At 60.4% G+C, this 54955-nt stretch carries 55 protein-coding genes and 1 other RNA gene (1 of these 56 cut by a window edge); 33 read left to right on the top strand and 23 right to left on the bottom strand.

The genetic code is table 11. The annotated features are described in order from the left end of the window. Positions 1–226: 226 nt before the first annotated feature. The gene (argH, locus tag AC0IXS_RS13775; protein WP_122667939.1) at positions 227–1621 is read right to left on the bottom strand and encodes an argininosuccinate lyase; all 1395 of its coding nucleotides are present in this window, start codon (positions 1619–1621) and stop codon (positions 227–229) included. A 134-nt stretch (positions 1622–1755) separates the two neighbouring features. On the opposite strand from argH, the gene AC0IXS_RS13770 reads away from it, so the two are divergent. From AC0IXS_RS13770 to AC0IXS_RS13735, 8 genes are all read left to right on the top strand, one after another. Next, positions 1756–2838, top strand: a complete 1083-nt coding sequence (locus AC0IXS_RS13770; RefSeq protein WP_057410072.1) for a sensor histidine kinase — start codon at positions 1756–1758, stop codon at positions 2836–2838. Next, positions 2835–3581: a LytR/AlgR family response regulator transcription factor gene (locus AC0IXS_RS13765; protein ID WP_004886893.1), complete on the top strand. Its 747-nt coding sequence runs from the start codon at positions 2835–2837 to the stop codon at positions 3579–3581. The genes AC0IXS_RS13770 and AC0IXS_RS13765 overlap by 4 nt, the downstream gene beginning before the upstream one ends. A gap of 226 nt (positions 3582–3807) precedes the next feature. Then, positions 3808–4749: a hydroxymethylbilane synthase gene (gene hemC / locus AC0IXS_RS13760; RefSeq protein ID WP_029242898.1), complete on the top strand. Its 942-nt coding sequence runs from the start codon at positions 3808–3810 to the stop codon at positions 4747–4749. Continuing rightward, positions 4746–5522, top strand: a complete 777-nt coding sequence (locus AC0IXS_RS13755) for a uroporphyrinogen-III synthase (RefSeq protein ID WP_057410071.1) — start codon at positions 4746–4748, stop codon at positions 5520–5522. Before hemC ends, AC0IXS_RS13755 begins: the two co-directional genes overlap by 4 nt. A 51-nt stretch (positions 5523–5573) precedes the next feature. Beyond that, the gene (locus AC0IXS_RS13750; RefSeq protein WP_025996735.1) at positions 5574–6695 is read left to right on the top strand and encodes a uroporphyrinogen-III C-methyltransferase; all 1122 of its coding nucleotides are present in this window, start codon (positions 5574–5576) and stop codon (positions 6693–6695) included. Further along, entirely contained in the window at positions 6692–7936 is a 1245-nt protein-coding gene (locus tag AC0IXS_RS13745) for a heme biosynthesis HemY N-terminal domain-containing protein (protein ID WP_471824891.1), read from the top strand. The genes AC0IXS_RS13750 and AC0IXS_RS13745 overlap by 4 nt, the downstream gene beginning before the upstream one ends. A 226-nt stretch (positions 7937–8162) precedes the next feature. Further along, positions 8163–8678, top strand: coding sequence for a disulfide bond formation protein B (locus AC0IXS_RS13740; RefSeq protein ID WP_471824889.1), 516 nt, complete (start codon positions 8163–8165; stop codon positions 8676–8678). A 172-nt stretch (positions 8679–8850) separates the two neighbouring features. Next, the gene (locus tag AC0IXS_RS13735) at positions 8851–9324 is read left to right on the top strand and encodes an Rsd/AlgQ family anti-sigma factor (protein WP_029242902.1); all 474 of its coding nucleotides are present in this window, start codon (positions 8851–8853) and stop codon (positions 9322–9324) included. 249 nt (positions 9325–9573) lie between these two features. Here the strand turns inward: AC0IXS_RS13735 and AC0IXS_RS13730 are convergent, their stop codons facing one another. Continuing rightward, on the bottom strand, positions 9574–10248 hold the full coding sequence (locus AC0IXS_RS13730; RefSeq protein ID WP_004886880.1) for an FKBP-type peptidyl-prolyl cis-trans isomerase: 675 nt from the start codon (positions 10246–10248) through the stop codon (positions 9574–9576). Positions 10249–10464: 216 nt separating this feature from the next. On the opposite strand from AC0IXS_RS13730, the gene AC0IXS_RS13725 reads away from it, so the two are divergent. Further along, on the top strand, positions 10465–11382 hold the full coding sequence (locus AC0IXS_RS13725; RefSeq protein ID WP_122667937.1) for an AlgP family protein: 918 nt from the start codon (positions 10465–10467) through the stop codon (positions 11380–11382). On the opposite strand, the gene AC0IXS_RS13720 is transcribed toward AC0IXS_RS13725, so the two are convergent. Continuing rightward, positions 11379–11849: a TIGR02444 family protein gene (locus AC0IXS_RS13720; protein WP_057410066.1), complete on the bottom strand. Its 471-nt coding sequence runs from the start codon at positions 11847–11849 to the stop codon at positions 11379–11381. The two genes, AC0IXS_RS13725 and AC0IXS_RS13720, sit on opposite strands and share 4 nt — an antisense overlap. A gap of 46 nt (positions 11850–11895) precedes the next feature. Between AC0IXS_RS13720 and AC0IXS_RS13715 the strand changes: the two genes are divergently transcribed. From AC0IXS_RS13715 to AC0IXS_RS13705, 3 genes are all read left to right on the top strand, one after another. Beyond that, a complete protein-coding gene (locus AC0IXS_RS13715; RefSeq protein WP_122571914.1) occupies positions 11896–13806 on the top strand; it encodes an ATP-binding cassette domain-containing protein in 1911 nt (636 codons plus the stop codon). Beyond that, complete coding sequence (locus AC0IXS_RS13710) at positions 13806–14399, top strand: mechanosensitive ion channel family protein (protein WP_057410065.1); 594 nt, start codon at positions 13806–13808, stop codon at positions 14397–14399. The genes AC0IXS_RS13715 and AC0IXS_RS13710 overlap by 1 nt, the downstream gene beginning before the upstream one ends. A 67-nt stretch (positions 14400–14466) precedes the next feature. Further along, positions 14467–15099: a LysE family transporter gene (locus AC0IXS_RS13705; RefSeq protein ID WP_057410064.1), complete on the top strand. Its 633-nt coding sequence runs from the start codon at positions 14467–14469 to the stop codon at positions 15097–15099. Positions 15100–15171: 72 nt separating this feature from the next. Here the strand turns inward: AC0IXS_RS13705 and AC0IXS_RS13700 are convergent, their stop codons facing one another. From AC0IXS_RS13700 to AC0IXS_RS13685, 4 genes are read right to left on the bottom strand one after another with little or no spacing between them, the layout of a single operon-like run. Then, positions 15172–15912: a hypothetical protein gene (locus AC0IXS_RS13700; RefSeq protein ID WP_004886867.1), complete on the bottom strand. Its 741-nt coding sequence runs from the start codon at positions 15910–15912 to the stop codon at positions 15172–15174. A 3-nt stretch (positions 15913–15915) separates the two neighbouring features. Next, the gene (gene lpoB, locus AC0IXS_RS13695) at positions 15916–16503 is read right to left on the bottom strand and encodes a penicillin-binding protein activator LpoB (RefSeq protein WP_057410062.1); all 588 of its coding nucleotides are present in this window, start codon (positions 16501–16503) and stop codon (positions 15916–15918) included. A 38-nt stretch (positions 16504–16541) separates the two neighbouring features. Next, positions 16542–16913, bottom strand: a complete 372-nt coding sequence (locus AC0IXS_RS13690; protein ID WP_449123788.1) for a YcfL family putative periplasmic lipoprotein — start codon at positions 16911–16913, stop codon at positions 16542–16544. Positions 16914–16926: 13 nt separating this feature from the next. Beyond that, positions 16927–18324, bottom strand: coding sequence for a COG3014 family protein (locus tag AC0IXS_RS13685; RefSeq protein ID WP_057410060.1), 1398 nt, complete (start codon positions 18322–18324; stop codon positions 16927–16929). 354 nt (positions 18325–18678) lie between these two features. On the opposite strand from AC0IXS_RS13685, the gene AC0IXS_RS13680 reads away from it, so the two are divergent. Continuing rightward, entirely contained in the window at positions 18679–20577 is a 1899-nt protein-coding gene (locus AC0IXS_RS13680) for a cytochrome c/FTR1 family iron permease (protein ID WP_191953864.1), read from the top strand. A 242-nt stretch (positions 20578–20819) separates the two neighbouring features. Here the strand turns inward: AC0IXS_RS13680 and elbB are convergent, their stop codons facing one another. Continuing rightward, positions 20820–21488 (bottom strand): isoprenoid biosynthesis glyoxalase ElbB, encoded by a 669-nt coding sequence (gene elbB / locus AC0IXS_RS13675; protein ID WP_057409984.1) that lies wholly within the window; start codon positions 21486–21488, stop codon positions 20820–20822. A gap of 154 nt (positions 21489–21642) precedes the next feature. Next, positions 21643–22302 (bottom strand): DedA family protein, encoded by a 660-nt coding sequence (locus AC0IXS_RS13670; RefSeq protein WP_057409983.1) that lies wholly within the window; start codon positions 22300–22302, stop codon positions 21643–21645. A 230-nt stretch (positions 22303–22532) separates the two neighbouring features. Here AC0IXS_RS13670 and hemB point away from each other — a divergent pair, with 230 nt between their 5' ends. Both hemB and ppk1 read left to right on the top strand, forming a co-directional pair. Next, a complete protein-coding gene (gene hemB / locus AC0IXS_RS13665) occupies positions 22533–23543 on the top strand; it encodes a porphobilinogen synthase (protein ID WP_004886850.1) in 1011 nt (336 codons plus the stop codon). A 16-nt stretch (positions 23544–23559) separates the two neighbouring features. After that, positions 23560–25770, top strand: coding sequence for a polyphosphate kinase 1 (ppk1, locus tag AC0IXS_RS13660; RefSeq protein ID WP_122667935.1), 2211 nt, complete (start codon positions 23560–23562; stop codon positions 25768–25770). On the opposite strand, the gene ppx is transcribed toward ppk1, so the two are convergent. The 5 genes from ppx to AC0IXS_RS13635 form a co-directional block, all read right to left on the bottom strand. Next, entirely contained in the window at positions 25757–27259 is a 1503-nt protein-coding gene (ppx, locus tag AC0IXS_RS13655; RefSeq protein WP_025996723.1) for an exopolyphosphatase, read from the bottom strand. The two genes, ppk1 and ppx, sit on opposite strands and share 14 nt — an antisense overlap. 650 nt (positions 27260–27909) lie before the next feature. After that, a complete protein-coding gene (locus AC0IXS_RS13650) occupies positions 27910–28644 on the bottom strand; it encodes an amino acid ABC transporter ATP-binding protein (protein ID WP_025996722.1) in 735 nt (244 codons plus the stop codon). Next, positions 28631–29281 (bottom strand): amino acid ABC transporter permease, encoded by a 651-nt coding sequence (locus AC0IXS_RS13645; RefSeq protein WP_032633167.1) that lies wholly within the window; start codon positions 29279–29281, stop codon positions 28631–28633. Before AC0IXS_RS13645 ends, AC0IXS_RS13650 begins: the two co-directional genes overlap by 14 nt. Next, entirely contained in the window at positions 29278–29943 is a 666-nt protein-coding gene (locus tag AC0IXS_RS13640; RefSeq protein ID WP_449121907.1) for an amino acid ABC transporter permease, read from the bottom strand. The genes AC0IXS_RS13645 and AC0IXS_RS13640 overlap by 4 nt, the downstream gene beginning before the upstream one ends. Before the next feature lie 30 nt (positions 29944–29973). Next, positions 29974–30759, bottom strand: coding sequence for a transporter substrate-binding domain-containing protein (locus tag AC0IXS_RS13635; protein WP_004886829.1), 786 nt, complete (start codon positions 30757–30759; stop codon positions 29974–29976). 251 nt (positions 30760–31010) lie between these two features. Between AC0IXS_RS13635 and AC0IXS_RS13630 the strand changes: the two genes are divergently transcribed. The 6 genes from AC0IXS_RS13630 to AC0IXS_RS13605 all read left to right on the top strand — a co-directional run bounded on the left by AC0IXS_RS13630 (position 31011) and on the right by AC0IXS_RS13605 (position 37099). After that, positions 31011–31715, top strand: a complete 705-nt coding sequence (locus AC0IXS_RS13630; protein ID WP_122667934.1) for a FadR/GntR family transcriptional regulator — start codon at positions 31011–31013, stop codon at positions 31713–31715. Positions 31716–31837: 122 nt separating this feature from the next. Beyond that, the gene (gene trxA / locus AC0IXS_RS13625; RefSeq protein ID WP_004886824.1) at positions 31838–32167 is read left to right on the top strand and encodes a thioredoxin TrxA; all 330 of its coding nucleotides are present in this window, start codon (positions 31838–31840) and stop codon (positions 32165–32167) included. Between the two features lie 231 nt (positions 32168–32398). Beyond that, positions 32399–33658 carry a transcription termination factor Rho gene (rho, locus tag AC0IXS_RS13620; RefSeq protein WP_004886821.1) on the top strand — a complete coding sequence of 420 codons (1260 nt, stop codon included), beginning with the start codon at positions 32399–32401 and terminating at the stop codon, positions 33656–33658. Positions 33659–33788: 130 nt separating this feature from the next. Further along, the gene (gene ubiD / locus AC0IXS_RS13615; RefSeq protein ID WP_004886819.1) at positions 33789–35255 is read left to right on the top strand and encodes a 4-hydroxy-3-polyprenylbenzoate decarboxylase; all 1467 of its coding nucleotides are present in this window, start codon (positions 33789–33791) and stop codon (positions 35253–35255) included. Continuing rightward, positions 35255–36223 carry a CDP-6-deoxy-delta-3,4-glucoseen reductase gene (locus AC0IXS_RS13610; protein WP_471824881.1) on the top strand — a complete coding sequence of 323 codons (969 nt, stop codon included), beginning with the start codon at positions 35255–35257 and terminating at the stop codon, positions 36221–36223. The genes ubiD and AC0IXS_RS13610 overlap by 1 nt, the downstream gene beginning before the upstream one ends. Positions 36224–36430: 207 nt before the next feature. Continuing rightward, the gene (locus tag AC0IXS_RS13605; RefSeq protein WP_004886814.1) at positions 36431–37099 is read left to right on the top strand and encodes a gamma-glutamylcyclotransferase; all 669 of its coding nucleotides are present in this window, start codon (positions 36431–36433) and stop codon (positions 37097–37099) included. A gap of 1 nt (position 37100) precedes the next feature. Here AC0IXS_RS13605 and glpT read toward each other — a convergent pair whose 3' ends face one another. Next, positions 37101–38450: a glycerol-3-phosphate transporter gene (gene glpT, locus AC0IXS_RS13600; protein WP_320470643.1), complete on the bottom strand. Its 1350-nt coding sequence runs from the start codon at positions 38448–38450 to the stop codon at positions 37101–37103. A 273-nt stretch (positions 38451–38723) separates the two neighbouring features. Here glpT and AC0IXS_RS13595 point away from each other — a divergent pair, with 273 nt between their 5' ends. Both AC0IXS_RS13595 and AC0IXS_RS13590 read left to right on the top strand, forming a co-directional pair. Next, the gene (locus tag AC0IXS_RS13595; RefSeq protein WP_471824878.1) at positions 38724–39416 is read left to right on the top strand and encodes an energy transducer TonB; all 693 of its coding nucleotides are present in this window, start codon (positions 38724–38726) and stop codon (positions 39414–39416) included. After that, entirely contained in the window at positions 39417–40058 is a 642-nt protein-coding gene (locus AC0IXS_RS13590) for an energy transducer TonB (protein ID WP_471824876.1), read from the top strand. It begins immediately after the preceding gene. Positions 40059–40415: 357 nt separating this feature from the next. Here AC0IXS_RS13590 and AC0IXS_RS13585 read toward each other — a convergent pair whose 3' ends face one another. Continuing rightward, on the bottom strand, positions 40416–41393 hold the full coding sequence (locus tag AC0IXS_RS13585) for an NADPH:quinone oxidoreductase family protein (protein ID WP_057409972.1): 978 nt from the start codon (positions 41391–41393) through the stop codon (positions 40416–40418). Between the two features lie 142 nt (positions 41394–41535). Between AC0IXS_RS13585 and AC0IXS_RS13580 the strand changes: the two genes are divergently transcribed. After that, positions 41536–41940 (top strand): flagellar basal body-associated protein FliL, encoded by a 405-nt coding sequence (locus AC0IXS_RS13580; RefSeq protein WP_025996713.1) that lies wholly within the window; start codon positions 41536–41538, stop codon positions 41938–41940. A 6-nt stretch (positions 41941–41946) separates the two neighbouring features. Here the strand turns inward: AC0IXS_RS13580 and AC0IXS_RS13575 are convergent, their stop codons facing one another. Continuing rightward, on the bottom strand, positions 41947–42396 hold the full coding sequence (locus AC0IXS_RS13575) for an EVE domain-containing protein (protein WP_057409971.1): 450 nt from the start codon (positions 42394–42396) through the stop codon (positions 41947–41949). 183 nt (positions 42397–42579) lie between these two features. Here AC0IXS_RS13575 and AC0IXS_RS13570 point away from each other — a divergent pair, with 183 nt between their 5' ends. Then, positions 42580–42732, top strand: coding sequence for a hypothetical protein (locus AC0IXS_RS13570; protein ID WP_032633160.1), 153 nt, complete (start codon positions 42580–42582; stop codon positions 42730–42732). A 66-nt stretch (positions 42733–42798) separates the two neighbouring features. Here AC0IXS_RS13570 and AC0IXS_RS13565 read toward each other — a convergent pair whose 3' ends face one another. From AC0IXS_RS13565 to AC0IXS_RS13550, 4 genes are all read right to left on the bottom strand, one after another. Further along, positions 42799–43410: a 5-formyltetrahydrofolate cyclo-ligase gene (locus tag AC0IXS_RS13565; RefSeq protein ID WP_004886795.1), complete on the bottom strand. Its 612-nt coding sequence runs from the start codon at positions 43408–43410 to the stop codon at positions 42799–42801. 103 nt (positions 43411–43513) lie between these two features. Then, a non-coding RNA gene (gene ssrS / locus AC0IXS_RS13560) (6S RNA) lies at positions 43514–43692 on the bottom strand. 30 nt (positions 43693–43722) lie between these two features. Further along, the gene (locus AC0IXS_RS13555) at positions 43723–44052 is read right to left on the bottom strand and encodes a cell division protein ZapA (RefSeq protein ID WP_004886792.1); all 330 of its coding nucleotides are present in this window, start codon (positions 44050–44052) and stop codon (positions 43723–43725) included. Continuing rightward, positions 44049–44258: a TIGR02449 family protein gene (locus AC0IXS_RS13550; protein WP_004886787.1), complete on the bottom strand. Its 210-nt coding sequence runs from the start codon at positions 44256–44258 to the stop codon at positions 44049–44051. Before AC0IXS_RS13550 ends, AC0IXS_RS13555 begins: the two co-directional genes overlap by 4 nt. 149 nt (positions 44259–44407) lie before the next feature. On the opposite strand from AC0IXS_RS13550, the gene AC0IXS_RS13545 reads away from it, so the two are divergent. From AC0IXS_RS13545 to gcvH, 8 genes are all read left to right on the top strand, one after another. Then, the gene (locus AC0IXS_RS13545) at positions 44408–44962 is read left to right on the top strand and encodes a YecA/YgfB family protein (RefSeq protein WP_004886783.1); all 555 of its coding nucleotides are present in this window, start codon (positions 44408–44410) and stop codon (positions 44960–44962) included. Positions 44963–45033: 71 nt separating this feature from the next. Further along, the gene (gene pepP / locus AC0IXS_RS13540) at positions 45034–46368 is read left to right on the top strand and encodes a Xaa-Pro aminopeptidase (RefSeq protein ID WP_057409970.1); all 1335 of its coding nucleotides are present in this window, start codon (positions 45034–45036) and stop codon (positions 46366–46368) included. Continuing rightward, a complete protein-coding gene (gene ubiH, locus AC0IXS_RS13535) occupies positions 46365–47552 on the top strand; it encodes a 2-octaprenyl-6-methoxyphenyl hydroxylase (protein WP_471824872.1) in 1188 nt (395 codons plus the stop codon). The genes pepP and ubiH overlap by 4 nt, the downstream gene beginning before the upstream one ends. A 49-nt stretch (positions 47553–47601) precedes the next feature. After that, positions 47602–48822: a 2-octaprenyl-3-methyl-6-methoxy-1,4-benzoquinol hydroxylase gene (locus AC0IXS_RS13530; protein WP_471824870.1), complete on the top strand. Its 1221-nt coding sequence runs from the start codon at positions 47602–47604 to the stop codon at positions 48820–48822. 430 nt (positions 48823–49252) lie between these two features. After that, the gene (locus AC0IXS_RS13525; protein WP_122690956.1) at positions 49253–50254 is read left to right on the top strand and encodes an extracellular solute-binding protein; all 1002 of its coding nucleotides are present in this window, start codon (positions 49253–49255) and stop codon (positions 50252–50254) included. A 246-nt stretch (positions 50255–50500) separates the two neighbouring features. Then, positions 50501–52117, top strand: a complete 1617-nt coding sequence (locus AC0IXS_RS13520; RefSeq protein ID WP_449121911.1) for an ABC transporter permease — start codon at positions 50501–50503, stop codon at positions 52115–52117. A 154-nt stretch (positions 52118–52271) separates the two neighbouring features. Then, positions 52272–53354: a glycine cleavage system aminomethyltransferase GcvT gene (gene gcvT, locus AC0IXS_RS13515; protein ID WP_320470647.1), complete on the top strand. Its 1083-nt coding sequence runs from the start codon at positions 52272–52274 to the stop codon at positions 53352–53354. Positions 53355–53401: 47 nt separating this feature from the next. Further along, complete coding sequence (gene gcvH / locus AC0IXS_RS13510) at positions 53402–53788, top strand: glycine cleavage system protein GcvH (RefSeq protein WP_025996705.1); 387 nt, start codon at positions 53402–53404, stop codon at positions 53786–53788. 52 nt (positions 53789–53840) lie between these two features. Here gcvH and AC0IXS_RS13505 read toward each other — a convergent pair whose 3' ends face one another. Together AC0IXS_RS13505 and tfpB are read right to left on the bottom strand one after the other, a co-directional pair. Continuing rightward, positions 53841–54161 carry a DUF2388 domain-containing protein gene (locus tag AC0IXS_RS13505; RefSeq protein WP_004880598.1) on the bottom strand — a complete coding sequence of 107 codons (321 nt, stop codon included), beginning with the start codon at positions 54159–54161 and terminating at the stop codon, positions 53841–53843. A 141-nt stretch (positions 54162–54302) separates the two neighbouring features. Next, positions 54303–54955, bottom strand: the end of a protein-coding gene (gene tfpB, locus AC0IXS_RS13500; protein ID WP_025996704.1) for a type IV pilus assembly ATPase TfpB. It continues 1132 nt past the right edge of the window; the window shows 653 of its 1785 coding nt (coding positions 1133–1785); the start codon falls outside the window, past its right edge; it ends in the stop codon at positions 54303–54305.

Raw genomic sequence — 54955 nt, 5'->3', positions numbered from 1 at the left:
GTGCGGACGCGGAGCGTCCTGAGCGGCATTCCCACGCGGAGCGTAGGAACGATCAGCGTGATCTCAAGCACGCCGATCATGCCCAGCTTGTGCCCCGGGTTATACCCGAGTCTTGCTGCGACCACGGGGTATGCATTCAGTCAGTCACTTTCGTTTAGGCCCCCGTTTTTCGCGTCTTTCGGACTTGTGTATAACGGTGAGCGCATAGCATGGCCTTGATCAGCGATCAACGACCCGCCAGCAGCTCCTGTCCGCGCACCACGGCAGCGCGGACCTGTCCGGGGGCAGTGCCGCCGATATGGTCGCGTGCATTCACCGAGCCTTCCAGGGTCAGTACGGCGAACACGTCCTGTTCGATCTGATCGCTGAACTGACGCAGTTCGTCCAGGCTCATCTCAGCCAGGTCCTTGCCGGTATCGACGCCATACTTCACGGCATGGCCAACGATCTCGTGGCAATCACGGAACGGCAGGCCACGGCGCACCAGGTAGTCGGCCAGGTCGGTTGCGGTCGAGAAGCCGCGCAGGGCCGCTTCGCGCATGATGGCGTGTTTCGGCTTGATCGCCGGGATCATGTCGGCAAATGCACGCAGCGAGTCGCGCAAGGTGTCGGCTGCGTCGAACAGCGGCTCCTTGTCTTCCTGATTGTCCTTGTTGTAAGCCAGAGGCTGGCCTTTCATCAGGGTCAGCAGGCCCATCAGGGCGCCAAATACGCGGCCGCTCTTGCCGCGTACCAGCTCTGGAACATCCGGATTCTTCTTCTGCGGCATGATCGAGCTGCCAGTGCAGAAACGATCCGGCAAGTCGATGAACTGGAACTGCGCGCTGGTCCACAGCACCAGCTCTTCGGAGAAACGCGACAAGTGCATCATCGCCACGGAGGCTGCAGCACAGAATTCGATGGCGAAATCGCGGTCCGACACGCCGTCCAGCGAGTTGCCGCCCACAGCATCGAAACCCAGCAGCTTGCAGGTCAGCTCACGGTCGATCGGGTAGGTGGTGCCTGCCAGCGCAGCGCTGCCCAGCGGCATGCGGTTCAGACGCTTGCGGCAGTCAACCAGACGTTCGTAGTCACGGCTGAGCATTTCGAACCAGGCCAGCATATGGTGACCGAACGTGACCGGCTGTGCGGTCTGCAAATGGGTGAAGCCCGGCATGATGGTGTCGGCTTCACGCTCGGCCTGACCCAGCAGGCCCTGCTGCAGGCGAGTGATCTCGCTCAGGATCAGGTCGATTTCGTCACGCAGCCACAGGCGAATGTCCGTGGCCACCTGATCGTTGCGGCTGCGACCGGTGTGCAGTTTCTTGCCGGTGATGCCGATGCGGTCGGTCAGGCGCGCTTCGATGTTCATGTGCACGTCTTCCAGATCGACGCGCCAGTCGAAAGTCCCTGCCTCGATCTCGGTCTGAATGGTCTTCAGGCCATCGATGATCGTGTCGCGCTCGGCGTCAGTCAGAACGCCTACCTTGGCCAGCATCGTGGCGTGGGCAATGGAGCCCATGATGTCGTGGCGATACAGGCGCTGGTCGAAGGTGACGGAGGCAGTGAAGCGCGCGACGAACGCGTCGACGGGTTCACTGAAGCGGCCGCCCCAGGACTGATTGGTCTTGTCGGTGCTCATGGATTCGCTCGTTGCTCTACGGAAAGTGGCGTGCCCGATACGTGGCACAAAGGCGGTTGCGATGATAACAGGGTTGACACTTTTTTATTTTCGGATGGCTTGCCGCTGGCCCTGCCAGAGCCGAGACTGAGCCGATGCGAGATCATCCTGTAAAGCGTGACACCGGGCGCGCGCCCGGCAAAGAATTCTTCCTGCCCGAATTGTGCCTGCCGCAGGCCCTGCTCGTGCTCGTGGTGCTGGCCGAGCTGTTGGTACTGGTTCTGGTGCTGGTCGAGCCGATGCGCACGGGGTTCGATTGGGTGCGACTGGCACTGATGTCGTTGTTCGTGCAATGGATCGTGCTGCTGTCCGCCGCGTTGCTGTGCGGCCTGCGGCCCTGGCTGGCACGTCTCTCGCCAGGACTTGCGGGTCTGCTCGGTTGTCTGCTGGTGGTCGGTCTGACGCTGCTGTGCACGGCGGTCACCGACGTGTGTCAGCTCACCGGCAGGATCACGGTGGGCGGGATGGTGGATCGGTACATTCGCTATTCGATGATTGCGCTGATCATGTCAGCCCTGATGTTGCGCTACTTTTATCTGCAGAGTCAGTGGCGCAAGCAGCAGCAGGGCGAGCTCCAGGCCAGGATCGAATCGTTGCAGGCGCGTATCCGGCCGCACTTTCTGTTCAATACGCTCAACAGCATCGCGAGTCTGGTGGCCAGCAATCCGGTCAAGGCCGAGCAGGCGGTACTGGATCTTTCCGACCTTTTTCGCGCCAGTCTGGCCAAGCCCGGCAGCCTTGTGACGTGGAGCGAGGAGCTGGCTTTGGCAAAACGATATTTATCGATTGAGCAATATCGTCTCGGCGAGCGTCTACAGTTGGACTGGAGGGTGAGCGCAATTCCTGATGACTTGCCGATTCCCCAGCTAACCTTGCAGCCATTACTTGAAAACGCTTTGATCTATGGCATTGCCCCGCGAGTCGAAGGGGGTGTAGTAACAGTCGAAGCAGACTATAGCGAGGGAGAGTTCATATTGCGTGTCAGCAATCCCTATGAAGAAGTTGCCACTCGGCAGACTTCCAACGGTACTCAACAGGCCCTGACGAATATCGGTGCGCGCATTACGGCACTTTTTGGCCCGTACGCCAGTCTGAGCGTGGAGCGCCGTGACGGTCGTCACTACACCTGTCTACGCTATCCTTGTGCGAGACTCACGCAGGAAGCCAGAGCTATATGAATGTCCTGATCGTTGATGACGAACCCCTGGCCCGCGAGCGACTGAGCCGATTGGTCGGCGAACTCGAGGGTTACCGGGTACTAGAACCCAGCGCCACAAATGGTGATGAAGCATTGGCGCTGATCGATAATCTCAAGCCGGATGTCGTGCTGCTGGACATCCGTATGCCAGGTATGGACGGCTTGCAGGTCGCTGCCAGACTGTGCGAGCGCGAAGCGCCTCCCGCCGTGGTTTTCTGCACCGCACACGACGAGTTCGCGCTGGATGCGTTCCAGGTCAGCGCTGTCGGTTACCTGGTAAAACCTGTGCGTCCCGAGCATCTTATCGAGGCGTTGAGAAAGGCCGAGCGGCCCAATCGCGTGCAACTGGCCGCCATGACCCGACCCGCAGCCGAAAGCGGAAACGGCCCGCGGACTCACATCAGTGCGCGTACTCGCAAAGGTATCGAACTGATTCCGTTGGATCAGGTGATCTATTTCATCGCTGACCACAAATACGTGACCCTGCGTCACGAAGGCGGCGAAGTGCTTCTGGATGAGCCACTCAAGGCGCTGGAAGACGAATTCGGTGATCGATTCGTGCGTATACATCGCAATGCACTGGTGGCGCGGGAGCGGATCGAACGCCTGCAACGCACGCCGTTGGGGCACTTTCAGTTGTTCCTGAGAGGGCTGGGTGGTGATGCCCTGATTGTCAGCCGTCGTCATGTGGCGGGTGTGCGCAAAATGATGCAAACGTTGTAGAAACTCCGTTGCACGGGTTTGCTCGCGAAAACCGAGCCATGGTCCTGGGCTACCTACCAGACCCTGGGTTTTCCGGTTCTCCGCGAACAATCCACCTTCCATCCTCATTGAGCCCAGTCTGTGGTTCTGATACCTGCAGGCGGGTCGGTGCCCGTTTTCGGTCAACGCTGAAGCTGTCCGGCTGAGCTGTTATTATCCGTCGCATTTACCCAGTACGGATCGTTCAATGTCTTCTCGCGAAATCCGCATCGCTACCCGCAAGAGCGCGTTGGCCCTCTGGCAGGCCGAATATGTCAAAGCACGTCTGGAGAAAGCCCATCCCGGCCTGATCGTGACGCTGGTGCCGATGGTCAGTCGTGGCGACAAGCTGCTGGACTCGCCGTTGTCGAAAATCGGTGGCAAGGGGCTGTTCGTCAAGGAGCTCGAAACAGCGCTTCTGGAAAATGAGGCGGACATCGCCGTGCACTCGATGAAAGACGTGCCGATGGACTTCCCGGACGGCCTCGGGCTGTTCTGCATCTGCGAGCGCGAAGACGCCCGCGATGCGTTCGTGTCCAACACCTTTGCCAGTCTGGAAGATCTGCCTGCCGGCAGCATCGTCGGGACGTCCAGCCTGCGTCGCCAGTCCCAGTTGCTGGCGCGTCGTCCCGACCTGACGATTCACTTCCTGCGCGGCAACGTCAATACGCGTCTGGCCAAGCTGGACTCGGGCGAATACGACGCGATCATTCTGGCCGCGGCCGGTCTGATCCGCCTTGGGTTCGAGGACCGCATCACCTCGGCGATCAGCGTTGAAGACAGTCTTCCTGCTGGCGGCCAGGGCGCGGTAGGCATCGAATGCCGCAGTGTCGATGCGCAGATTCATGCGCTGCTTGCGCCCTTGCATCACGAAGACACTGCCGTGCGTGTGATTGCCGAGCGCGCGCTGAACAAACACCTCAATGGCGGCTGCCAGGTGCCGATCGCCTGCTACGCCGTGCTTGAAGACGATCAGGTCTGGTTGCGTGGCATGGTCGGAGATCCTTCCGGCAGCCTGTTGCTGCGCGCAGAAGCGCGTGCCCCACAGACTGCGGCACAGGCGTTGGGTGTCGAGGTTGCCGAAGCGCTTCTGGCCCAGGGTGCGGCAAAAATCCTCAAGGCCGTCTACGGCGAGGCTGCAGACGAATGAGCAACTGGCGTCTGCTGCTGACCCGTCCTGCCGAGGAGTCGGCGGCGCTGGCCAGTACGTTGGCCGACGCCGGTATCTTCAGCAGCAGCCTGCCCCTGCTTGAAACCGAACCGCTGCCGCTGACGCCTGCCCAACACTCGATCATTTTCGAGCTGCTCAATTACTGCGCCGTCATTGTGGTCAGCAAGCCGGCTGCCCGTCTGGCCATCGAGCTGATCGACGAAGTCTGGCCCCAGCCGCCGATTCAGCCCTGGTTCAGTGTCGGCGCCGCGACCGGCCAGATATTGATCGACTATGGTCTGGATGTCAGTTGGCCCGAGCAGGGCGATGACAGCGAAGCCCTGCTGGATCTGCCGCGATTGCAGGCGGCGATTGCCGTTCCGGGCAGTCGTGTGCTGATCATGCGGGGTGACGAGGGACGCGAGCTGTTGGCCGAGCGTTTGCGCGAACAGGGTGTGACAGTCGATTACCTGCCGCTGTACCGTCGTTATCTGCCACAGTACCCTGCCTCGGCACTGCCGCAACGTGTCGAGTTGGAACGCTTGAACGGGCTGGTGGTCAGCAGTGGGCAGGGTTTTGAACATCTGCTCGCGCTGGCAGGTGAGCGCTGGCAGGATCTGGCACGTCTGCCGTTGTTTGTACCCAGTCCCCGAGTGGCCGAGATGGCTCGTGCTGCCGGGGCTCTGAATGTGATTGATTGCCATGGCGCGAGCGCCGGGGCACTGCTGGCAGCGTTGCGGGATCGACCTCAGCCTGCCGTCGAGGCGTATTGATCGACTCTTTGTCGTTTACGCTATTACGCCAACATGCAAAGGATGGGATACGTGAGCGAAACTGCCTTGCCTAAAGACGATGAATCGGTAGTCAAAACACCGGCCTCCACCCCTGAACCTGTGCGCCCCGAGCGCTCGGGCAATCGCAGCAGCGGCCTGGTGATCCTGGCCCTCTTGCTGGGAATCGCAGGCGTTGCCGTTGCAGGCTGGGGCGTTTGGCAACTGCGCATGTTGCAGGCCGGGCATCAGCAGCAGCGCGGCGAGGTTCAGGACATCGCCGAACAGACGCTGGCGCTGGCCCAGAGTGACCAGCAGCTGACAGCTCGTCTTGCGCAGTTTCCGCCGGCCGATCAGCTTGAAGACAGCCGCCGTCTGGTGGCGCAGCTGCAGGGCGACCAGCAGCGTCTGAGTCAGCGTCTGGAAACCGTCCTTGGCGCCAGCCGCAAGGACTGGCGTCTGGCCGAGGCCGAGCACTTGCTGCGTCTGGCCAGCCTGCGTCTTTCCGCTTTGCAGGACATCAACAGTGCCGAGGCCCTGGTGCAGGGTGCAGACGAAATCCTGCGCGAGCAGGACGATCCGGGCTCGTTTGCCGCACGCGAACAGCTCGCCAAAAGCCTGGGCGCCTTGCGCAGTATCGAGCAGCCGGACCGCACCGGACTGTTCCTGCAACTGGCTGCATTGCGCGATCAGGCGGTACAGCTCAACAAGCTGGCCCCCGAATATGAAGACAAGGGCGATACCCTGCCTGGCCTGACTGCCGATGCCAGTGAAGACAGCACATGGTCGCGCTGGTGGGAGCAGCTTTCCCATTACTTCCGTGTCGATTTCAACGCTGACAAGGACATCCGTCCGGTTCTGGCCGGACAGAGTCTGTCCCAGGTCCGTCTGGCCCTGAGTCTTGCGCTCGAGCAGGCGCAGTGGGCTGCGCTCAATGGCGAGCCTGAGGTGTATTCCCGTGCGCTGGCCGAGGCCAAGAGCGTGCTGCAGTCCAACTTCAATCAGGACGATCCGCAAGGCAAACTGCTGGGCGCGCGTCTTGATGCCGTCGCCGCGCAGCCTGTAGCTGTGAAGACGCCTGATCTGGCGCAGAGCCTGAGCGCCGTTCAGGCGTACCTCGAGCGTCGTCACGCGTCAGGCCAGCCTGCCGAGGCGATGCGAGGGACCAGCCCATGAAGCGATTCTATGTACTGCTGTTCATCGCCATCGCTGTTGCGGCGTTGATCGGTGTCGCCATCGCCGAGCATTCCGGATACGTCCTGATCGCGTATCAGAACTTCCGTTATGAATCGAGCCTGTGGGCAACGCTGGCGCTGCTGGTCGCCTTCCTGCTGGTGATCCTGCTCATCCGTCTGGTCATCAACCTGCTGACCACATCGGGCGGGCTGGTCAATCCTTGGTCGCGTCGCAATCGCCGCCGCCGTGTCCAGATCGCAATCGAGCAGGGCCAGATGGACCTTGCCGAGGGTCGCTGGTCCAGCGCGCAACGTCACTTGCATCGTGCTGCCGAGGCCGACGCTCATCCATTGCTGTACTACATCGGCGCTGCGCGAGCGGCCAACGAGCAGGGTCGTTACGAAGATTGTGACAGCCTGCTTGAGCGCGCACTGACTCGCCAGCCGCAGGCGGAACTGGCGATTGCCCTGAACCACGCGCAGTTGCAGCAGGATCGTGGCGACACCGATGGTGCATTGACCACGCTGCAGGCCATGCACGAGCGCCATCCGCATAACCCTCAGGTGTTGCGTCAGTTGCAACGGTTGTATCAGCAACGCGGTGACTGGTCGGCGTTGATTCGCCTGATGCCGGAGCTTCGCAAGGACAAGGTGTTGCCACCTCGTGAGCTCGCTGAACTGGAACGTCGTGCCTGGGGTGAAAACCTTACGCTGGCGGCCTACCGTGAAGAAGGCGAAGGCGCGTTGACCGGTCTGCCTTCGCTTGAGAAAGCCTGGCAAGGGCTGTCCTCTGCGCAGCGTCAGGAGCCGCAACTGATACTGGCGTATGCCGATCAGTTGCGTCGTCTCGGCGCCGAGGCGCAGGCTGAAGAAGTGCTGCGCTCTGCCCTCAAGCGCGACTACAGCAGCCATCTGGCCCGGTTGTACGGGCTGGTACGTGGCGGTGATCCGGCTAAGCAGCTGCAGACCGCAGAAGGCTGGCTCAAGCACCATCCGAGCGATCCGAGCCTGTTGCTGAGCCTGGGTCGTATCTGCCTGCAAAGCCGGCTCTGGGGCAAGGCTCGCGACTATCTGGAAAGCAGTCTGCGTCTGGACCGTAACCCGGAGACCTGCGCCGAGCTGGCGCGGTTGCTTGCTCAACTGGGTGAAACGGATCGCAGCAACCAGCTCTTTCAGGAAGGGCTGGGCCTGCTCGACGAGCGTCTTTTGACTCGTCCGTTGCCCGCACTGACTGGTGTGTGACGTTCTGCGTGCGTGGGCTCTGACGGCAGGGCTCATGCGCGCAACTGCCAGCGTTTAAAGCTCGTCTGGGCAAAGTACGAACCTTCCTACGCCAACTCGTCAAGAAGCCCTGTTGTCACGTGTGTTGTTTCCACATTTTGCAGCGACGTATCTGTACGACGTCGCCTTGAAAGCGCCGGGCCCTTTCCTCTACCGTTAACGCCTCGTCTTTTGTTACGGATTTGCCATGCACCTGGCTCGCACGCGTTCGTTGTTCTTTCTGGCATTTCTGACCTGTGCGCTGATCATTGCCGCTGTACTTTACCTGCAACACGTCGTCGGCCTTGAACCTTGCCTGCTCTGCCTCTCGCAACGGGCGGCGATGGTCAGTTGCGGTGTGCTGACGCTGGCGGCAGCCTGTCATTCACCCGGCGTGACCGGCTGGGACCGCTACTGCGTGGCGTTGCTGATGGTGGCACTGGTCGGTGCGGCCATGGCGGGTTTTCAGGTCTGGCTGCAAACGGCATCGGCAGATGAGCTGATACCGGTGTTCGCCGCGCTCGACAGCCTCTCTCCGGGCCGGTGGAGTGACAGCTTCCACGTCAATGCTGCGGTTTGCGCGCAAATCACCTGGTCGCTGTTCGGCCTGAGTCTTCCCGAATGGAGTCTGCTGGCATTTGTCGGTCTGGCGCTGCTGCCGTTGTACCCGCTTTTCAGCGAATTGAGCCTCTGGATATCAGCCGGAAGTCGGACCGACTATTAAACGCTTGTATGAACTTTATCTCCTGCGTACCTTGATGGCCTCGTCGAGCGGGCATAATCTGGGCCGCACGCGTCATTGGAAGTATGCTGTCCTGACGCTTTCATCAGGCCAGGCCCTTAAATGAATAAGGCCGGCACAGGACCGCATGCCCCTGAAGGGAAGAGAGAACATCATGCTGGAAAGTTGTCAGAATGCTCAGGAACGCTGGGGTGGTGTCAATCTGTTGATTGACCGCTGGTTGGAGTGCCGCCGTGAATTGATCAATGCCTACGATGCGTTGGGCGATACGCCTGAAGCGCTCGCAGCTGATCGCGCGGCATTGCAGAACTTTTGCGGAATTCTGGTCGACTACGTTTCGGCCGGTCATTTCGAGGTCTACGAACAGCTGGGCAATGAAGCCAAGGCATTCAATGACGAACGCGGGCTTGAGCTGGCGGATACCCTCTACCCACGTCTGAATGTCATTACCGAGCTGGCGCTGGCGTTCAATGACCGCTGTGACAAGGGTGACTGCTCGGACTGCTCGGTCGTGGCAAAAGAGTTCAACAAGCTGGGCGGTCTGCTGCATGAGCGCTTTGAGCTTGAAGACTGCCTGATCGAAGTGTTGCACAACTCCCACAAGGAAGAGGCCGCCGTTCAGGCCTGACCGTTTCCTGATGTCCATGGGGTTGCCAAGGGTGCTTTTGCACCCTTTCGCGTTTCTGTGGGAGGCCCCACCACGTCTTCGACGTAGCGCTGTCGCGCAGCAAACACAGACCGTAGGAGCGCGCTTGCCCGCGATGCAGTCGACGCGGTTTGTCAGGACCATCGCGTCGTCGTTCATCGCGGGCAAGCGCGCTCCTACAAAAAAGCAGTGTTTCTTCTGTGGGTGGCAGGTTGTTTTGATAAGAGCGGATTACTGTGAAACGGCGATCAGCTCGATCTCGAACACCAGTGGCGTGAACGGGTCGATCAGGTCGCCTGCGCCCTCTGCGCCGTACGCCTGATCCGATGGAATCACCAGCCGCCATTTCGCCCCGGTCGGCATGCCTTGCAGTGCGCTGGTCCAGCCGCTGATTACACTGTCGAGCCTGAACCACTGCGGCTGTGTACTTTGATCGAAGATCGTGCCGTCCGGCAGGCGACCCACATAGCGCACTTCCACCCTGCCATTCACGTCCGGCTTCGGCCCGGTGCCCGGCGTGAGTTCCGTCATCAGGATACCGTCAGCCAGCACCTTGACGCCCGGCTTGGCCTTCTCGCTTTCCATGAAGCGCTTTTCTGCACCCAGCGCGGCTTCGGTCGGCGCGTCTGTTCCCGTGGTCTCGGCCTGGGCCATGGCCGCATCGTGCTCACGCAGAATCTGGTCGATACGCTCCTGCTTGAGTGCCAGAGGCTTGCCCTGATAGGCCTGCTTCAAGCCATCGACCAGCGCTTTCAGATCAAGGTCCGGGACCTCCTGATGCAAGCGTTCACCCAGGCTTGCGCCCAGGCTGTAGGCAAGGTCGTGAGAATCTGTGGTCGGAGGGGTTTCAGTGGCCTGAGCCAGCGGTAGCAAGAGAAACAACGACGTTAACAGGTAGCGCGACATGGATGCTCTCCGGCCTGGGAAGTCAGCGATTATGCCAGTGCAAGCGCCTGTGGTGACGTGTCTTGCAAGGTGAATTTCGCAAAGACCTGGAAACAGGCCCGACAATCATTTTTTTCACCATGCAACAGGGCGCCGTTCATGGTGTCAAGATGCCCTAGCGGCGGTGCGAGCAGAAGTCTAGTATGAGCCGCAATTTCGTCAGCCAGGAGGTAAGTCATGTCGGCCAAAAAGAAGCCAGTAAATACTCCGTTGCATTTGCTCCAACAACTATCGGGCAGCTTGCTCGAGCATCTGGAAGACGCCTGCTCACAAGCTTTGGCTGATGCCGAGAAACTGCTCGCCAAGCTCGAAAAACAACGTGGCAAAGCGCAGGAAAAACTGCACAAGTCGCGCACCAAGTTGCAGGATGCCGCCACGGTCGGTAAGGCCAAGGCGCAGACCAAGGCCAAGAGCGCCGTTTCTGAACTGGAAGAATTGCTGGATGCACTCAAGGACCGTCAGACTGAAACCCGTACCTACATTCTGCACCTCAAGCGTGATGCTCAGGAAAGCCTGAAGCTTGCCCAAGGCATTGGTCGCGTCAAGGAAGCCGTCGGCAAGATCCTCACCACCCGCGAAGCCAAGCCTGCTGCACCGGCCAAAGCGGCGGCTGCCAAGCCTGCCGTCAAGACCGTTGCCAAGGCACCGGTAGCCAAAGCGCCTGCCAAAGCTGCTGCCAGGCCTGCGGCCAAAACCGCCGCCAAGCCCGTCGCTGCCAAAGCGCCGGTCAAGGCTGCCGCGAAGCCTGCTGCGAAACCCGCCGCTGCCGCCAAGCCGGTTGCTGCAAAAACAGCAGCGGCCAAACCGGCTCCTGCGAAAGCAGCGGCCAAACCCGCTGCCGCCAAGGCACCGGCCAAGCCTGCAACTGCGAAGCCTGCCGCTGCCAAACCAGCCGCCGTCAAGGCGCCGGCAAAAGCACCTGCCAAGGCTCCGGTGAAAGCCGCTGCCAAGCCTGCTGCAAAACCAGCAGCCACCAAGCCTGCGGCGTCCACCACGCCTGCGGTCAAGCCGGCAGCAGCGCCAGCTTCTGCCGCTCCAGCCGCCGCGCCTGCTCCGTCAGCGGCCAATGGCGCAACGCCTACCAGCGCTTCCTAAGCGTCGGTGACGTCAGCCGCGATGCGCAGCACTTGCAGCGCATCGCGGCTTTTTTGTGCCGGGCTTTCGACAATGCCCGCAAGCCACCCGGCGACTTCCGTTTTGTTCGCATCTGGCCAGTCACGGCTCAATGCCTCAAGTCGGGTGAGCAGCGTGTGTTCGGCCTCCAGTTCCAATGCCTTGACCCTGTTTCGCAATTCGCTCAGAACGGCGTCATCCTGCGCTGCCGCCCGCCACTGGGTGCGTATTTCGCGCAGCGGCCGCACGACGTCATCGTGCCATGGCGTCGCCAACTGTCCGATTTCGGACAATCGTTGCGCGTTGCATTCGACTCCGCGCAACCCCAGCCACACGCTGCATAACACCGCGCATACGTTGGCCCCGCTGGTTTGCAGTGTCAGACAGGCCTGTTCCACACCCGGTCGAGCGTAAAAATCCAGGGTGAAACTCCAGAGGTCTGTAGGCATAGTGATCTCCCTGTCCGGGACGAAGCTGGTAGACTCCGCCGCCATTATGATTCGACTTCAAAGCCTTACCTTACAGCGTGGTCCGCAACGTCTGCTAGAAGACGCCGAGCTGACCCTGCACGCCGGCCATAAAGCCGGTCTGATCGGTGCCAACGGCGCCGGTAAATCCAGTCTGTTCGCCTTGCTGCGCGGCGAGCTTACGCCCGATGCCGGTGACTGTCTGTTGCCCGCGGACTGGCGCATCGCTCATATGCGTCAGGAGGTCGACACACTCGAGCGCCTGGGCGTCGATTACGTGCTTGACGGCGACGTGCGTCTGCGCGAGGTTCAGCGCTTGCTGGCTGAAGCCGAAGCGGCGCAGGACGGTGCCGCCCAGGCGCGTCTGCACTCGGAGCTCGACAGCGCTGACGGTTATACCGCCGACGCTCGCGCTCGCAAGCTGCTGGCGGGCCTCGGGTTCACCAACGAGCAGATGGAGCGCCAGGTCGGCAGCTTCTCGGGTGGCTGGCGCATGCGTCTGAACCTGGCGCAGGCCCTGATGTGTCCGTCGGACCTGCTGCTGCTCGACGAACCAACCAACCACTTGGACCTCGACGCGATCCTGTGGCTCGAAGACTGGCTGAAAAGTTATCCGGGCACGCTGCTGCTGATCTCTCACGACCGGGATTTTCTCGATGCAGTGGTCGATCACATCGCGCATGTCGAGCAACGCAAGATCACGCTCTACCGTGGTGGCTACAGCGCGTTCGAGCGCGCCCGTGCGGAACGTCTGGCCCAGCAGCAACAGGCCTACGAGAAACAGCAGGTGCAGCGTGCGCACATGGAAAAATACATCGCGCGCTTCAAGGCCCAGGCCACCAAGGCCCGTCAGGCCCAGAGCCGGATCAAGGCACTGGAACGCATGGAAGAGCTGTCCGCTGCGCACGTGGATTCGCCCTTCAACTTTGTTTTCCGTGAGTCCGACAAGATCTCCAGCCCGTTGCTGGACCTGTCTGAAGCGCGTCTGGGCTACGGCGACAAGACCGTCCTGGAGAAGGTCAAGCTGCAACTGACGCCGGGCGCGCGTATCGGTCTGCTCGGGCCGAATGGCGCGGGCAAATCGACGCTGATCAAAAACCTGGCAGGCGAACTCTCACCGCAGAGCGGCCGACTGGTGCGCGGCGAGAACCTGACCGTGGGCTACTTTGCCCAGCATCAACTCGATTCGCTGGACGCCAAGGCCACGCCACTGTTGCACTTGCAGCGCCTTGCGCCGACCGAGCGCGAGCAGACCTTGCGTGACTTTCTCGGTGGTTTCGACTTCCGCGGCGCGCGTCTGGATGAGCCGGTGCTGAACTTCTCCGGTGGCGAAAAGGCGCGTCTGGCGCTGGCTCTGATCGCCTGGGAAAAGCCCAATCTGTTGCTGCTCGACGAACCCACCAACCACCTGGATCTGGAAATGCGCCTCGCGCTGACCATGGCACTTCAGGAGTTTGGCGGCGCGGTACTGGTGGTCTCTCACGATCGGCACTTGCTTAAAAGCACCACCGATGACTTCCTGCTGGTGGCTGATGGTCGCGTTCAGGAGTTCGATGGCGATCTGGACGACTACACACGCTGGCTGGCTGACTATCGATTGCGCAACGCGCCGGTCAGCAATACACCGGTCAACGCCGACAAGACCGACAAGAAAGCCCAGCGTCAGCAGGCTGCGGCCCTGCGTCAGCAACTGGCCCCGCACAAACGTGAGGCCGACAAGCTGGAGCGCGATCTGGGCACGCTGCACGAAAAGCTCGCCAAGGTTGAAGAGGCACTGGCCGACAGCGCCAACTACGATGCCGCCAACAAGGACAAGCTGCGCGACCTGCTGGCCGAACAGGCCAAATTGAAAGTACGCGAGTCCGAGCTGGAAGACGCCTGGATGCAGGCGCTGGAGTTGCTGGAGTCGATGCAGGCCGAGCTGGAAGCCTTGTCGTGATGGAGATGTTGGGTTTGCCGGTCTCCGCTTACTGGGTAGAACCGATTCTGCTGGGCTTGCAAATCCTGCTGATTCTGTTGGCAGGTTATGTACTGCAGCGGGTCGTTGGACGTTTTCTGACCGGTCTGGGCGAGCGCTACCCGTTGCCGCCCGAGCTTCTGGTGCCGGTACGTGGCGGCCTGCGCTGGCTGATCATGGGCAGTGCCTTCGTCTTTGTGCTGGGGCGTCTCGGCGTTTCAGCCACTGTGTTGTGGACGGCCTTGTCCGGGTTTGTGGCGGTTGCTGCGGTGGCGTTCTTTGCCATGTGGAGCGTGCTGTCCAACCTGCTGTGCGCGATCCTGATCTTCACCATCGGACCGTTCCGCATTGGTGATCTGGTCGAGCTGGTCGACACGCTGGACAAGCCGGGCGTGAAGGGCCGTGTGGTTGCAATCAACCTGATGTTCACCACCCTGATCGAAACACCGGAAGCTGGCGGTGCGCTGGTCCAGGTGCCCAACAGCCAGTTCTTCCAGAAGTCGGTTCGCCGCTGGCGCGGGAGCGAACTGTACCCTCAGTCCGCGAATCCGGCTCCGCAGGACGAGCAGGACTAGAAATCATTGGTCATGCAGACCATTACGCACTAATTTAGCGGGCATTCGATTCTGCTTGAGGTGCGTGATGGCGCTTGAAACGTGGCTGGGCTTCTTCGCAGCCTGCTGGATTATCAGTCTTTCTCCTGGTGCAGGCGCTATCGCCTCGATGTCGTGCGGCCTGCAATACGGCTTTCTGCGCGGCTACTGGAATGCACTCGGCCTACAGATTGCGCTGGTGGCACAGATTGCGATCGTCGCGGCAGGTCTGGGCGCGGTGCTTGCAGCGTCGGAGCTGGCGTTCACGTTGATCAAGTGGTTCGGCGTCGCGTATCTGGTCTACCTGGGCATCAAGCAATGGCGAGCACTCCCCTTGGACCTATCCGACGAGCCGACGACTCGTCCCGTCGGCAGTATCTGGAGGCTGGTGCTGCGTGGCTTTCTGGTCAACATCAGTAACCCCAAGGCGCTGGTGTTCATGCTGGCGATCCTGCCGCAGTTCGTTGATCCGGCCGCACCGATGCTGATCCAATACGTGATCATCGCGGCCACTATGGTGGTCGTGGATCTGATCGTGATGGCGGGCTACACCGGGCTTGCCTCGAAAGTCCTGCGCGCACTGAAAACCCCGCGTCAGCAGCGTCGTCTGAATCGTAGCTTTGCCAGTCTGTTCGTAGGGGCCGCGGCTTTCCTCGCGACGTTGCATCGCGGCACGGCGTAATAGAAGCATCGCGAGCGCGCTCGTTTGGCTCGAGCGGCTCGCGACGGTTTTAAAGGACCTTTAATCCTCGCCTTAGCGCAGAATTTTAGGCGCCTCGTCTCTCGGCAGGTTGTTGTGCTGCGGCTGTTGCCCGGTGTATTCCACCTCGCCGCGCAGTTGCTCTCGCAGCTGGCGGGCCACGTCTTCGCCTATCGATTTCGAGACATCGCGAACCACCCGAGGGCGGTTGAGCGAGACCTTGATGTCCCGGCCATTCACCAGCTTGGTGTCCTGGCCTTCGCCCATTGCGGTGAAGGCTGAGGTGACTTCATAGGTGCGCGTATTGATCAGGCTGAAATCCGCCACCAGCGTCAGGCCAAGAATGGCCGAATGCGAATTGGTATTGGCGATCTCACCGATATCCTGCTGGAAATCGATGTCCGAGACGGTGCCGAACAGCACGTAGTCCGCGCCCTTGAAGCTGCCGTTCTTGATGCGCTTGATGACGTCGTAAACGTCTTCCTTGGACCCGGCGGTGTACGGCGTGGCCTGCACCAGCTGGAACATCCCGGACTTGATGATCTCGCCCTTGATGTCGCCGCTGAATTTGCGCAGTTCGGTCTGCTCGATGTAGCTGGTGCGTGACTCGTACTCGTCGTAACTCGACGAGCCGCTGGCGCTGTAGTAATTGGCCTGCATGTTACTGCGTGCCGACACGGTGTGGATGTACTGCTCCACGCGTTCCTGATAAGCCAGGTCCGTGACCGCGATTTTTGGCGCGGCCTGCGCTGCAAAAGCGCAAGCCATGCCGATAATGCCGATCCATGCGCGCATTGATTAACGCTCCGTGGTTTTACGAATTTCTTTCTCGTCCATCCATTCGGCCAGGCCGCTTTCAACGTCGATCAACTGCAGGCTGAATTTGTAAAAGACATCCTTGTAGTCGCTGCTGCGCTTGACGATGGAGCTGATCGAGCCTTCCAGACGGTATTTGGCAGCGACCATGTTGCCGGTCTTGGCGACAGTGGTCTTCTTGTACAGACCGCTCTGGTTCTGCAGCTTGAGCTGATCAACCTGGTTCTGCATCTGATTGTCGTCGCTGGCAAAACGGGCAGTGCCGCTTTTCATCAACTGGGTCTTGATCGACGTGGTGATCTCGCGGGTATCGATGTACTCGCTGGTCTTGTTCTTCACGTCGTAGACCTGAACCACCGGGCGACCCTGCAGGGTGCCGGACTGAGCCAGGGAGCGGGTCATGCTTTCGGCGATCATCTGCAGATCGGTAGAGCCGAACTCGTTGGTCACGGTTTCGACGGCCTTGGTGTCGCCGTAGCTGATGTTCTTGCTGCCCAGACCGGGCGAGTTGTTGGCACAGCCTGTAACCAGCAGGGCGACGGCGGCGATGGAGCAGAAGCGTGTGAGCATTGAGACGTTCTCCAGAACTGGGCGAATAGGTGTGCGGATCAAGGCGTGTTGATTTCGATGCGGAAATCGGTCGCGCGGGGAACCGGCGCGATGGCAGGCAGCACAGTGCTTTGCGAGCCATACAGCGTCATGCTTTTCCAGCTTTCCTCATCGGCAATCGGGAAGCCGTCATTGCCCAGCCAGGCAAAGCGGTAATACATCATCCTGTTGCGGCTGCTGGTGTTGGTCAGTTGCGCCTTGACGGTCAGAAAGCCGTTTTCGCGTGCGACGCGCATGGCGCCGACTTCGATGTATTGGGTGTCGCCCATGGACACCACTTTGCTTGCAGCGCTGCCCGGTGCGGGCGGCGGAGGCGTCGCGCAGCCCGCAAGCAGTGCAACGGTCAGCGCGCCAAAAATCTTCATGCGCATGGAAAATCTCCGATCAGGGTTGTTTGGCGGTGGCAATGGCTTGCGGAACGTTCGACGGCATGACCTGAGCGGCCAGACTGCCCGCATAGACCTGACTGCCCAGTGCACGCAGCGGGATTACCTGATAGCGCTGGTCGACCTTGACGCGGACATGCGAGCCGCCCAGTGCGTTGGGCAGAATGATCTGGTGCTCACCCTGGGTCAGGCGCAGGCGCGCCACCAGTGTGTTGTCCGGCAACGTGCGCCAGGTGCGGGTGTCGGCGCCTTCGGTGATGGCCGAGGCGATGCCGACGGCAAGGCCCGCCAGCGGGTTGGTGTCGTTGATCTGCTTCTGGGCCACGCCGCGAGTAATGGCGCGCACGGTGGTACGCAGGATAATGCCCGGCATGTCGTCGCGCAGTGCTCGGCGAGACATGTCGGTGGTGCTGTTGAGCAAGGTCAGGTTCAGCGGCTGGCCGTCCAGCGTGATCTGGTTGAACGCCGGGGTTGTGGTGTCCGGTTTGATGACCGGGAACGACAGCGGCGTGATGACCAGATTGCCGCTGATAGGCAGTGGCAACGGAATGCGGACCGAGTCGCGCGCCGGGGCAAAGCCGCTCTGCACGACGATCAGAACTTCGCTGTTGCCGTCCTTGCTGGCTGCTGCATCGAGGTCCTTGAGGGCCTGTTCCAGCAACGGCGTATTGGGGCGCAGTTCGGCGGCCTTGCGATAACCCGGTGCTGCGAGGCCTTTCTCGCCGAGCGCTTCATAGACAAAACCGGACAGGTAATGGCTGAACGCGCTCTGGTAGCTGTTCTTCAGGCTGACGACTTCAGGGGCGTCCAGCGAGGCGACAGGGTAGCCGCGCAGGTCCTTGAATTCGGTCTTCACGCCCCGGTTCTCGGCTTCCTGCTCGCTCTTGAGGTATTCCTTGTCGCGCAGCTCGGCGATGACCGCTTCGCGCTCGTGCGTCTTCTTGATCTCGGTGCGGGCACCGTCAAAATCGTTGCGCGCCAGCTGGTTGAGCGCCATCTGGGTGGTGAGCATGACCTTTTCATAGTCATAGCCTTCGTAGCGGCGCACCTTGTCGTTGATCAGGAAGCTGCCGAACTGCGCGAGGTATTTGTCGGTGTCGAGCTTGACCGACTCTTCCCATTTGAACACCACCAGATCGGCAGCACGCCAGGCCGTCTGGCTGCCAGCGAAGTCACCCTTGGCGCGCAACAGCTCGCCCTTCTCGAAGTAATAGAGAAGGTCCTTGTCTTCACCGGTGTTGTTCTTTTCCAGCGTGCCGATCGCTGCGTCCACATTGCCGCTGGCCAGCTGCTGATTAGTTTGTTGCAGCTCGGTGTCGTAGTTGCGAAAGGCAGAACAACCTGCCAGTTGAACAGCGGAAATCAGCGCGAGCGCAGTCAAGGCACGAGAAGGCATGACGTTCTATTCCCTTAGGTGACAGCCGGGGCGGGCTGTCGGAATCCAGATGGCCGAACAGGAGTTGTTCGAGCGTAAGACCGCTTCGCATGATTGGATCGAGCGGTGCGGGCGCGGGATTATAAGCTCCGGGAACCATAGAGCAATGGCTTTTTGATATCCCACAGGGATTGCAGACGTTTCCTACCGCTTGAGCGGGGTCTGAGCAGCGCAGACTTCAAGGGGGGACTGCCGTTTTTAAGAAGTAACTGCGCGCGGTCGTAAAACTCTGTAACAAAAAAGCGTCCGGAGTATTGAGTAGCGTCTGATTGACGTGAACAATGCAACGCATCGCATTCTTATTGAGATTCACCAATGCACCTGCACTCTCGTTCACTCGTCCGGCTTCTGGCCTCCATGATGCTGCTGTGCAGCTTCGGTGCGCTGGCCGATCCCGTCGAGGGCGCAGCTCAGGCGCTGCATGTGCTGGATTACCTCAGTGCGGACTATCCGGCGACGGTTGCGGACGGCAAGGTCATCGACAGTGCCGGGTACCAGAAGCAGATCGACGCGTTGAACGCGCTTCAAAGCCTGATCGTTGCGCTGCCGCAGCGGACCGAACGTGCCGAGCTTGAGAAGGGCGCAGCTGACCTCAAGGGCGCCGTGGACAAGCGACAGGACGGTACGCTCGTGGCGCGACAGGCCAGGCAGCTGGGTGCAAGGCTGGCGCTGGCCTATGAAGTCAGCCAGGCACCGGCCATTACGCCGGATCCTGCACGCGGCGCGCCGCTGTACGCGCAGCACTGTTCGGTCTGCCATGGCGACACGGGCGCCGGTGATGGTCCCGCCGGTATTGGCCTGGAGCCTGCGCCGGGCGACCTGCGCGACGCCGCACGGCTGGATCGCCTGAGTCTCTACAGCCTTTACAGCGCTACGGGTCTGGGTATTGCGGGCACTGACATGCCGGCGTTTGCCGACCAGTTGGATGATCGCCAGCGCTGGGACATCGCTACCTACATTGCCAGTTTCAGTGCGCAACCTGTCGCGACTCCGACCAAGACATTCAACCTTGCGGACCTGGCGCGCCAGACGCCTGCGGAGATTCAGGCTGCCGAAGGCCCTGAAGCGGCCGCCACATTCCGCGCTCAGCGCTCACAGCCACCGCAGGTGCAACGTGGGCCTGCGCAGTTGCTCGATTACACCAGCGCGACCCTGGACAAGAGTCTGGCCGCCTACCGATCAGGTGATCGGGAGCAGGCTTATGACCTGTCGGTTGCGGCCTATCTGGAAGGCTTCGAACTGGTCGAGAGCTCGCTGGATAACGTCGATGCCGATGTTCGCAAGGACACTGAAAAAAGCCTGATGGCTTATCGTCAGTCCCTGCAGGACGGCCTGCCGGTTCCACAGGCGGCGCAGAAGCTGGAAGCAGCCAAGGCCAAGCTGAAACAGTCGGCTGACTTGCTGGGCAGCGACGGCCTGAGCCTGTCGTTGAGCTACATCTCGGGCTTGCTGATTCTGCTACGCGAAGGGCTGGAAGCGATTCTGGTGCTGGCGGCGATTCTGGCGTTTCTGCGCAACACTGGACAGCAATCGGCGGTGCGCAGCGTCAACGTCGGCTGGGGCCTGGCGCTGCTGGCAGGCCTAGCAACCTGGGCGCTGGCCGCCTATGTCATCGACGTGAGTGGCGCGCAGCGTGAGCTGCTGGAAGGTGCGACCGCATTGTTCGCCAGCGTGATGGTGCTGTGGCTGGGCGTGTGGATGCACGACCGACGTCATGCCGCAGCCTGGCAGGATTACGTGAAGAGCAGTCTGGTCGGCGGCGGTGGGCGTTTCGGCTTCGCCGTACTGGCGTTCTTCTCGGTGTACCGCGAACTGTTCGAAGTCATTCTTTTCTACGAGACCCTGTGGCTCCAGGCAGGTCCGGCAGGCCATAACGCAGTGCTGGCAGGCGGCGCGACAGCGCTGGTGCTGCTGGTCGGTCTGGCGTGGATCATCCTGCGCGGCTCGGCGAAGCTGCCATTGACGCTGTTCTTCGGCATCAACGCAGCCCTGTTGTGCGCGCTCTCGGTGGTGTTTGCCGGACACGGCGTCAAGGCCTTGCAGGAAGCCGGCGTGTTCGGCACCCGGCCGGTGCCATTCTTCGAATTCGACTGGCTGGGCATTCACGCCGATGCGTATTCGCTCGGCGCACAGGCCATCGCACTGACAGCGATTGCAGTGCTGTATGGCCGCAGTCGTCTGGCGGAGAAACGCAGGCTTGAGACCGCAGGGTAAAACACGTATCTGTGGTTGCAGCGGTTGCAGCAAGACCTGGTGAGCGCAAGCATGGGCATGATCGGCGTGCCTGAGATCACGCTGATCGTTCCCGCGCTCTGCGTGGTAACGCCTCTCAGGACGCTCCGCGTCCGGCCGTGTGACGCAGAGTGTCACGGGATGCATGCCCACGCGATGGGCACGATCAGTGTTGAGGCAGACTTGCTTGGGGCGCGGAGAGCACGGCCCTCAGCCGCGCATTCTCACGCGTCCTGTTCCTGAGTCAGTTCCAGCACGCGATCAACCAGTTTGTTGATGCCTGACGCTGCTTCGCTGATGCTTTTGGCGACCATGTAGGCCGGGGTGCTGACCAGTTTTCGCGCTTCGTCTTCCACAATCTCCGACACGTCGCAGTCCTGATGCGCACCGCCCATTTTGGTGATGGCTGCTGCCGTCTCCGGGTCATTGCCGATGGTGCAAATCACGCCCGGGCCATAGATCTTGGCAGCGAGGGCCGGGGTGATGCAGATCAGCCCGACCGGCTTGCCTGCCAGCGCAAAGGCTTCAGCCAGCGCCAGCAATTCTGCATTGACCTGGCAGGCCTGGCCCTGTTGTGCAAAGTCCGACAGATTCTTCGCCGAGCCAAAGCCGCCCGGAACGATCAGCGCGTCGAAATCGTTGACGTCGGCCTCACGCAAGTCCTTCACTTCGCCGCGCGCGATACGTGCCGATTCGACCAGCACGTTGCGGGTCTCAGGCATGTCTTCGCCGGTCAGGTGGTTGACGACATGGTGCTGCGCGATGTTCGGCGCGAAACATTGCACCTGCGCACCACGCTGGTCGAGGCGCAGCAGGGTCAGGACGCTTTCGTGGATTTCGGCACCGTCATAGACGCCGCAGCCGGACAGGATCACAGCCACTTTCTTTTGCATGATTTCGACTCCTTGGTCATGACGCATCTACCAATGGAACACATTGAGCGTCATCTGTTCAGTGTCGGGTCTTGTCGAGGCGGGATCAGGCGGGGAGGGGCGCTGCATCCGGGCGAGGTGTTTTGACCTGCGCCCGGAAAAATCAGGAGGGGATTCAGTCGTCGGACTTTTTCTTCAGATCGAGAGGGGCTTCGACCGGCATGTCCAGATCCGAGGCTGCTGAAGATGCGCAGCATTGTCTCTCTTCGCGGGCCTCGCGGGCGATGCGGGCATTCTTGATGCGGCGACGCAGCCACAGGCCCAGGCCCAGAAGAATCAGAGCGCCTAGCACCCAGAGTTCGTATTTCTTGACGTTACCGAGCAAGCCTTCCAGCACGGCGCCGAAATGATACGCCGCCGAACCCAGCGCTGCGGCCCAGACTGCCGCACCGATGCCGTTGAGCAGCAGATAGCGTGCTGGCGGATACCCGGACAGGCCGATGGCCACCGGCATGACCGTTCGCAGTCCGTAGACGAAGCGGAAGCTCAGCACCCAGATGTCAGGGTGTTTGCGCACAAGCCTCAACGCCTTGTCGCCCATGAGCTGCCAGCGAGGTTTTCGGGCAAGCAGTTTGCGGCCATGCTTGCGCCCCATGAAATACCACAGCTGATCGCCCGCGTAGCTTCCGCAGAAGGCCACGAGGATGACGATGTTGAGGTCCATGTATCCGCGGAAAGCCAGAAATCCGGCAAGAACCAGAATGGTCTCGCCTTCAAAGAAGGTGCCGAGGAAGAGGGCGAAGTAGCCAAACTCATTCAAGAAATTCTGGAGCATTGTCTGGATGCTGGCGAAATGAACGCGCAGCCTAACGCGCCCAACGCAAGGATGAAAGTGTCCATATGTGTCTCGACGTTAAAGATTCTTGCAGTGACAATGGTCCTTTCTCTCCAGTTGCGCCGCTGCGGCCTGCAGTCGCAGGTCGAACCATGACTGTCACACATTGGTCATAATGGCGGCTTATAACTGTCGCGCTTGCCCGCGTATGCGGGCTCAGGAGTCTCGCCGTGAGCTTTACCCCCGCTAACCGCCTGTTTCCTCTCACTCGTCTGCGCCGTAATCGCCGCGACGACTTTTCCCGTCGGCTGGTTCGTGAAAACGTTGTCACCGTCGACGATCTGATTCTTCCCGTATTCGTACTCGATGGTGAAAACCGTCGTGAAACCGTGGCTTCGATGCCGGGCGTCGAGCGTCTGAGTGTCGATCTGCTGCTCAAGGAAGCCGAAAGCTGGGTCGCGCTGGGCATTCCTGCGCTGGCGCTGTTTCCGGTCACTCCACCTGAAAAGAAATCCCTGGATGGCGCCGAAGCCTGGAACCCGGAAGGCATCGCGCAGCGTGCCACACGTGCCCTGCGTGACCGCTTCCCCGAGCTGGGCGTCATCACTGACGTGGCACTGGACCCGTTCACCACGCACGGGCAGGACGGCATTCTCGACGAAGAAGGCTACGTGCAGAACGACATTACGGTCGACGCGCTGGTCAAACAGGCCCTGTCCCATGCCGATGCCGGCGCGCAGGTGGTTGCCCCGTCCGACATGATGGACGGTCGTATTCAGGCGATTCGTGAAGCGCTGGAACTGGCCGGACACGTCAACGTGCGGATCATGGCCTACTCGGCGAAATACGCCAGCGCCTATTACGGTCCGTTCCGCGATGCGGTAGGTTCTTCACTGAACCTGGGCAAGGCCAACAAGGCGTCCTATCAGATGGACCCGGCCAACAGCAATGAAGCGCTGCATGAAGTGGCTGCCGATCTGTCTGAAGGCGCGGACATGGTGATGGTCAAGCCGGGTATGCCGTACCTGGACATCCTTCATCGGGTCAAGGATGAGTTCAAGGTGCCGACCTTTGTGTATCAGGTCAGTGGCGAATACGCCATGCACATGGCTGCAATCCAGAACGGCTGGCTGAGTGAAGGGGTGATTCTGGAATCCCTCACCGCCTTCAAACGCGCAGGAGCTGACGGCATTCTCACGTATTTTGCCGTACGCGCTGCTCAACTGCTGAAAGGGCAATAGCCTCACAGGAACATTCATGAATACCGAAGGACTCATCGAAGCCGCTGTTGAAGTCAATGTTCAGGAAGCTGCTCCCGTGGTCGAACCTGACATCGAGGTAGTACCGGCCATCGAGCCACCCGCTGCCACTGTGCCTGCCGTTGTCGCGCCGAACCTGGACGACACCAGCCTGTACATCCATCGCGAACTGTCCCAGTTGCAGTTCAACATACGGGTTCTGGAGCAGGCGCTCGATGAGTCCTACCCGTTGCTGGAGCGGCTGAAGTTTCTGCTGATCTTCTCCAGCAACCTCGATGAGTTCTTCGAGATTCGTGTCGCGGGCCTCAAGAAACAGATTACCTTTGCTCGTGAACAGGCCGGTGCCGACGGTTTACAGCCGCACCAGGCGCTGGCCCGCATCAGCGAACTGGTTCACGGTCATGTCGACCGCCAGTACGCGATCCTCAACGATATTCTTCTGCCGGAGCTGGAGAAACACCAGGTCCGCTTCATTCGTCGCCGTCACTGGACCGCCAAGCTCAAGGCCTGGGTCCGTCGTTATTTCCGCGACGAAATCGCGCCGATCATCACCCCGATCGGCCTTGACCCGACGCACCCGTTCCCGTTGCTGGTCAACAAGAGCCTGAACTTCATCGTCGAGCTCGAAGGTATCGATGCCTTCGGCCGCGACTCGGGCCTTGCGATCATCCCGGCGCCGCGTCTGCTACCGCGCATCATCAAGGTGCCCGAAGAGGTTTGCGGACCGGGCGACAATTTCGTGTTCCTGTCGTCAATGATCCACGCTCACGCTGATGACCTGTTCCAGGGCATGAAGGTCAAGGGCTGCTATCAGTTCCGCCTGACCCGTAACGCCGACCTGGCGCTGGATTCGGAAGACGTGGAAGACCTTGCGCGCGCGCTGCGCGGCGAATTGTTCTCGCGCCGCTATGGCGACGCGGTGCGCCTGGAAGTGGCGGACACCTGTCCAAAGCATTTGTCGGACTACCTGCTCAAGCAGTTCAACCTGACCGAGTCCGAGCTGTATCAGGTCAATGGCCCGGTCAACCTGACGCGTCTGTTCAGCATCACCGGTCTGGACAGCCATCCGGAGCTGCAATACCTGCCGTTTACGCCGGCGATCCCCAAGCTGCTGCAGAACAGCGAAAACATTTTCAGCGTGATCAGCAAGCAGGACATTCTCTTGCTGCACCCTTTCGAGTCCTTCACGCCGGTGGTCGACCTGCTGCGTCAGGCTGCGAAAGATCCGCATGTGCTGGCCGTGCGTCAGACGCTGTATCGCAGCGGCGCGAACTCGGAAATCGTCGATGCGCTGGTCGATGCGGCGCGTAACGGCAAGGAAGTCACCGCGGTGATCGAACTGCGTGCCCGCTTCGACGAAGAATCCAACCTGCAACTGGCCAGCCGTCTTCAGGCCGCCGGTGCGGTGGTGATTTACGGCGTGGTGGGTTTCAAGACCCACGCCAAGATGATGCTGATCCTGCGCCGTGAAGCGGGCGAGATCGTGCGTTACGCGCACTTGGGTACCGGTAACTATCACGCTGGCAACGCCCGCCTGTACACCGACTACAGCCTGCTGACTTCCGACGATGCATTGTGCGAAGACGTCGGCAAGCTGTTCAGCCAACTGATCGGCATGGGCAAGACGCTGCGCATGAAAAAGCTGCTGCACGCGCCGTTCACGCTCAAGAAAGGCATGCTCGACATGATCGCCCGCGAGACGCAGTTCGCGGTGGACGGCAAACCTGCGCATATCATCGCCAAGTTCAACTCGCTGACCGATCCGAAGATCATCCGCGCGCTGTACAAGGCCAGTCAGTCAGGCGTGCGTATCGATCTGGTAGTGCGCGGCATGTGCTGCCTGCGTCCGGGCATCGCCGGGGTCTCGCACAACATCCATGTGCGCTCGATCATCGGTCGCTTCCTGGAGCACACCCGGGTCTTCTACTTCCTCAACGGCGGCGACGAGCAGATGTTCCTGTCGAGTGCCGACTGGATGGAGCGCAACCTCGACAAGCGCGTCGAGACCTGCTTCCCGGTGGAAGGCAAGAAATTGATCCTGCGGGTGAAGAAGGAGCTGGAAAGCTACCTGACCGACAACACCCACAGCTGGCTGTTGCAGTCTGACGGCCGTTACGTGCGCAGCACGCCGACCGGTAACCAGAATGCTCGAAGCGCCCAGGCGACCCTGCTGGAGCGCCTGAGCAACCCGGTTCTCAGCGTACGCTGAAGACGATGCCGACTCGGGTCAGCCACTCCGCTTCCAGCGCGAAGTCGGCCTGAGTCAGCTGGTTATTTTCCAGCCAGCCGTCCGGGAACTCTGCATCCAGGTTCGGACCGTCGGCGCGTAGCACCACGCGTGGCATCTCCTGGGTGCCACGGATGTGGTGGAACAGAATCGCGAAGCGCAACAGCACGCACAGGCGAATCAGCTTGATGCCTTCATCGCCGAACTCGGCGAACTTGTCCTTGGGAATGTTACGGCGATGGCCGCGCACCAGCAGCGCGAGCATTTGCTGGTCTTCGCGTGAGAAACCGGCCAGGTCGGAGTGCTCGATCAGGTAGGCGCCGTGCTTGTGGTAATGATAGTGGGCGATGTCCAGCCCCACTTCATGCACCTTGGCGGCCCAGCTCAACAGCTCGGCATAACTCTCGTGCTGCAGGTCCCAGCTGTCGGCGACCTGTTCCAGGGCATGCAATGCCTTGGCTTCGACGCGAGCGGCCTGCTCCATGTCGACGTGGTAGCGTTCCATCAGCGACGTCAGGGTACGTTCGCGCACGTCTTCGTGATGATGGCGACCCATCAGGTCATACAGCACACCTTCACGCAGCGCACCTTCGCAGTGGTCCATGCGCTTGAGTTCGAGGGCGTCGAAAATCGCTTCCAGAATCGCCAGACCCGCCGGGAAAATCGCGCGGCGGTCAGGCTTGATGCCGTCGAAGTCGATCTTCTCGACGTCGCCCAGTTTAAACAGCTTGCGCTTGAGCCAGGCCAGCCCTTCGGCGTTGACCTCGCCTGCGCCATAGCCATTGGCCTTGAGCGCCACGCCGATCGCGCGAATGGTGCCGGACGAACCGATGGCTTCATCCCACTTCAGGCGATGCAGCGCGTGCTCGATGCTCATGATTTCCAGGCGGGCGGCGGTGTAGGCCTGCGCGTAGCGGGCCGGTGTCACCTTGCCGTCGCGGAAGTAGCGCTGAGTGAAACTCACGCAGCCCATCTGCAGGCTTTCGCGCAGCAGCGGCTCGAAGCGCTGGCCAATGATGAACTCGGTACTGCCACCGCCGATGTCGGCCACGAGGCGTTTGCCGGGGGTGTCTGCAAGCGTGTGGGAGACGCCCAGATAAATGAGGCGTGCTTCTTCGCGGCCGGATATGACTTCCACCGGGTGGCCGAGGATTTCTTCGGCGCGATGGATGAAGTCGTTGCGGTTGCGGGCTTCGCGCAGGGCGTTGGTGCCCACGATGCGCACGGCGCCGAGCGGCAGGCCGTTGATCAGTTGGGCGAAGCGCTTGAGGCAGTCGAGGCCCCGCTGCATCGATTCTTCAGTGAGCTGGCGCTCTTCGGTAATTCCGGCTGCCAACTGCACCTTCTCGCCCAGGCGCTCAAGAATGCGAATTTCGCCCTGATTGGCTTTTGCCACAACCATATGGAAGCTGTTGGAGCCCAGGTCGATAGCGGCGATCAGTGAAAGATTCTTGGGTTTAGAGTGCGGCATGGTCTGGCAATCCCGTTCGATAACCGCGCCATCGTGCCACGATCCACCTCTGCCGCCAACGCGAAGGTGCCCGGGCGGCGGAAATACCCGGTATTACTTCGTCAGCTGATTGCCTGATCATTCCCATGCTTTGCGTCGCAACGATCAAATTCGGCGCGCTGATACCGATCGTTCCCATGCTCCGCGCTTGGCGTTATACACAAGTCCTCCTGGAGGAATACGATGATGATCGTTCCTACGCTCTGCGTGGGAATGCCTCCCAGGACGCTCCGCGTCCGCTCTGGAATGTGGCGCAGATGTGTGCCCAAGCTCCAGCGTTATCCACGTCATGCGCTCGGCTCACTGAATCCGCAATCTGTGCCATTTGTGACGCGGAGCGTCACGGGATGCATGCCCACGCGGAGCGATGGGCACGATCAGTGTCGAGGCGGACTTGTGTATAACGATGAGCGCTCTGCGTGGGAATGCCTCCCAGGACGCTCCGCATCCGCTCTGGAATGTGGCGCAGATGTGTGCCCAAGCTCCAGCGTTATCCACGTCATGCGCTCGGCTTACTGAATCCTCAGTCTGTGCTATTTGTGACGCTCCGCGTCCGCTGTTGACGTAAAGCGCAGCGACAGGCGCAATCAGCAAGATACGGATGATGTGTCTCACGCCTGTTCCACGGTCCCGATAAAATTGGCCAGTTCCGGCGTCTTGGGGTTGGCGAACAGTTCTTTCGGGTCGCCCACTTCATGCACCTTGCCCTCGTGCATGAACACCAGTTTGTCGCCCACTTCCCGGGCGAAGCGCATTTCGTGGGTGACCATGATCAGGGTCATGCCGTCAGCAGCCAGCTGGCGCACGACGCTGAGCACTTCGTTGACCAGTTCCGGGTCCAGCGCCGAGGTGATCTCGTCGCAGAGCAGCACCTTGGGTGACATGGCCAGCGCCCGGGCAATGGCTACGCGTTGCTGTTGCCCACCCGAAAGGCGGTCCGGGAACGCATCGAACTTCTCGCTCAACCCGACCCGCTCCAGCATCTGCCTGGCCAGCTTCGCAGCCTCGGCCTTGGGCACCTTCTGTACGACCTGCGGCGCGAGCATCACGTTTTCGCCCACGCTCAAGTGCGGGAACAGGTTGAACTGCTGAAACACCATGCCGACCTTCTGCCGCAACGTGCGCAGATCGGCGCGGGCAGCGTCCAGGTACTCGCCATCGACTTCGATCACGCCGTCGTTGATCGACTCCAGCCCGTTGAGCGTGCGCAGCAGCGTGCTCTTGCCCGAGCCGCTGCGACCGATGATTGCCACCACCTGGCCTTCTTCAACGGATAGGTCGATGCCTTTGAGAACGTGATGGTCGCCGTAGTATTTGTGCAGGGCGGAAATTCTAAGCAGAGGCATGCAGTCTCCTTTCCAGATGACGCGCGCAGAGCGACAACGGATAGCAAAGGATGAAATAGCCCAGGGCGACGAAGCCGTAGACCATGAAAGGTTCGAAGGTGGCGTTGGCCAGCATGCTGCCGGTCTTGGTCAGTTCGGTGAAACCGATGATCGAGGTCACGGCCGTGCCTTTGACCACCTGTACCGAGAAGCCGACCGTCGGGGCGATGGCAATACGCAGCGCCTGCGGCAGGATCACGTAACGCATCTGCTCGAACGGGGTCAGGGCCAGACTCGCCGACGCTTCCCACTGACCCTTGGAAATCGATTCGACGCAGCCGCGCCAGATTTCGGCCAGATAGGCGCTGGTGAACAACGTCAGCGCCAGAGCGGCTGCAGCCCAGGGAGAAATGTCCATTCCCATCAGCGCAACGCCGAAGAACACTAGAAACAGCTGCATCAGAAGCGGTGTGCCTTGAAACAGCTCTATATATAAGCTGGCTGCCACGCGCGGCCCGGATTTCTCCGAGGTGCGCATGCCCATCACCAGCAGGCCGATCAGCCCTCCGCCGATGAAGGCCACCAGCGACAGGGCCACCGTCCATTGCAGGCCGGTCAGCAGATTGCGCAGGATATCCCAGAGGGTAAAGTCCATCAGTTGCTCCTCGAGATGTAGCGACGTCCGATCCAGGCCAGCAACTGACGAATCAACAGCGCCATGCACAGGTAGATCAGCGTGGTGACGATGTAGGTCTCGAACGAGCGGAAATTACGGGACTGGATGAAGTTGGCGAAAAAGCTCAGCTCCTCCGTCGCGATCTGCGAGCAGACCGCCGAGCCCAGCATCACGATGATGATCTGGCTGCTCAACGCCGGCCAGACCTTGCGCAGCGCCGGAACCAGCACGACGTAGCGAAAGGTCTCGTAGCGGCTCATCGCAAGGGCTGCCGAGGCTTCAAGCTGTCCTTTGGGGATCGCCTGGATGCCGGCCCGGATGATTTCCGTCGAGTAGGCCCCCAGATTGATCACCATCGCCAGCACGGCGGCCTGCCATTCCGATATCTGCATGCCCAGTGAAGGCAGGCCGAAAAAGATGAAGAACAGCTGGACCAGAAACGGCGTATTGCGGATCAGCTCCACGTACACCGCAAAGATCGTCGCAAAGGGCTGGATCTTCCAGCCCTTTACGACGGCACCGACGATCCCCAGGCTGACGCCGAGCACGGTGCCAATGGCCGTCAATTCCAGCGTGAATAATGCCCCGCGCAACAGCAGATCAATGTTCTGCAGAACCGGTGCAAAGTCGAAGTGATAAGCCATTGGCAAACCCTGTGAATCAGAAAACGGTGATCAGAGATCGGCTGGCAGTGGCTGCTTGAGCCAGGTGGTGGAAGCCTTTTCCAGCGTGCCGTCAGCCTTGGCGGCATTCAGGATCTCGTTGACCTTGCCCAGCAGTTCCGGCTGACCCTTGTTCACGCCGACATAGACAGGCGAGTCCTTGAGTTTCACTTTCAGCGCCGGGATGCGCTTGGGGTTGCGCTCGCTGATGGCAACCATCACCACGTTGCCGCTGGCGATCAGGTCGGTCTGACCGGCCAGGTAGGCGGCGATGGTGGAGTTGTTGTCTTCAAAGCGCTTGATGGTCGCGCCCTGTGGAGCGACGGCCGACAGTTCGATGTCTTCAATCGCACCGCGAGTGACGCTGATGGTCTTGCCATTCAGGTCGGCGATTTCCTTGACCGGCGAATCAGGCGGACCGAACACGGCGAGGTAGAACGGCGCGTAGGCGCGGGAGAAGTCGATGACTTTCTCGCGGTCCGGGTTCTTGCCCAGGCTCGAAATCACCAGATCGACCTTGCCGGTGGTCAGAAACGGGATGCGGTTGGTGCTGTTGACGGGCGTCAGCTCAAGCTTGACCTTCAACTTGTCGGCCAGCAGTTGCGCGGTGTCGATGTCCAGGCCGCGTGGCTTCATGTCCGGACCGACCGAACCGAAAGGCGGAAAGTCCTGGGGGACGGCAACTTTCAGGGTGCCGCGCGCTACGACGTCGTCCAGGCCATTGGCGTGGGCTGGCGCCTGGCTCAGCATCAGGCTGGCAAACAAGGCAGTAAGCAGGGCGCTGTAACGCTTGGTCATGAGAACTCTCCGGGCGGAACGAAAGATGTTGGCCGTTCACCCAGTGCACAGCCCATGCCACCCACTCTGTTTGCACCGAAACTCAAGGTGTGCAGCCTGATTTTGGTCTTACTGGTCTGAACAGTTGGCGCGCGGTTCGCCCTGCTTTGGAGCGCCTTAAACCCAAGCCGCCCCAGCGCTGGGCGTCGCTTGCCGAATGATCGGGATGGCGCTAAAAGGGCTTTTTACTGGACTGACTGGCCTGAACAGTGATGCCGCATAATTCGCTCGCCGTACCGGAATCAGCCCTCAGGGCCATCCGCAAGCTGATTGATGAACAGGGCTACAAGCCCGGCGACAGCCTGCCGTCGCAGCGCGATCTGGCGGCATTGCTGGGTGTCAGCCGTGCTTCGCTGCGCGAGGCGCTGTCATCGCTCAGTGCGCTGGGCGTGGTGAGTGTGCAGCCCGGCAAAGGTGTGTTCGTGCAGTCGTTTTCTGAACCAGAACGGCGCACGAGCGGATTTTCCTGGCCTTTTGATGCTCAGGTTTCTCCGGCAGATACGTTTCAGTTGCGTTATGCGCTGGAAGGCTTTGCCGCCGGTCTGGCGGCCGTGACGCTGACCGCCGACGAACGGGACGTGCTGGAAGATAACGTCGAGGCCATGCGTCTGGAGCTGCGCGCTGGCGATTTCGAAGCGGCCGCACGTCTGGATTTCGAGTTTCACCGGCATATTCTGGTGGCCAGTGGCAATCAGGCCATGCTGGGGATCGTGACCGCAGGTGCCGATATCTTCCTGGAAAGCCAGAAGATGCCATTCATAAGGGCTGCAAGGGTGATGGAAACCTGGCAGGAGCACCGCAAGATCCTTCGTGCGCTGGCCCGACATGCTTCAGGACCTGCGCAAAAGGCCATGCATGAGCACATCAGAGGTGCTGCCCTGCGCACCGGCATTGTTTTCGTTTCGCCTTCGAGCTAGTGATGAGCTATAACCTGACTCATAGACCATCATAGCCAGACTCAATGATCCTTCGCTTCCTGAATGTCATAAGGCCCGCTATGATGAGCGTCGTTTTTTAGCCTACGAACTCGGAGACATCCATGAGTAGCGACAAGATCAAACACGTCACCGACGCCAGCTTCGAAGCCGATGTACTGAAGGCTCAAGGCCCTGTACTGGTCGACTACTGGGCTGAGTGGTGTGGCCCCTGCAAGATGATTGCCCCGGTTCTGGACGAAATTGCCAGCACTTACGAAGGCAAACTGACCGTCGCCAAACTGAACATCGACGAAAATCAGGAAACCCCGGCCAAGCACGGCGTTCGCGGTATCCCGACTCTGATGCTGTTCAAGAATGGCAACGTCGAGGCTACCAAAGTAGGCGCTCTGTCGAAGTCGCAGCTCGCTGCCTTCCTCGACGCCAACATCTGAAGTGCCCCAAGGCCCTGCGAATAGCGGGGCTTTTTTTCATGTGCCGTACTAGACTCCTTCAAAATCGAGTGGTACATTCGGCCCCGCAACGGCTTCTCCGTTGCCCCCTGCTAGCCGTCGCCGACGCTCTCCTTTCGATTTAGTACGCGATCCTGTCGCCTTCTCTGCGGCGCGGCCTCATTAAGCCAAAAGCTTAATTTCCCCCTCCATACACGATTACGTCATTCCCATATGAATCTGACTGAACTCAAGCAAAAGCCGATTACCGATCTGCTCGAAATGGCCGAACAGGCTGGCATAGAAAATATGGCCCGTTCGCGCAAGCAGGATGTGATTTTCTCCCTGCTCAAAAGGCACGCTAAAAGTGGCGAGGAAATTTCAGGTGATGGCGTGCTGGAGATCCTCCAGGACGGCTTCGGCTTCCTGCGCTCTGCAGACGCTTCCTATCTGGCCGGCCCGGACGACATCTATGTTTCCCCGAGCCAGATTCGCCGCTTCAACCTGCGCACCGGCGACACCATCGTTGGCAAGATCCGTCCTCCGAAAGAAGGTGAGCGTTATTTCGCTCTGCTCAAGGTCGACACGATCAACTACGACCGCCCGGAAAACGCCAAGAACAAGATTCTGTTCGAAAACCTGACGCCGCTGTTCCCGAACGTGCGCATGAAGATGGAAGCCGGTAACGGTTCCACTGAAGACCTCACCGGTCGTGTCATCGACCTGTGTGCACCGATCGGTAAAGGCCAGCGTGGTCTGATCGTTGCTCCGCCGAAGGCGGGCAAGACCATCATGCTGCAGAACATCGCGTCGAACATCACACGCAACAATCCGGAAGTGCACCTGATCGTTCTGCTGATCGACGAGCGTCCGGAAGAAGTGACCGAAATGCAGCGCACCGTGCGCGGCGAAGTGGTTGCCTCGACCTTCGACGAACCGCCAACCCGTCACGTACAGGTTGCCGAAATGGTGATCGAAAAGGCCAAGCGCCTGGTCGAGCACAAGAAAGACGTCGTCATCCTGCTGGACTCCATCACCCGTCTGGCCCGTGCCTACAACACCGTCATTCCGAGCTCCGGCAAGGTACTGACCGGTGGTGTCGATGCGCACGCTCTGGAGAAGCCAAAGCGTTTCTTCGGTGCTGCACGTAACATCGAAGAAGGCGGCTCGCTGACCATCATCGCCACCGCACTGGTTGAAACCGGTTCGAAGATGGATGAAGTCATCTACGAAGAGTTCAAGGGTACAGGCAACATGGAGCTGCCTCTGGATCGCAAGATCGCGGAGAAGCGTGTGTTCCCGGCCATCAACATCAACCGCTCCGGCACACGCCGCGAAGAGCTGTTGACCGCTGATGACGAGCTGCAGCGCATGTGGATCCTGCGCAAGCTGCTGCACCCGATGGACGAGGTCGCTGCGATCGAGTTCCTGATCGACAAGCTCAAGCAGACCAAGACCAACGATGAGTTCTTCCTGTCGATGAAACGCAAGTAACAGACGGGTCGGTTCAAGAAATGGCATCCTTCGGGGTGCCATTTTTTTTTGGCCGCCGTTTGGCTCATTAGCTGCCTTGAAAGCTAAGAGCAGGTACGATGTGCGTCTATTTGGATAAGTGGCCGGGTTAATGAAATTCAAAGATCTAAGGGATTTCGTACAGCAGCTTGAGCAGCGCGGAGAGCTGAAACGCATTCAGATGCCGATTTCGCCCGTGCTGGAAATGACCGAGATCTGTGATCGCACGTTGCGCGCCAAGGGCCCGGCCCTGTTGTTCGAAAAGCCGGTCGGCTTCGATATTCCGGTGCTGGGCAACCTGTTCGGCACGCCTGAGCGCGTTGCCATGGGCATGGGCGCCGAGGCCGTCAGCGAATTGCGTGAGATCGGCAAACTGCTGGCCTTCCTCAAGGAGCCCGAGCCGCCCAAGGGTTTGAAAGACGCCTGGTCCAAGTTGCCGATCTTCCGCAAGGTCATCGCGATGGCGCCCAAGGTCGTGAAAGATGCGCCCTGTCAGGAAGTGGTCATCGAAGGCGATGACGTCGACCTCGGCATGCTGCCTGTCCAGACCTGCTGGCCGGGCGACGTTGCACCTCTGATCACCTGGGGCCTGACCGTTACCAAAGGCCCGAACAAGGAACGCCAGAACCTGGGCATCTATCGCCAGCAGGTCATCGGCCGCAACAAGATCATCATGCGCTGGCTCAGCCATCGCGGCGGCGCGCTGGATTTTCGTGACTGGTGCGCCAAGCATCCAGGCGAACCCTATCCGGTCGCGGTGGCGCTGGGCGCTGACCCGGCGACTATTCTGGGTGCCGTGACCCCGGTGCCGGACAGTCTCTCTGAATACGCCTTTGCCGGCCTGTTGCGCGGTTCGCGCACCGAGCTGATCAAGTGCCGAGGCAGCAACCTGCAAGTGCCCGCCAGTGCCGAAATCGTGCTGGAAGGCGTGATCCATCCAGGCGAAATGGCGGATGAAGGTCCTTATGGCGACCACACCGGCTATTACAACGAAGTGGACAGCTTCCCGGTGCTGACCGTCGAGCGCATTACTCATCGCATCAAGCCGATCTACCACAGCACCTACACCGGCCGTCCACCGGATGAGCCGGCGATTCTGGGCGTCGCCCTGAACGAAGTGTTCGTGCCGATCCTGCAGAAGCAGTTTCCTGAAATCGTCGATTTCTACCTGCCGCCCGAAGGCTGCTCTTACCGCATGGCCGTTGTGACCATCAAGAAGCAGTATCCCGGCCATGCCAAGCGCGTGATGCTGGGCGTCTGGTCATTCCTGCGACAGTTCATGTACACCAAGTTCGTGATCGTCACCGACGACGACATCAACGCCCGCGACTGGAATGACGTGATCTGGGCGATCACCACGCGCATGGACCCCAAGCGCGACACCGTGATGATCGACAACACACCTATCGACTATCTGGACTTCGCCTCGCCGGTGTCCGGTCTGGGCTCCAAAATGGGCCTGGATGCGACCAACAAGTGGCCGGGCGAAACCAGTCGGGAGTGGGGCCGGGCCATCGTCAAGGATGAGGCCACCACACGCCGGGTCGACGAGATCTGGGATCAGTTGGGAATCAAGTGATGCGCGTAACCTTGCAGCCCTCCGGGGCCGTGCTGGAAGCCTTGCCGGGTGAACGGATTCTCGATGCCGCACAGCGTCTGGGCTATGAATGCCCGCAGAGCTGTCGCAATGGCAACTGCCACGTCTGCTCGGCGCTGCTGGTCGAAGGCCGGGTCATGCAGTCGGGTCAGGAACACGATCACGGCGAGATCTACACCTGTCTGGCCGAGCCGCTGGAAGACTGCGTGGTGCTGTGGGACGGCGTGCTGGCCAAGGGCGAGCTGCCGGTGCGCAGTTTTGCTTGCCAACTGAGCGAATGCGTCGAGGTCGGTGGCGATGTCTGGCGTGTGGGGCTGCGCGCTCCGGCAGGCAAGGCGCCGCGCTACCATGCCGGACAATACCTGATGATCGAACGTGAGAATGGCGAGAAATCAGCGTTCTCAATTGCCTCGGCTCCTCATCAAGGACGTGATCTGGAGCTGCACGTTCTGGTGCGCGAAGACAGCGCGCGCAGCCTCATCGAGCAATTGCAGCGCAACGCGATGGCTCGGGTCGAACTGCCATTTGGCGACACCCACCTGGCCGAGCTGCCTGACGGGCCGCTGGTTCTGATCGCCGCAGGCACTGGCATGGCGCAGATGAGCAGCCTCATCGAGCATTGCCGCGTCACGGGCTTCAGTCACCCGGTGCATCTGTACTGGGGCGTGCGACGTCCCGAAGACTTCTACGACATCAGCCACTGGGACGAATGGGCGAAACTGCCCAATCTGTTCCTGCACAAGGTCGTCAGCGACCTGTGCGGCTGGGAAGGGCGCTGCGGCATGCTGCATGAGGCGGTCTGCGACGACATCAAGGATCTTTCGGCGGTGCACGTTTATGGCAGCGGCTCGCCTGCGATGATCTACGGCACCCTCGACGCGCTGGTCAGCGCCGGTATGGACGCCCATCAGATGCGTGCGGACGTGTTTGCCTACGCGCCGCGTCCCTGATACCTGACTGACGGTGGTCCGGCTGGATTGTAAATTGCTTGGATCCGCTTATAGCGTCTGGCGATGTCAAATCGTCGCCAGATTCTTTTTGGCACAAAGGCCATTGGCCTATAGCGAAGAACGTACCACGACACCCTGAGGCCGCTCGCCCCTGAGCGATTCAGCGGGGCTCGGCAAAGACTGGCAGCCAGACTGTCAGGGAGGCAAATGGAGAACCCAATCAACGAACTGGCCGTGGCCGTACACGACGGTCTGGGCCTGACGTATCCACCTGTCATCGATCTTGGCCCGCAACTGACGCGTGAGCAGTTGCTCGCATCCATGGACGCCACCATGAAGCGTCACAAGGGTGGTCCGGTCTGGCTGTTCGCCTACGGCTCACTGATCTGGCGACCTGAATGCACCGCCGTCGAGCGTCAGCGCGGACGGGTGCATGGATATCATCGCGGTTTGTACCTGTGGTCCCACGAGCACCGCGGCACGCCGGAGGTTCCTGGGCTGGTGTTTGGTCTGGATCGTGGCGGCTCCTGCACCGGCTTTGCCTATCGGCTGCCGGACGAGTGTCTGGAAGACTCGTTGCTGGCTCTCTGGCAGCGCGAGATGCCTTATCCCTCCTATCGCCCACACTGGCTCAGCTGCCGTCTTGAAGATGGCAGGCAGGTTCAGGCGTTGGGGTTCGTGCTGGAGCGGCATTTGCCGAGCTATGCCGGCAATCTGCCGGACAGCGTGCTGAGCCAGGTGCTGGCCAGCGCAAGCGGGCGGTATGGAACCACCCGCGATTACGTTGAGCAGACCGCCATCGCCCTACGCAGCCACGCCATGCCGGATCTGCATCTGGAGGCGCGGCTCAAGCGGTGTCAGTCAGCGACGGCCTGAATCAGGCCTTGGCTTCACGCGAGCTGCTGGCGACCTGTTTGTGGCGCAGCGTCGGGGCCAGGAACACCATGGCCAGAATGCACGCGCCGATCAACAGCACGAAGCCGCCGTCCCAGCCGAAATGGTCCACGGTGTAGCCCATCGCCGCGCTCGCTGCGACCGAGCCGCCCAGATAACCAAACAGACCGGTAAAGCCTGCCGCCGTCCCTGCCGCCTTCTTGGGTGCCAGTTCCAGCGCCTGCAGACCGATCAGCATCACCGGGCCGTAGATCAGGAAACCGATGGACACCAGCGCGATCATGTCGACCGTCGGGTTGCCTTCCGGATTCAGCCAGTACACCAGCGTGGCGATGGTCACCAGGAACATGAACACCATGCCGGTCAGGCCGCGATTGCCCTTGAAGATCTTGTCCGACATCCAGCCGCACAGCAGCGTGCCCGGAATACCGGCCCACTCGTACAGGAAATAGGCCCACGAGGTCTTGTCGACGGTGAAGTGCTTGGCTTCCTTGAGGTAGGTCGGTGCCCAGTCCAGCACGCCGTAGCGCAGCAGATAGACGAACACGTTGGCCATCGCGATGTACCAGAGGAATTTGTTGCGCAGCACGTATTTGACGAAGATTTCCTTGGCGCTGAATTCTTCTTCATGGCTGGCATCGTAGCCTTCCGGATAATCGTTCTTGTAGTGCTCGATAGGCGGCAGGCCCACCGACTGTGGCGTGTCGCGCATCGTCGCAAACGCAAACACGGCAACCAGCAAAGCCACAGCAGCCGGGACGTAGAATGCCGCGTGCCAGTCATTGGTCCAGCCCATGCCCAGCAGGAACAGCGGACCGATCAGGCCGCCACCGACGTTGTGCGCCACGTTCCACACCGACACCACACCGCCACGTTCTTTCTGCGACCACCAGTGCACCATCGTCCGCCCGCTCGGCGGCCAGCCCATGCCTTGTGCCCAGCCGTTGATGAACAGCAGCACGAACATGATCGTGACACTGGACGTCGCCCACGGAGCGAAACCGAAGATGAACATGATCCCGGCCGACACTAACAGACCGAAGGGCAGGAAATAACGTGGGTTGGATCGGTCGGAGATGATCCCCATCAAGAACTTCGACAGACCGTAGGCAATCGCAATCGCCGACATCGCCACGCCCAACTGACCACGCGTGTAACCCTCATCGATCAAATAAGGCATCGCCAGCGAGAAGTTCTTGCGCAGCAGGTAGTAACCCGCATAACCAATGAAAATACCCGCGAAGATCTGCCAGCGCAGGCGGCGGTACGTGCTGTCGACTTTTTCTTCGGGAAGGGGTGCCTTGTGCCTGGCAGGGCGGAAAAACGCAAACATAGAGACTCTCCGGGTTCTTATTTTTTTGCGAAAGCGAATATTACATTTTCGTTACAGAAAAAAGCAGTGCCTTTTGACTGAAAAACGGCGGGAAATGGGAGGTTACGCATGTTGTTTTGTGAACGTCAGAGAGGTTTAACGATTCAGTAACCGAATAGGACAGGTCCTACGGCCGTATAAGAAATCGTGTCCTTATATGTTTATAGAGGCCCCTTCTAGTATCGCGACATGGATGCCATGCAGGCAGTTACGTCGCGATGAGCAGGGGTTTTAATGAAGTGGATTGTGGTTATTCTGGTGGTTTCAATGGCGTTGATGGCGCTGCCGATTTACGCAGCAGAAGCGTTTCTGGTGCCGATGTACACGCCCCAGCCAGCGTTTCCCGTCGAACTGGTGAAAGCCCGCTACGCCGGAAAGGTGCGTGCTCAACTGATTATCAAGTCCGACGGCTCAGTGCATGAAGCAAAGGCGATTGAAAGTGGGCATCCGCTCATGACGTCGTCTGTCGAGCAAACGCTCAGGCAATGGCGCTATAAACCCTGGATCGGCACCGTCGGTGCGCCTCCGTTCACCAGCATCACCGTGCCGGTGATTTTTGGTTCCCACGGGTACCGACGTTTCAATACCGAGGTCAGTGTAGGGTTGGGCGACATTCGCTGCGGCTACCTCAATCACGAAGTGCAGTCCGTCCGACAGGACTCCCCCGACGAATCATTGAGCAAAGTTGATGTGTTCTGGTACACCGGCCAAGTGCTGTTCAGTGGCCATGTTGCGCATCGCCATACAGAGCACGAGCGCAAGGCGTTGCTTGAACAGCTGAGTGATTCGATCCCGATGATTGTCAGCCACTGTGAACACAGTCCTGATCACCGCTACGGCGACTACCTGCCTGCATCGATCAAGGCGGTGTTGGTCGGGACGGCTGAGCCGGGCTTCACCGTTGGGCTGACGCAGGAGGCTCGCTGAATGAGGCTCAAACTCCACGCGGCGTGGTTGCTGCTTAGTCTGGCCAGCGTCGCATACGGTCTGCCTTCCTATCCCGTCCCGCGTTATATGCCTGATATTGAATACCCGCGCAGCCTGCGCCTTTCAGCAGTGACCGGTGTCGATGTCAGCGTACGGGTATTCATCAAGGCCAACGGAGAAGTCCGGTTCCTTGAGGTCCTGAACACCACCGACCCAGCCATCATTGCTGCCGCCAAACACGTCGTTGAGCAGTGGCGCTTCGAGGCGTGGGAGCCTCCCGCTTCCCATCCCGAAGGCGAAAACGTGACCGTGACCTATCAGTTCGCTGAAGCGGCGCCTTCTCGTCCTCCGCTGGACGAAAACGCTGATCTCAGGAAGGTGATGTGCAGTCAGATCAATCGTGAGTCAAGGCAGAAAGACTCGCTTGGAACGCATGCGCCTTACGAGCTGGACGTGTTTCTCAGGACTGAGCGTTACCTGTCCAGCGGCCCCGTCGTACAACTGTTTCTGTCTCTGGACGAACGCGATGCGTTGGTGCGCGATTTGCTTCAGGCGGTTCCGACGGTAATCGCGAGTTGTCGGGATAATCCTGGGCGGCGATATGTGGACTATTTGCCGGAGCGTGTTCGGCAGTCATTTTAAAGGAAGCTGCTGGAGCGTGACGCCAGTTCGGACGACGAAATCTCGACCTGGCGTCTACGGCTGTCAGTTAGTCAAATACGTTCATTTTGCCTACGGCTTCAAAATGCTCAGCATTGGACACGCCCTGAGCACTCAGTGCGTTTGAGCATTCTACAACGGCAAACTCAATGGCATTTTTGAGTGCGTTCAGGGCAACACCTATTTCCTTTGTTGCCTCAGGCCCCAGCATCGCTTCCGCTGTACGTACTGATTCTGATGCCAGCCCTAGGGCTTCCTTGGGTAAAACACTTAGATTTAGTACCTGATAAATATAGTTATTATTTAACGTGCGCTGGGCTAGCTCACGTAATTAAGCTTTTAACTGAGCGAAACCACCACCTTCCCCACAGCCCGCCTTCCCCCCAACGCATCAATCGCCTCACCAGCCCGCTCCAGCGGATACACCTGCGACACCAGCGGCTTCAACTTCCCTTCCTCAAACCACGCAAACAACTGCTTGAAGTTTTCGGCGTTATCCTGCGGCTGGCGCTGTGCAAAGGAACCCCAGAACACCCCCACGACCGAAGCGCCTTTGAGCAAGGCCAGGTTGACGGGCAGTTCGGGGATGCGGCCGCTGGCGAAGCCGACGACCAGCAGGCGGCCGTTCCAGGCGATTGCGCGGATGGCCTGGTCGAAGAGGTCGCCGCCGACCGGGTCGTAGATCACGTCGGCGCCGTTGCCGTTGGTAAGGCGTTTGATTTCATCCTTGAGGCTGGTGTCGGTGTAGTTGATGAGTTCGTCGGCGCCTGCGTTTCTGGCGACTTCGAGTTTCTCTGCCGAGCTTGCCGCGGCGATGACGCGCGCACCCAGGGCCTTGCCGATTTCTACCGCAGCCAGGCCGACGCCACCGGAGGCACCGAGCACCAGCAGGGTTTCGCCGGGCTGCAGGTTGGCGCGTTGTTTGAGGGCGTGCATCGAGGTGCCGTAGGTCATGCTGAAGGCGGCGGCTATGGTGAAGTCCATGCTTGCGGGAATGGGCAGCACGTTGTAGTTGGGTACGGCGACCTGCTCGGCGAAGCTGCCCCAGCCGGTGAGGGCCATGACGCGGTCGCCGGTTTTCAAGTGAGTGACCTTCTCCCCGACCGCCGAGATCACGCCGGCTGCTTCGCCGCCCGGTGAAAAGGGGAAGGGCGGCTTGAACTGGTATTTACCTTCTATGATGAGGGTGTCTGGAAAGTTGACCCCGGCGGCACGAACATCGAGCAGGATTTCGTTCTTCTTGACGTCAGGAGCGGGGATGTCTTCGAGCACCAGCGTGCTGGCGGGGCCGAAGGCTTTGCACAAGAGGGCTTTCATCGGGGCTATTCCTTTTCCAGAGATGGCCGATAAAGTCAGTTAAGCGGGTGTGCGGGTCAATGAGCATGACTCGGCCTGATAAGTACACATAAGCTATATCGGCTGTATAAGCTATGCGGCAAACCGAATGAAGGAGTGGACTGTGAAAGCGTGGATTCTGATGTTGCTGGCCTTGTCGTTGCCCGTCATGGCGCAGGAAGAAGCCAAGGAAGAAGGTCCGCCCAAGGCGGCCTATGTTTCCCTGACACCACCGTTCGTGGGCAATTACGCGCTGGATGGCGGCCCGAAGCTGCGCGTCTACAAGGCTGACATCGCCCTGCGTGTTACCGGTGCCGACGCTGAAGCGGCTGTGAAGCGCAACGATGCGTTGATCCGCAATCAGTTGGTGTCGCTGTTCACGCAGCAGACCGTGGACAGCATGAGCAGCGCCGAAGCGAAGGAAAACATTCGTCAGGAAGCGCTCAAGCAGGTCCAGCGCGTCATGAATGATGAAGAGGGCAAGCCGGTCGTTGAAGACCTGCTCTTCAACAACTTCATCGTCCAGTAAGCCTGATCAGCGCAACGCCAGAATCGCCGCCCATTGTTCGGCGGTGACCGGCATGACTGAAAGTCGGCTACCCTTCTGCACCAGAGGCAGTTGTTCCAGCTGACTTTGCTGTTTCAGGTAGCCGAGGCTCAGGACTTTGCCGAAGTGTTCCACGAACTCCACGTCGATGGCGCTCCATGGATTCTTTTCAGGCGTGGCTTTGGCGTCGTGGTAATGACTATCAGGGTCCAGCGCGGCAGGGTCGGGGTAAGCGGCTTCAGTGATCTTCGCGATCCCCGCGATGCCTGGCTCGGGACAGCTGGAATGGTAGAAAAAGAACTCATCACCAACCGCCATGGACCTGATGAAGTTGCGCGCCTGATAGTTGCGTACGCCATCCCAGCGGGCCTTGCCCAAGCGCTTCAGATCGCTGATCGAGAGCTCGTCGGGCTCGGACTTCATCAGCCAATAGGCCATTGCGGTTGCTCCTCAAGTAATAAGTTCATGTGGGTTTTATGACAAACCGACAGTCGGTTGGCGCCAGCATTTGCGTACTGGTTCACGTTATCGCAGAATGCCGCCCTTTAAGCACCACGCTGCTGCACGGCTCGTAGAAAACCGCTGCTGACACCGTATTGATTTGCCTAAGGAGGGCAGTCAATGAAACGCAAGCCTGATTTACTCTGGATTCTGGTCGTATTGTTTGGCTTGGGTGTCGTGACAACCGGTTATGCGCAGAGCCTGTGGACAAGCAAGGAAGACATGCCTGTCGAGATTACCCAGCAACAGCAGAAAGTGCCCGGTCGGCACTGATTCTCCCCCTCGATACGCCCCGTCTCGCTCTGACCGCTACACGCCTTCGCCACGAAGCCTGACCGGTCAGAGTGCCTGAGCCAGATACCAGCGCTTGTCCGATACCGTACCTTGCAACGGGACATCCCAGCTGGCCTGCGCCAATCGCTCCACCTTCTGACATTCATGCGCCAGCCCGAGCAGCACCGGCTTGCGCCATGTGCTTCTGCGCGCCCGGTACGCCAGGCTGCGGTCATAGAAGCCGCCTCCCATGCCCAGGCGTCCGCCTTCGTCATCGAACCCCACCAGCGGCATCAGCACCAGATCGAGTGCCCAGATCCTGCGCTGCTTTGCGCGATTGATACGCGGCTCGGGGATGCGAAAGCGGTTGGGTTTGAATTTCTCGCCGGGTCGCACGCGCTGAAAGACCATGCGGGTTCTTGGCCAGGCATTGAGAACCGGCAGGTACGTCGCCTTGCCGCGCCGCTGTGCTGCACGCAGCAACAGGCGGGGATCGATCTCGCCATCCATGGGCAGGTACAGCGAGACATGTCGGGCGCGTCGGAACAAGGGATGCTGCGCCAGTTGCCGATAGAGGCCGCGGGCGGCTTCACGTTGCTGGCTGCGGGTCAGGGATCGACGGGCCTTGCGCAGTTGGCGGCGCAATTGCGGGCGTGAGAGTGAAGGTGCGCTGGTCATGAGCGAGAGGTCATGCAGGCTGATCCGGAAGATTGATCCTTGAGGTGCGTATCAAGGCGGGATCGTCATTGCCAGGCAGTTGGGCTGGCAATGGATTGAATGAGGACTCCCCGACGAACCGCTGTCGGTGTAGCCCTTGAACCCGAAAGTTCAAGGTGGAGATTGCAGGAGGTTTTAAGGCTTTCCGTCGAGCGGACATGCACACCAACCCCAACGTGCAACCCCCGTGGTTGTGCGTATCGGCTCAGGGACATGACCGACTGGCAAGCACTCCAGGGAGCGGCGCAAGTATACAGAAATGCCCCGAAATAATCAGCCCCGTGTTGAATCCGGTGTGCCGGGCGTGTCGGTGGCGAGCACCAGATCGACCTTGTCGAGCAGATCGCGAACCTGTTCACGGGTCGAGCCGCTGGCCTGTACGTCAGGCAGATCCTGCTTGTGCAGCAGGTCGTGAGTGATATTCAGAGCGGCCATTACTGCGATGCGGTCGGCACCGATGACTTTGCCGCTGCTACGGATTTCACGCATCTTTCCATCCAGGTAGCGGGCAGCGCTGACCAGATTGGTGCGCTCTTCCTGAGGGCAGATGATGGAATATTCCTTGTCGAGGATCTGAACGGTCACGCTGTTGCCATTACTCATGAGTCTTGCTCCAAAGCTTTGAGGCGCGAAATCATTGACTCGACCTTCTGCCGGGCGATTTCGTTCTTTTCAATGAGGTGGGCGCGTTCCTCGCGCCAGGACTTTTCCTGAGCTAATAGGAGTGCGTTTTGGGATTTAAGTTGCTCGGCGTGCCTGAGCAGCAGCTCCACTCGTTTCATCAGCGCTTGCAGGTCGGTGTCTTCCATTGTTTTCCACTGAGTACTTTCTGATGAATGGCAGGGGTGTCGTGTTCACGCTCAAGCCCAAACCGTCGCGTTGATGATCTTGGCGCGCGGATAGTCTAGGATACAAGGCCTTCATTCTAGACATTGCGCCGTTTGGCGACTAGCTACCCATGCCCATTCAGAATTCTCCGTACAAAGCATTCGCCACCCTGCTCAACGGCAGTGGCCATCCGGTTTCTCCCGCTGAACTTCATGGCCTGCTGCTGGGCCGCAGCTGCGCGGGCGCAGGCTTCGACAACGAAGGCTGGTTTGCCGACGCCTCTGTGCTGCTCGAAACCGAGCCGGAAGACAACGTCCGCCAGGCGCTGATCGGCCTGCAGGAAATGGTCAAGGGCGAGCTCACCAGCGACGACATGACCGTCGTGCTGTTGCTGCCGGGCGACGACGAGCCGTTGGCCGACCGTGCTGCGGCGCTGGGTCAGTGGTGCCAGGGCTTCCTGTCGGGCTTCGGTCTGGCAGCGGGTGACAAGGTGCTGAGCATCGAGGCAACCGAAGTTCTGCAGGATCTGGCCGCCATCGCACAGGTTCAAGACGCGCTGGAAGAGTCCGAGGACGGCGAAACCGATTACATGGAAGTCATGGAATACCTGCGTGTTGCGCCGCTGCTGCTGTTCACCGAGTGCAACAAGCCCGCCACGCCGGAACCCAAGCCTTCCCTGCACTGATTGCCCATCATTGCGTATCGGTTGATGCCCAAGGCTTCGACCGATGCGCGCCATCAGGACATACGTTGCCGATGATCCATATACCCAAGGCCGAATACGCCCGCCGACGCAAAGCCCTGATGGCCCAGATGGAGCCCAACAGCATTGCGATTCTGCCGGCTGCGGCTGTGGCGATTCGCAATCGTGATGTCGAGCACGTCTATCGTCAGGACAGCGATTTCCAGTACCTGAGCGGATTTCCCGAACCGGAAGCCGTGGTCGTGCTGATTCCGGGTCGTGAGTATGGCGAGTACGTGCTGTTCTGCCGTGAACGCAATGCCGAGCGCGAGCTGTGGGAAGGTCTGCGTGCCGGGCAGGAAGGCGCGATTCGTGATTTCGGCGCGGACGATGCGTTTCCGATCAGCGATATCGACGACATCCTGCCAGGGCTGATCGAAGGCCGAGACCGGGTGTACTCGGCGATGGGCAGCAACCCTGAGTTCGATCGTCATCTGATGGAGTGGATCAACGTGATCCGCTCCAAGGCGCACCTGGGCGCACAGCCGCCCAACGAATTTGTCGCGCTGGATCATCTGCTGCATGACATGCGCCTGTACAAGTCGGCCGCCGAGATCAAGGTGATGCGCAGTGCCGCGCAGATTTCTGCGCGTGCTCACGTGCGAGCCATGCAGGCCTGCCGGGCCGGGCTGCATGAGTTCAGCCTTGAAGCCGAGCTGGATTACGAATTCCGCAAGGGCGGCGCGAAGATGCCCGCCTACGGTTCTATCGTCGCCTCGGGCCGCAACGCCTGCATCCTGCATTACCAGCAGAACGACGCGGCCCTCAAGGACGGCGATCTGGTGCTGATCGACGCCGGTTGCGAAATCGACTGTTACGCCAGCGACATCACGCGCACTTTTCCGGTCAGTGGCACGTTCTCGACGGAACAGAAGGCCATCTACGAACTGGTGCTCAAATCCCAGTACGCGGCCTTCGAGGCCATCGGTCCGGGCAAGCACTGGAACCAGGCGCATGAAGCGACGGTCCAGGTAATTACCGCCGGGCTTGTCGAGCTGGGTCTGTTGCAGGGCGACGTGAACCGGTTGATTGAAGACGAAGCCTACAAGGCGTTCTACATGCACCGGGCCGGACACTGGCTGGGCATGGACGTGCACGATGTGGGCGAATACAAGGTCGGCGGAGAATGGCGCGTGCTGGAAGTCGGCATGGCGCTGACCGTGGAACCCGGCATTTACGTGTCTCCTGACAATCTGAATGTCGCAAAGAAATGGCGAGGTATCGGCGTGCGTATCGAGGACGACGTGGTGGTAACCAAGAAAGGCTGTGAAGTGCTTTCCGGCGACGTGCCCAAGACAGTGGCCGAGATCGAAGCACTGATGGCCGCCTCACGGGTTCAGGCAGCATGAGCCGTTTCAACATAGCCATCGTCGGTGGCGGACTGGTCGGCGCGAGCCTTGCGCTTGCATTGCAGGCAGGCGCCAGGGCACGTGGCTGGAAGATTGTTCTGATCGAACCGTTCGCGCCGGGCGAAACGTATCAGCCCAGCTATGACGCCCGCTCCTCGGCGCTGTCGTTTGGGGCGCGTCGTATTTATGAGCATCTTGGCGTCTGGCAGCAGATCTCGCGCCGGGCCGAGCCGATTCTGCAGATTCAGGTGTCCGACCGTGGCCGCTTCGGCGCGACGCGTCTGTCGGCCATCGAGGAAGGCGTGCCTGCACTCGGTTACGTGGTTGAAAACGCTTGGCTGGGGCAGTGCCTGTGGGCCGGGCTGGACCGTGACGTCGTCAGCTGGCGCGTGCCCGCCGAGGTGCGCAGCATGCAGCCGCTGGCGGACGGTTATCGCCTGACGCTGGCCGACGAAACCGAACTGGAATGCGACCTCGCTGTGCTGGCTGACGGCGGCCGCTCCAGTCTGCGCGAGCAATTGGGCATCGGTGTACGGCAGACGCCCTACGATCAGAGCGCGTTGATCGCCAACATCACACCGAGCGAAGCTCACTGCGGTCATGCGTTCGAACGCTTTACCGATGACGGCCCGATGGCCCTGCTGCCATTGCCGGACAATCGTTGCGCATTGGTCTGGACGCGTCGTGGCAATGACACCCAGCGTCTCGCCGAGCTGGACGACCGCAGTTTTCTGGAAGAGCTGCAGGGCGTGTTCGGCTACCGCCTTGGCACCTTGCGTCAGGTCGGCGCGCGGCATGTGTATCCGCTGGCGCTGGTGGAAGCCGAAGAGCAGGTGCGCTCGCATCTGGTGATTCTCGGCAACGCCGCGCACAGCCTGCACCCGATTGCCGGGCAGGGTTTCAACCTGTCGTTGCGCGATGCCGATGCGCTCGCTGAGACGCTGCTCGACAGCGACGCGGCGCTGGGTGATCTGGCTACGCTGCAGATCTACCGCGAACGTCAACGTGCCGATCAGCAATTGACCGTGGGTTTCAGTGACAAGGTGACGCGCCTGTTCGGCAGCACGCAGTCGGCGGTGACCACAGGTCGCAACCTTGGTCTGCTGGGGCTGGATCTGCTGCCCACCGCCAAGCGCTGGTTTGCCCGTCAGGCGATGGGTCTGGGGACACGAACCGATGTCTGAGCCAGGCACTTTCAACACGGCTGCGGCCGCAAGCGGGAACGGTGTGAACATGGAAACGCGTGCAGATGTGCTGATCGTCGGTGCCGGCATGGTCGGCAGCGCCCTTGCGCTGGCCCTTCAAGGCAGTGGCCTGGACGTCATCGTGGTCGATGGCGGAGCAATGAGCGTCAAGCCGTTCGACGCGGACTCCACGTTCGAGCCGCGGGTCAGTGCCCTGTCGGCGGCCAGTCAGCGGATTCTGCAGCGCCTCGATGTGTGGGAAGGCATCGCCGGACGGCGCGTCAGCCCCTACAGCCACATGCATGTGTGGGACGGCAGCGGCACCGGGCAGATCCACTTCTCTGCCTCCAGCGTGCACGCCGATGTGCTCGGTCACATCGTCGAAAACCGTGTGGTTCAGGACGCACTGCTCGACCGCCTGCATGACAGCGATATCGGTCTGCTGGCCAACGCACGGCTGGAGCAGATGCGCTATTCCGGCGATGACTGGCTGCTGACCCTGTCTGACGGCCACAAGCTACGCGCTCCCCTGGTCGTGGCTGCAGATGGCGCGAACTCCGCCGTGCGCCGTTTGACCGGCACGCCGACCCGCGAATGGGATTACCTGCACAACGCAATCGTGACCAGCGTGCGCACGGCCGAACCGAACAGAAAGACCGCCTGGCAGCGTTTCACCGACGAAGGGCCGCTGGCATTTCTGCCGCTCAATCGCGAAGGCGAGCATTGGAGCTCGATTGTCTGGTCGGTGACGCCGGCCGAGTCCGAGCGGCTGATGGCGGTAGACGATGAAGTGTTCTGCAAGGAGCTTGAACAGGCATTTGAGGAGCGTTTGGGGCAGGTGCTGGCGGTTGATGCACGTTTGTGCGTCCCACTGCGTCAGCGCCACGCCAAACGCTACGTCGCCAAAGGCCTTGCCCTGATCGGCGACGCGGCGCACACCATTCACCCGCTGGCCGGGCAGGGCGTGAACCTCGGTTTTCTCGACGCCGCCGTGCTGGCCGAAGTGCTGACTCATGCAGCCGCACGTGGCGAGTTGCTGTCGGACGTGCGCGTGCTGGGTCGCTACGAGCGCCGCCGCATGCCGCACAACCTGGCGCTGATGGCCGCGATGGAAGGCTTTGAGCGTCTGTTTCAGGCCGATCCACTGCCACTGCGCTGGCTACGCAACACCGGGCTCAAGGTGGTCAACAAGCTGCCGGAAGCCAAGGCACTGTTCGTCCGCGAGGCGCTGGGATTGTCGGGGGATTTGCCGGAGCTGGCGAGGTTGTAAGGTCTTGGCGGATCGCTCCCGCTCCATCGCTCATCGTTATACACAAGTCCGTCTCGATACTGATCGTGCCCATCGCTCCGCGTGGGTATGCCTCCCGTGACGCTCCGCGTCACAAATGGCACAGGCTGGGGATTCAGTAAGCCGAGCGCATGACGTGGATAACGCTGGAGCTTGGGCACACATCTGCGCCACATTCGAGAGCGGACGCGGAGCGTCCTGGGAGGCATTCCCACGCAGAGCGTAGGAACGATCATCATCGTATTCCTCCAGGAGGACTTGTGTATAACGACGAGCACGGAACATGGGCACGATCAGTCTTCCAAACGCGTTCTGTCTGCAACATCCAGTAACGCCTCCAGCGCCTCTTCGATTGAGATAGCAAATGGGATTCACTACCATTTCGCCTCATTTGCGAACGCGAGATACCTTCATGCAGGCAAGCAAGCGTCTTCTGGCTGCTCTGACACTGACTCTGCTGGGCGGCACCGCTCAGGCAGCCGACGAAGTGGTGGTGTATTCCTCCCGCATCGACGAGCTGATCAAACCGGTGTTCGATGCCTACACCGCCAAGACGGGCGTGAAGATCAAGTTCATCACCGACAAGGAAGCGCCGCTGATGCAGCGCATCAAGGCCGAGGGTGAGAACGCGACCGCCGACCTGCTGCTCACCGTCGATGCAGGCAACCTCTGGCAGGCCGAGCAGATGGGCATCCTCCAGCCGTTCACTTCTCCGGTCATCGAGGCCAACATTCCGCCGCAATATCGCTCGTCCACCCATGGATGGACCGGCTTGAGTCTGCGGGCGCGGACCATTGCCTACTCGACGGACCGTGTGAAGCCCGCTGAACTGACGACCTACGAAGCGCTTGCCGACAAGAACTGGGAAGGCCGTCTGTGCCTGCGCACGGCCAAGAAGGTCTACAACCAGTCGCTGACCGCCACGCTGATCGAGACCCACGGTGCCGAAGCGTCCGAGAAGATTCTCAAGGGCTGGGTCAACAACCTTTCCACCGACGTGTTCTCCGACGACATCGCCGTGCTTGAAGCAATCAATGCCGGGCAGTGCGACGTGGGTATCGTCAACACCTACTACTACGGCCGTCTGCACAAGCAGAACCCGGATCTGGCAGTGAAGCTGTTCTGGCCGAACCAGGCCGACCGTGGCGTGCACGTCAACCTGTCGGGTATTGGTCTGACCCAATACGCGCCACACCCGGACGCCGCCAAGGCGCTGGTTGAATGGATGACCGGCCCTGAGGCGCAGAAGATCTTCTCCAGCGTGAACCAGGAATTCCCGGCCAACCCTAAAGTGGCGCCGTCCGATGAAGTGGCGAGCTGGGGCGAGTTCAAGGCCGATACCATTCCTGTCGAGGTGGCGGGCAAGCGTCAGGCAGAAGCCATTCGCATGATGGATCGCGCGGGCTGGAATTGATTTAATACGCGACCTCTGATCGTTCACTCCGCGTGGTAATGCCGCTCAGGACGCTCCGCGTCCGCTCTCGAATGTGACGCGGAGCGTGGGCACGATCACTAAAAATTGCACTGTGGGAGGCGGCTTGCCGGCGATGGCGTCAGTCCAGTCGCTGATATGGCGCTTCGGGAAACGCATCGCCGGCAAGCCGCCTCCCACAGGGTTAAGCATTCAATCAGCTCTAGCGCTTTAGTCATCGAGAACCCCTTGGCCCATCCTGTCCAACGCCGCTGGTATCCACTGGTCTTTGCCATCGCCGCGCTGGTGCTGTTGCCGCTGAGCGTGTTGCTGCTTTCCTGGCAAAGCATCGATCAGCAGATCTGGTCACACCTGCTCGACACCCAGATGCCTCGTCTGTTGGGTAACACCTTGATTCTGGTCGTTGGCGTCGGTGTGGGTGTGACGTTGCTGGGTGTGAGCCTGGCGTGGCTGACCAGTCTGTGCGAGTTTCCGGGACGGCGCTGGCTCGACTGGGCGTTGATGCTGCCTTTTGCGATTCCGGCCTATGTGCTCGCCTTCGTCTTCGTCGGTCTGCTGGACTTTTCCGGCCCGGTGCAGACGCTGATGCGCGAATGGTTTGGCAGCGGCCTGCGGCTGCCCCGGGTGCGCTCCACGGGCGGGGTGATCATCGTTCTGGTGCTGGTGTTCTATCCCTACGTCTACCTGCTGGCACGCACGGCGTTTCTGGCGCAGGGCAAAGGCCTGATGGAGGCGGCCCGTGTGCTTGGACAATCGCCGTTTCAGGCCTTCTGGCGCGTGGCCCTGCCGATGGCACGCCCGGCCATTGGTGCGGGTGTGGCGCTCGCGCTGATGGAAACACTGGCGGATTTCGGAGCCGTGTCAGTGTTCAACTTCGACACCTTCACCACCGCCATCTACAAGACCTGGTACGGGTTCTTCAGCCTTTCCAGCGCGGCGCAGCTGGCCAGCCTGCTGTTGTTGGTGGTGCTGATCCTGCTGTATGGCGAACGTCGTGCGAGAGGCGCGAGCCGTGCGACCAACGAGCGCCCGCGAGGCAAGGCGCTTTATCACCTGCGCGGTCTCAAGGCACTGGCTGCGACGTTCTGGTGTGGGCTGGTGTTTCTCTGCGCGTTTGTCGTGCCTGTGCTGCAACTGGTGGTCTGGGTCTGGCAGCGGGGCCGCTTCGATCTGGACGAACGGTACATCGGTCTGATCCTGCATACCCTGTATCTGGGCGGCATGGCTGCGTTGATTACGGTCAGCGCCGCGCTGGTGCTGGCTTTCGCACGCCGCATGGCGCCCACACCTGCGATCCGTTCGGGCGTGAGCCTGGCCAATCTCGGCTACGCGTTGCCGGGGTCGGTGCTGGCGGTGTCGATCATGCTGGCGTTCAGTTACCTGGACCGCGAACTGGTCATCCCTCTGTCGGGCTGGCTTGGCGGGGCGGGCAAGCCACTGCTGCTGGGCAGTCTGTCTGCGTTGCTGCTGGCGTATCTGGTGCGTTTCATGGCTGTGGCCTTCGGTCCACTGGAAAACAGTCTCTCGCGTATCCGTCCTTCGCTGCCTGAAGCAGCACGCAGTCTGGGTGTCAGTGGACCGAAGTTGTTTCTCAACGTGTATCTGCCATTGCTGGTTCCCGGCGCGCTGAGTGCTGCACTGCTGGTGTTCGTTGACGTGCTCAAGGAAATGCCGGCAACCCTTCTGATGCGCCCCTTTGGCTGGGATACGCTGGCCGTGCGCATTTTCGAGATGACCAGTGAGGGCGAGTGGGCGCGCGCTGCATTGCCCGCCCTGACGCTGGTGCTGGTCGGCCTGTTGCCCGTCATCGGGCTGATTCGCCGCTCTGCCCGTCAGATTAGCTAGGTGCGGGGCCATCACCTTGCGGCTACAATGCGCCGCAATTGGTGCGGTCTGTCAGACAATTCGACACGCTTTATTGGTTGCAAACCCCGACTTAGCGGGGGGCTTGCCGTGATGTGTCTGCCCGCACCTTCGCCACGCCCGGAAGGAGAAACCCATGGGACAGCGTACCCCACTCTTTGACCTGCACCTCGCGCTCGGCGCGAAGATGGTCGATTTTGGTGGCTGGGACATGCCGTTGCATTACGGATCGCAGGTCGAGGAACACCATCAGGTGCGTCGCGACTGTGGGGTCTTCGATGTCTCGCATATGAACGTGATCGATGTGCGTGGCAGTCAGGCCAAGGCCTGGCTGCGTTACCTGCTGGCCAATGACGTCGACAGGCTCAAGACGCAGGGTCGGGCCCTGTACAGCGCCATGCTGGACAATCATGGCGGCATCATCGATGACATGATCGTCTACCTCACGACCAGCGGTTATCGGCTGGTCGTCAATGCGGCGACCGGCGCCAAGGACTTCGCCTGGATGCAGTCCCGGCTGGAGGGGTTCGACGTACAACTGGTCGAGCGCAGCGAGATGGCCATGCTGGCGATTCAGGGTCCGCAGGCCCGAAACAGAATCGCCGAGCTGGTCTCCAGTGCCCGTGCCGATCTGATTCGCCAGCTCAAACCTTTCGAAGGCCATGACAACGCTGACTGGTTCATCGCCCGCACCGGCTACACCGGCGAAGACGGACTGGAAATCATGTTGCCTGCCGAGCAGGCTCCGGGTTTCTTCAATGATCTGGTCGGTGCCGGTATTTCCCCGATTGGCCTGGGCGCGCGCGATACCCTTCGCCTCGAGGCTGGCATGAACCTGTACGGTCAGGATATCGACGAAAACGCTTCGCCGCTGGTGTCGAACATGGCCTGGAGCATTGCGTGGGAGCCGGCCGAACGTGATTTTATCGGACGTCAGGCGCTTGAGGCCGAGCGAGCCGCAGGCATCGCCTCCAAGCTGGTCGGACTGGTGCTTGAAGAGCGCGGTGTGTTGCGCGCCCGGCAGGTGGTACGCATCGCAGAAATTGGCGAAGGTGAGATAACCAGTGGTAGTTTCTCTCCTACGCTAAGCAAGTCGATTGCTCTGGCACGCGTTCCGATGGCCACCGCTGACCGCGCCGAGGTCGAAATCCGCGGCAAGTGGTACCCGGTGAGGGTCGTGCAGCCAGCGTTTGTGCGTCATGGCAAAGCCCTGATCTAACCTAATCTGGCGGGTTTTCCGCTGACCCCGATGTTGAGGATGACTAAATGAGCAATATTCCCGCCGAACTGCGTTTCGCCGAAAGCCATGAATGGGCGCATCTGGAAGCTGATGGCACCGTAACAGTCGGTATTTCGGATCACGCACAGGAAGCGTTGGGCGATGTCGTTTTCGTCGAGTTGCCGGAAATCGGCAAAACCTTCGCTGCCGGTGATGCTGCAGGCGTCGTCGAGTCGGTCAAGGCCGCCTCCGATATCTACTCGCCGGTTGCAGGCGAAGTGATCGCTGTGAATGAATCGCTGGGCGACTCGCCTGAGAGCTTGAATGGCGAGCCTTACAACGCCTGGATCTTCAAGCTCAAGCCGGTCGATGCGACAGGCGATCTGGCCAAGCTGCTGGATGCTGACGGATACAAGAGCGCCATTGGCGAGTAAACACCGGACAAAAAAATGCCGCTCAATCGAGCGGCATTTTTTATGAGGGCAATTACTGGTTTTCGGCAACCAGATTCTTGTCCAGAATCGCGTTGGCCAGTTCCATGTCGGTAGCCTTCAGACCCGGATTGTCCTGACGAACCTGCTGGATGGCAGCTTCCAGAAACGGGCCACGGATACCGCCGTCGCTGGCAACGAAGCTGCCTGCGTCGTCCTGAGCGGCAACGATCAGCTTGTGATCCTTGAAAGTCAGGTAAGTCGAGCCAGTGGTGGCACCCGAGGAAATCACGTTACGCCAAAAGGTGTCAGCCATCGCTGAACCCATCGGGATGGAAAGCAAGGCAACGGTGGCGACAGCAAACTTGAGACGCATGGTGAGGTACTCCAACTGTGGTTGTTCTGACGGGTTGGATAGCCAAAGTCACGTACTAGTTCAATCAATGTGTACCAGCTTGTTCACTTTAGCCGCCGCGTGCCCTGCCAGTTCCGTCCCAGGCGTCGCGGCTTCACGCTTTCAGCGCTGTTCGCTTTGTGGCGTCACGCGCAGCACCTCTTCAAGCGTAGTCAATCCGGCAGACACTTTCTGGGCACCGGACAGACGCAGGCTGCGCGTGCCTTCCTTGAAGGCCTGCCTGCGCATGGCCGTGAGGTCCAGGTCCGCGCTGATCAGTGACTTCACCGCATCCGACATCACCATGATCTCGTACACCCCCGCACGGCCTCTGTAGCCGGTATCCCGGCATTCCACGCAACCCACGGCCTGATGCGCGCCGGACGGCACCGGCGCCTGCCAGGGGCGTGTCAGGGTCTGCCAGTCGGTCTCGTTCAGGTTGATCGGCGCCTTGCAGTGCGGGCACAGGGTGCGCACCAGACGCTGGGCCATGACACCCAGGATCGTCGCCTTGAGCAAATAGTGTGGCACGCCGAGCTCCAGCATCCGGCTGATGGCGCTGGGCGCGTCGTTGGTGTGCAGGGTCGACAGCACCAGGTGACCGGTCAGCGCTGCCTGAATTGCCATTTCGGCAGTTTCCAGGTCGCGAATCTCGCCGATCATGATGATATCCGGGTCCTGTCGCATCAGCGCGCGCACGCCGCTGGCGAAATTCAGGTCAATGTTGTGCTGGACCTGCATTTGATTGAACGCCGGCTCCACCATCTCGATCGGGT

The sequence above is a fragment of the Pseudomonas sp. AC016 genome (assembly GCF_979253365.1).
This window is presented reverse-complemented; position numbering and strand designations above follow the sequence as displayed.

Excerpts from the sequence above, each read along its gene's own strand:
- hemC (WP_029242898.1), top strand. The coding sequence starts at position 3,808 with ATGTCTTCTCGCGAAATCCGCATCGCTACCCGCAAGAGCGCGTTGGCC.
- AC0IXS_RS13525 (WP_122690956.1), top strand. The coding sequence starts at position 49,253 with ATGCAGGCAAGCAAGCGTCTTCTGGCTGCTCTGACACTGACTCTGCTG.
- glpT (WP_320470643.1), bottom strand. The coding sequence starts at position 38,450 with ATGTTTGCGTTTTTCCGCCCTGCCAGGCACAAGGCACCCCTTCCCGAA.
- AC0IXS_RS13650 (WP_025996722.1), bottom strand. The coding sequence starts at position 28,644 with ATGCCTCTGCTTAGAATTTCCGCCCTGCACAAATACTACGGCGACCAT.
- AC0IXS_RS13725 (WP_122667937.1), top strand. The coding sequence starts at position 10,465 with ATGTCGGCCAAAAAGAAGCCAGTAAATACTCCGTTGCATTTGCTCCAA.
- trxA (WP_004886824.1), top strand. The coding sequence starts at position 31,838 with ATGAGTAGCGACAAGATCAAACACGTCACCGACGCCAGCTTCGAAGCC.
- AC0IXS_RS13545 (WP_004886783.1), top strand. The coding sequence starts at position 44,408 with ATGCCCATTCAGAATTCTCCGTACAAAGCATTCGCCACCCTGCTCAAC.
- pepP (WP_057409970.1), top strand. The coding sequence starts at position 45,034 with ATGATCCATATACCCAAGGCCGAATACGCCCGCCGACGCAAAGCCCTG.
- AC0IXS_RS13710 (WP_057410065.1), top strand. The coding sequence starts at position 13,806 with ATGGAGATGTTGGGTTTGCCGGTCTCCGCTTACTGGGTAGAACCGATT.
- AC0IXS_RS13690 (WP_449123788.1), bottom strand. The coding sequence starts at position 16,913 with ATGCGCATGAAGATTTTTGGCGCGCTGACCGTTGCACTGCTTGCGGGC.
- ppk1 (WP_122667935.1), top strand. The coding sequence starts at position 23,560 with ATGAATACCGAAGGACTCATCGAAGCCGCTGTTGAAGTCAATGTTCAG.
- AC0IXS_RS13765 (WP_004886893.1), top strand. The coding sequence starts at position 2,835 with ATGAATGTCCTGATCGTTGATGACGAACCCCTGGCCCGCGAGCGACTG.
- AC0IXS_RS13590 (WP_471824876.1), top strand. The coding sequence starts at position 39,417 with ATGAGGCTCAAACTCCACGCGGCGTGGTTGCTGCTTAGTCTGGCCAGC.
- AC0IXS_RS13735 (WP_029242902.1), top strand. The coding sequence starts at position 8,851 with ATGCTGGAAAGTTGTCAGAATGCTCAGGAACGCTGGGGTGGTGTCAAT.
- AC0IXS_RS13530 (WP_471824870.1), top strand. The coding sequence starts at position 47,602 with ATGGAAACGCGTGCAGATGTGCTGATCGTCGGTGCCGGCATGGTCGGC.
- AC0IXS_RS13770 (WP_057410072.1), top strand. The coding sequence starts at position 1,756 with ATGCGAGATCATCCTGTAAAGCGTGACACCGGGCGCGCGCCCGGCAAA.
- AC0IXS_RS13575 (WP_057409971.1), bottom strand. The coding sequence starts at position 42,396 with ATGGCCTATTGGCTGATGAAGTCCGAGCCCGACGAGCTCTCGATCAGC.
- AC0IXS_RS13585 (WP_057409972.1), bottom strand. The coding sequence starts at position 41,393 with ATGAAAGCCCTCTTGTGCAAAGCCTTCGGCCCCGCCAGCACGCTGGTG.
- AC0IXS_RS13550 (WP_004886787.1), bottom strand. The coding sequence starts at position 44,258 with ATGGAAGACACCGACCTGCAAGCGCTGATGAAACGAGTGGAGCTGCTG.
- gcvH (WP_025996705.1), top strand. The coding sequence starts at position 53,402 with ATGAGCAATATTCCCGCCGAACTGCGTTTCGCCGAAAGCCATGAATGG.
- AC0IXS_RS13705 (WP_057410064.1), top strand. The coding sequence starts at position 14,467 with ATGGCGCTTGAAACGTGGCTGGGCTTCTTCGCAGCCTGCTGGATTATC.
- ppx (WP_025996723.1), bottom strand. The coding sequence starts at position 27,259 with ATGCCGCACTCTAAACCCAAGAATCTTTCACTGATCGCCGCTATCGAC.
- ubiD (WP_004886819.1), top strand. The coding sequence starts at position 33,789 with ATGAAATTCAAAGATCTAAGGGATTTCGTACAGCAGCTTGAGCAGCGC.
- AC0IXS_RS13635 (WP_004886829.1), bottom strand. The coding sequence starts at position 30,759 with ATGACCAAGCGTTACAGCGCCCTGCTTACTGCCTTGTTTGCCAGCCTG.
- AC0IXS_RS13700 (WP_004886867.1), bottom strand. The coding sequence starts at position 15,912 with ATGCGCGCATGGATCGGCATTATCGGCATGGCTTGCGCTTTTGCAGCG.
- ubiH (WP_471824872.1), top strand. The coding sequence starts at position 46,365 with ATGAGCCGTTTCAACATAGCCATCGTCGGTGGCGGACTGGTCGGCGCG.
- AC0IXS_RS13670 (WP_057409983.1), bottom strand. The coding sequence starts at position 22,302 with ATGCTCCAGAATTTCTTGAATGAGTTTGGCTACTTCGCCCTCTTCCTC.
- AC0IXS_RS13755 (WP_057410071.1), top strand. The coding sequence starts at position 4,746 with ATGAGCAACTGGCGTCTGCTGCTGACCCGTCCTGCCGAGGAGTCGGCG.
- AC0IXS_RS13730 (WP_004886880.1), bottom strand. The coding sequence starts at position 10,248 with ATGTCGCGCTACCTGTTAACGTCGTTGTTTCTCTTGCTACCGCTGGCT.
- AC0IXS_RS13740 (WP_471824889.1), top strand. The coding sequence starts at position 8,163 with ATGCACCTGGCTCGCACGCGTTCGTTGTTCTTTCTGGCATTTCTGACC.
- rho (WP_004886821.1), top strand. The coding sequence starts at position 32,399 with ATGAATCTGACTGAACTCAAGCAAAAGCCGATTACCGATCTGCTCGAA.
- AC0IXS_RS13745 (WP_471824891.1), top strand. The coding sequence starts at position 6,692 with ATGAAGCGATTCTATGTACTGCTGTTCATCGCCATCGCTGTTGCGGCG.
- AC0IXS_RS13715 (WP_122571914.1), top strand. The coding sequence starts at position 11,896 with ATGATTCGACTTCAAAGCCTTACCTTACAGCGTGGTCCGCAACGTCTG.
- lpoB (WP_057410062.1), bottom strand. The coding sequence starts at position 16,503 with ATGCTCACACGCTTCTGCTCCATCGCCGCCGTCGCCCTGCTGGTTACA.
- AC0IXS_RS13630 (WP_122667934.1), top strand. The coding sequence starts at position 31,011 with ATGCCGCATAATTCGCTCGCCGTACCGGAATCAGCCCTCAGGGCCATC.
- AC0IXS_RS13565 (WP_004886795.1), bottom strand. The coding sequence starts at position 43,410 with ATGACCAGCGCACCTTCACTCTCACGCCCGCAATTGCGCCGCCAACTG.
- AC0IXS_RS13555 (WP_004886792.1), bottom strand. The coding sequence starts at position 44,052 with ATGAGTAATGGCAACAGCGTGACCGTTCAGATCCTCGACAAGGAATAT.
- elbB (WP_057409984.1), bottom strand. The coding sequence starts at position 21,488 with ATGCAAAAGAAAGTGGCTGTGATCCTGTCCGGCTGCGGCGTCTATGAC.
- AC0IXS_RS13595 (WP_471824878.1), top strand. The coding sequence starts at position 38,724 with ATGAAGTGGATTGTGGTTATTCTGGTGGTTTCAATGGCGTTGATGGCG.
- AC0IXS_RS13640 (WP_449121907.1), bottom strand. The coding sequence starts at position 29,943 with ATGGCTTATCACTTCGACTTTGCACCGGTTCTGCAGAACATTGATCTG.
- AC0IXS_RS13685 (WP_057410060.1), bottom strand. The coding sequence starts at position 18,324 with ATGCCTTCTCGTGCCTTGACTGCGCTCGCGCTGATTTCCGCTGTTCAA.
- gcvT (WP_320470647.1), top strand. The coding sequence starts at position 52,272 with ATGGGACAGCGTACCCCACTCTTTGACCTGCACCTCGCGCTCGGCGCG.
- AC0IXS_RS13505 (WP_004880598.1), bottom strand. The coding sequence starts at position 54,161 with ATGCGTCTCAAGTTTGCTGTCGCCACCGTTGCCTTGCTTTCCATCCCG.
- AC0IXS_RS13610 (WP_471824881.1), top strand. The coding sequence starts at position 35,255 with ATGCGCGTAACCTTGCAGCCCTCCGGGGCCGTGCTGGAAGCCTTGCCG.
- AC0IXS_RS13570 (WP_032633160.1), top strand. The coding sequence starts at position 42,580 with ATGAAACGCAAGCCTGATTTACTCTGGATTCTGGTCGTATTGTTTGGC.
- AC0IXS_RS13605 (WP_004886814.1), top strand. The coding sequence starts at position 36,431 with ATGGAGAACCCAATCAACGAACTGGCCGTGGCCGTACACGACGGTCTG.
- argH (WP_122667939.1), bottom strand. The coding sequence starts at position 1,621 with ATGAGCACCGACAAGACCAATCAGTCCTGGGGCGGCCGCTTCAGTGAA.
- AC0IXS_RS13720 (WP_057410066.1), bottom strand. The coding sequence starts at position 11,849 with ATGCCTACAGACCTCTGGAGTTTCACCCTGGATTTTTACGCTCGACCG.
- AC0IXS_RS13680 (WP_191953864.1), top strand. The coding sequence starts at position 18,679 with ATGCACCTGCACTCTCGTTCACTCGTCCGGCTTCTGGCCTCCATGATG.